The organism is Pseudophaeobacter sp. A-200-2 (assembly GCF_041008815.1).
GTDB lineage: Bacteria > Pseudomonadota > Alphaproteobacteria > Rhodobacterales > Rhodobacteraceae > Phycobacter > Phycobacter gallaeciensis_A.
Genome location: NZ_JAXGFU010000012.1, coordinates 57,672 through 109,885, shown reverse-complemented (window position 1 = coordinate 109,885; position 52,214 = coordinate 57,672). Strand labels below are relative to the sequence as shown.

The following is a 52,214-nucleotide window of genomic DNA, read 5'->3' as shown; positions in this document are numbered from 1 at the left end:
TGTTCTTTGATCATTCCGATGATCTGTGCTTCTGTAAAACGGCTCTTTCGCATCTGTTTGCTCCATCAAGAGGTTGAGCAAACTCTACATTAAAGTGCGGGAGATTTCGGGGGGCAGGTCATCGGCTACGTTTGATGATCACGTTTTGTTGATAGGATTGATCCGCTCACTGAGAGTGGCCGTAACCAAGGGTGCATAACCAAAGCGGACACGTTTTGCCGAAACTGCTTATCTCGTGGCACTATCACCGCAATGGCTACCGCCTTGACCGAAGTCGCCCAAGAGTGCTCGGAGCCGAGGGGGCGTGGCCTTGCAGACTGCGAGTGTCACCACCGCCGACATCAGGACTGGAAAGGCGTCATAAGCGAGATCGAAGAGGTGCTCCCGCCGAAGTTAGCGATAACGAGCTCTAGGGCTGACAGGAGGCATGCTGGCCTTCTGTGCGTCTGAGTAAATGGGAGAGAGAGACCATGACCACCATTGCAGGAATCGCATCAAGCGATACGAACTTCAGCATTCTTGTCTCAGTGATCGAGTTCATCGATGCTGAGAAAGGGACTGCCTATATCGACACCCTCAACAACGCGGCTGCAGACCTCACCGTGTTCGCGCCGACGAATGCGGCCTTTGGTCAACTGGCCACCGATCTTGGCTTCGCAGGGGATACGACCGACGCCGTCGCGGTGACTGAATTCCTTAGCACGCTGGGTGCGGACACGCTCGAAGCTGTGGTGACCTACCATGTTTCGGTTGGGTCACTGTCCTCCGGCGATATTGCTGCGGCCGGATCCGTGACGACGTTGCAGGGCGGCATTATCGATGCCTCTGAATTGCCGACGCTGGGCGACAACGAACCGGACCTGATTGATCCCTCGCTGATTGCGACGGACATCATGGCGGACAATGGCGTGGTGCATGTGATCGACAGGGTACTCTTGCCTATTGATTTGCCCGACAATGATGCCCCGACCGTTACCGGTCTCGTGCTCGAAACGAGTGGTGCGGATGGCTTTGACGGCAACGGCGCAGACTTCGACATTCTGCGCGATTCCGTGATTGCCGCCGATCTTGCAGGGGTTCTGGACGACGACACCCAGGATTTCACAGTGTTCGCGCCGACCGACTCCGCGTTTGTCGGTCTGTCCCAGACCCTTGGGTATGAGGGAAGTGACGAAGCAGGCGCTTTCGGCCATTTGGTCGATGCCCTGCGCCTGCTGAACGAAGGCAATGACCCCATCGAGCTGATATCCACCGTTCTGACCTACCACGTAGCGGGCCAGAGCCTGCAAGCCAGCCAGGTGATTGCCACTGGAGAGGTGGAGACGCTGCAAGGCGGGACACTTACGCTCGATGGCCTCAGTCTTGTCGATGCCGATCCGGATCTTTCGAACCCCAACCTGATCGCGACCGATCTTCAGGCTTCTAACGGTGTCGTTCACGTCCTAGACGGCGTTCTTCTGCCTGTCGACCTGTTGCCAACTGATGGGGCGAACGACGTTGACTTCGTGATTGCTGATGATGGACGCGATTTTTTGCGCACGGGGCGGGACAATGACCTGATCGATGCGAAGGGCGGCAAGGACGTCGTTTTCGCCGGATCAGGTGACGATCTCGTGTTGGCGGGTGCGCAGCGCGATAAGGTTTTCGGTGGCAGCGGCAACGATACGTTGAAGGGCGAAGCTGGCAGCGACTTCATAAAGGGCGGCCGAGGGAATGACCTTATCGACGGAGGAAAGGGCAATGATTATCTCTTTGGCGGCCGGGGAGCCGACACCTTCGTCTTCGCGGAGGACGACGGTCACGACCTGATTGTTGGTTTCCGCTCAGGCAAGGACAAGATCGACCTCAGCGCGTATGGCTTCGATAGCTTCGATGAGATCGAAGGGGCCATCAGCGAGCGGGGTTTCCGTACCGAGATTGACCTCGATGACACGGAGATTACGCTCCTCGGCCTTCGCGGGCATTCGCTGGACGAAGGCGATTTTATACTCTGACAGGGCAAGACACCCATGGTCCCCGGCCGGATGCCTATCCGGGCGGGGGGATGTAGCGGTCCCGGATGTCCGGACTGTTCAGCGGCTTTGTTGATAGCATGGATGCCGCCTCACGGCGGCATCACAATGTGCCAAGGTGATATTGGCGAAAGACATCGCGGAAGGAGAGACCTTCCCTTGCCATGGTACAGAACAGCGCGACCGGGGCTGTCTGAAACCGCCACCTTGGGAGAGAAGCTTGCCCATCAAGCTGCTCCAGCGGGGGAATTCGACGAAATGCTCAAACCGTCCATGGATTTATTGGCAAGCTTTTGGAAGATTTTGGAAAAAGGTTCTTGCGAACTCAAGAGAATGGTATTGTGAATGGCCTTTACAGACCCCACCAGTGTATCACGCGAAATCGGACTTCGAACTGCATAACCAACATGCCGTTCAAGACGTTACGTTTTCTGTCTACCTCCGAAAGTCAAATGGTGCGGGCGGTGGGACTCGAACCCACACGGGCATATGCCCTTCAGATTTTAAGTCTGATATGTCTACCATTCCATCACGCCCGCATCCGACGCCGAGTGTGAAGCGGGCTTTGGGGCCTGAATAGAGCGACCCCCAGACCAACCTCAAACAGCGCGTTTCAACACCATGTTTCGTATGCAGATTTTCACGCATGCACAAGCGTTTTTGGGACCGCATTGCGCACACAGGTGCGCCGGAACGCGGCATCGATCTGTTTTTATGCGCGCATTCCCGGCACCGCAATGGCTGCGCCCGGTGCAGTGGCCGAAGGTCTCATCGCCAGTGTGGACGGGGCGCCCTATAACAGGGCAGACTGCTCTGGGAGTGGCTGTAAAACGCTGCCCGGATAAACCTGCCACAAAGAGCCAGATCGGTTGAGATGACCCAATCCGCAGCCACGTCCGATGAACTTGCCAGCGCGATCCGGTCCATCGGAACGCCGGATTTCCTGCCCGCGTTGTTGGATTTCATGCGCACAGCAACGCCGTTTCGCGGGGCCTTTGTCAGTCGGCTCAGCCCCAGCAGGCTGCCCGAGCATATTTATGACAATGTTCGGCAGGAGCGGCGTTCGGTCGTGGTGGACCGCTGGCTGGACCGGGCCTGGCTGCTGGATCCCTTTGTGGTGAGTTATATCAGCGGCAAGTTTGATCCGGTCATGGTGCTGGATCAGGTGGCGCCGGATCGGTTTTCCCAGACCGATTATTTCAGCATCTATTACCGGTCCGTGCGGCTGAAGGACGAGATGGCGGTGTTTGTCACCCTGCCGGAGAGCACCCTGTTCCTCTCCCTCGGGCGGCTGACGGGGGAGATGCGGTTTTCCAAGCGGGATCTGGCACGGCTGCGCAATATACATCCGGTGATCTCCGCCTTGTGCGAGCAGCATTTTCACCGGCGTCCGCAGAGCAGCGGCGAGGCGGCGGGCGGCAGCGTCAGCCTTGAGAGCATGATCGAGCAGGTCTGCGAAGGATTGACCTGCCGCGAAATTGAGATCGTACAGCATCTGCTGCGCGGGCATTCCAGCCAGTCGATTGCGTTGCTGCTGGATCTGTCACCCGCAACGGTGAAGGTGCACCGCAAGAACATCTACCGAAAACTGGGGATTTCCTCGCAATCGGCTTTATTTTCGATCTTTCTGCAATCGGTGACCTGATGAGCGCCTACCCCTCTGGGGGTAGGGCCGACACCCCCTCCTGGAGGTATTTCCCCATTGCATTTGGGGCTTTAGTCTGACCGGACAGACTGCCAACAGGAACGTGCCGGAACAGATTATGATCAACGTGATAGAAGTGACAAAACGGTTCGGCATCGGCGCCTCTGCTGTGACGGCGCTTGAAACCGTGTCGCTGGATGTGCCGGAGGGCAGCTTTTTCACCCTGCTGGGGCCATCGGGCTGCGGCAAGACCACGCTGCTGCGGCTGATTGCCGGGTTTGAACTGCCCAGCGAAGGCGAGATCGCACTGGACGGGCAGGAGATCGGCCATCTGCCGCCGCACAAGCGTCCGGTGAACACCGTGTTCCAGAATTACGCCTTGTTTCCGCATATGACTGTGGCCCGCAATATCGGGTTCGGGTTGGAAATGCTGAACCGCCCGAAGGCGGAAATCGCCGCCGCCATCGATGATATGCTGAATCTGGTGCAAATGGGCGAGTTCGCCGCGCGCCGGGTGGACCAGCTGTCTGGCGGGCAGCAGCAGCGGGTGGCTTTGGCGCGCGCGCTCGCGCCGCGCCCCAAGGTGCTGCTGCTGGATGAGCCGCTGTCGGCGCTGGATCTGAAGTTGCGCAAGGGCATGCAAAGCGAGCTGAAACGCCTGCAAAGCGAAACCGGCATCACCTTTGTCTTTGTCACCCATGATCAGGGCGAAGCGCTGGCGATGTCCGATCAGATCGCGGTCATGTCCGCAGGACGCGTGCAGCAGGTGGGCACCCCGCAGCAGATCTACACCGCGCCGCAAAGCCGGTTCGTCGCGGATTTCATCGGCGACACCAATATCGTGGCGGCGGACCTCCTCGGCTATGACGGGGCGCAGGCGCGGATCAGTTTTTTCGGCGGGGAGCCTGTACTTGCCAATGCGGCCAGCGATGGCTTGCCTCCTGGGGTAGTCTATGTGGCGCTGCGCCCAGAGACCCTTACCGTTTGCGCGGCGTCCAATGCGGCGGCTGTGCTGCGCGGAACCGTGCTTGACAGCAGTTATTTCGGAGCCGGTTCGCAAATGCGGGTGCGGCTTCAGAACGGCACCGAGATTCAGGTGCAGGTGGCAGAGCCCAGCCCGGCGGGCAGCGAGATCGGGCTGATCCCAGAGACCTCCATGCTGCATGTGCTGGCAGACTGATGGGGCAGGGGATGCAACAAACTTCGCCCACGGCGCAGAATTTGCAGCAGGCCGTTGCGGCTCGTAGCAGGACGGTCCGGCGGGTCCGGTTGTTCCTGCTCTTGCCTGCGCTCGTGATCATCGGCGTGTTTGGTCTGGCGCCCCTGTCGATCGCGCTGGTCTATTCCTTGCTGGAGCCGGGAACCTATGGCGGCGTCGAATGGGTGTTCTCGACCGATGCCTATGTGCAGTTCCTGTTCGAGCGGGACATTTTTGATGACACTCTGAGTTTCAACAGCGCCTATCTGCAGATCTTTGGCCGCTCTTTCGGGCTGGCGCTATGCGCGATGATCGGCACTTTGATCCTCGGCTTTCCTGTGGCTTATTTCATCGCGGCCCGCCCACCCGAACAGCGCAATCTCTGGCTTTTTGCCATTACCCTGCCGTTCTGGACCAACCTGCTGATCCGCACCTATTCCATGCTGCTGATCGTGCGCGACGAAGGGTTCTTGAACATTGCGCTGATGAAACTGGGGCTGATCAGCGCGCCCATCGAGATGCTTTACACCGATGGGGCGGTCTTGGCCGGGCTGGTCTATAGCTATCTGCCCTTCATGATCCTGCCGATCTATGCTTCGCTGGAAAAGTTCGACTTTTCGCTGCTGGAGGCGGGACACGATCTTTATGCCTCCCGCGTGCAGGTGTTCCGCCATATCGTCATTCCGATCAGCCGCCCGGGTATCGTGGCTGGATGCGCGCTGGTGCTGATCCCCGCGCTGGGCGCCTATATCACGCCCGAGCTGTTGGGCGGTGGTAAGAAGCTGATGATCGGCAACCTGATTGCCATGCAGTTCGGATCTGGGCGCAACTGGCCCTTCGGCTCGGCGGCGGCGCTGATCCTGATGTCGGTAGTGCTGATCGCGCTGCTGGTGTCGCTCCGGGCAGGCGCCGAGAAGGAGAAGGCCCATGGATGATCTGCCCCGCAAGAGGCTTGGCATGCTGTGGCGCAACAGCGAGACGCGTGAGTTGCGGCGTCAGCCCCTGTTCACGGCGCTTTCATGGCTGGTTCTGCTGCTGCTTTATGCGCCGATCGCCGTGCTGATCCTGTTCTCTTTCAACGACAACCGCTCGGTTGTCGTCTGGACCGAGGCGAGCCTCAAGTGGTACGCCAAGGCGCTGGAGAATGACGACATCCGCAACGCGGCCTGGATTTCGATCCGGGTGGCACTGACGGCCACCACCATCGCCACGGTCGTTGCAACGATGGCGGCGTTGGCGACGACGCGGGGCGGAAATTATCGCGGGCGCGCGGCAGCGATTGCCCTGATCAATCAGCCGCTGATGATCCCGGAAATCGTCACCGCCATTGCCACCCTGTCGTTCTTTTCGATCCTGCGACAGTTGACAGGGATCACCGGGCTGGGCTGGCTCATCCTGGCGCATACGGTGTTCTGCATCCCCTTTGCCTTTATCCCGGTGCGCGCCCGTCTTGCCGACATGTCCGAAACCTTCGAGACTGCCGCCGCCGATCTTTATGCAACGCCCTGGCAGACCTTCCGCCATGTCACCCTGCCGCTGCTGATGCCGGGCATTCTGGCCGGTGCAATGCTGGCCTTCGTGGTCTCGCTGGATGACGTGATCATCACCCTGCTGATCGCCGGTCCCGGGGAAACCACCCTGCCGATCTACATCCTGGGCCAGATCCGGCGCGGCGTGACGCCCGAAGTCAATGCGGTCTCCACCATTCTGATCCTGCTGACCGTGGCCTTGGTCGCGCTGACCTTCGCCCTGCAACGCAAACGAAAATAACCAGAAGCCCGCACCAGACGGGACCCACCAACCAACAAGAGGAAGATCCATGAAACTGACGATCCTTAAGGCGGGGCTTACCTCCGTCATCGCCCTCAGTGCGGCTGCAGCTAACGCCGAAGGCACGCTGAACATCTACAACTGGGGCAATTACACCAACCCCGAGATGATCGAGAAATTCGAAAAGCAGTATGACATCGAGGTCACGTTGGATGGCTATGACAGTAATGAGACCATGCTGGCCAAGGTCAAGGAAGGCGGCAGCGGATACGACATCGTGGTCCCGGGCGACTATATGGTCGCCATCATGGTGGGCGAGGGGCTACTGGCCGAAATCAACGCCTCCGAGATGGAGAACTTCAAAAACCTCGATCCGAACTGGGTCGATGTCTACTGGGATCCGGGCCGCAAATACTCGGTACCCTATCAGTGGGGCACCACCAGCTTTACCGTCGACAGCGCGGTATACGGCGGCGACATCGACACGCTTGAGGTCGTGTTCAACCCGCCCGAAGAGCTGAAGGGCCGCATCAATATGCTCAACGACATGAACGATGTGATCAACGCCGGACTGCGCTATCTCGATTATCCGCGCTGCAACTCCGACCCCGCCCAGATGAAAGAGCTGCTGGCGCTCTTGCTCAAGGCCAAGGAAGACTGGCGCACCATGGACTACGCGGTGATCGAAAAGCTGACCTCGAAGGATGTCGACCTGTCGCAAAGCTGGAACGGCGCCGCGATGCGCGCCCGCGCCGATCGCCCGACGCTGAAATACGCCTATCCCAAGGAAGGCTTCACCGGCTGGATGGACAACGTCGCGGTGCTGGCGGATGCCCCCAACATGGAGAACGCCAAGCTGTTCGTGAATTTCATGATGGAGCCTGAAAACGCGGCGATGACTTCCAACTTTGCCCGCTATGCCAACGGCGTCATCGGCTCCGAGGAATTCATGGACGCCGAAATGCTGGAGGCGCCGGAGATCGTGATGCCTGAAGGCGCCCCGGTGCCGGACTTCGTCAAACCCTGCGATCAGGATGTTGTGGCGATGTACAACAAGGTCTGGACCCGCCTGAAGCAGTAACTCAGCCAAATAGAAGGGTGGTGGCCCGCGTGGCCATCACCGAAATTTTGACCGCAGCCCAGACGCTGGGCTGCCATGCGGGAGCGTGCCCAATGCACCGGACAGCAGACAGTCTGAAGCCGAAAACGGCGCGGGAAATCGGCATCATGCAGGGATTTCCGCCACCGCCGGAAAAACGGCCGACGCTGGACAACTGGGATTTGGCGCCCTTCAACCGCTGGTCCTTCCAGAACATGCGGCGCCTGTTTCCCACGGCGGATGTGCGCAGCGGACCCGGCGCGGCTGCGCCGCTGCCAACGGTGCTTCAGGATCTGTCAAAGGTCTGTTTTGCCACCAGCGAAGGCACCCGCCAGTCGGTCGGCGATTGGCTGTGGCAAAGCTACACCGACGGGTTTCTGGTGCTGAAAAGCGGCGCCATCGTCACCGAGTTCTACGCCAATGATTTTCACGTGGAGGGGGCGCATCTGGGGCAGTCGGTCTCCAAATCCGTGATTGGCATCCTCGCCGGGATCCTGCAGGGTGAGGGGCAGCTGGATCTGGCCGCCCCGCTGGAGGAGATCGTGCCGGAACTGGCGGGCACCGGCTACGCAGGCTGCACGGTGGATCAGGCGCTGGACATGCTGTCTGGTGCGCGGTTCTCTGAGGACTACGGTCTGCCGGGTAGTGACATGACCCGGGTCGATATCGCTTCGGGCTGGCGCCCGGTGCGGGACGGGGAGATCAAGCCGACGATACGCGACGTGATCCTCTCCCTGCCGCAGGAACGGGCGCATGGGCTCAGCTTTTCCTACCGGTCGATTGAAACCGATGTCATTGCCTGGGCGCTGGAACGGGTCAGCGGTACGGATCTGTCCGTACTCCTGTCCGACCGGATCTGGCGCAGGCTTGGCTGCGAACTGGATGGGTTCTTTACCGTCGATGATGCGGGCACGGCGCTGGCCGATGGGGGGTTCAATGCGAGCCTGCGGGACTATGCCCGGTTCGGACATATGGTGCTGAATGGCGGCCGGGTTGGCGATGACCAGATCGTGCCCGAGGCCTGGATCGATGGTATCTGCATAGGTGCGGATCCGTCGAAATTCGGCGCACCCTATGACGTGCTGTCACCGCAAGGCGCCTATCGGCGGTTCTGGTGGGTGCACGATCCCGGGCGCGGCGTGTTCATGGCCCGGGGTGTGTTCGGTCAGTTGATCTTTATCGATCGCAGCGCCGATGTTGTGATCGTAAAGCTGTCGAGCTGGCCTGACTATCTGATCTCGGCCTTTGGTCTGGATGCCGTGCAGGCCTGCGAGGCCATCGTCAGCGCGCTGGACTAGGGCGGAGGGGTACCGTCGTGCGGGGCGGCGCAGGATGTAGATATCCATGATCCAGCCATGTTCCGCGCGCGCCTTCGCGCGCATATCAATGATCTCATCCGCGGTTTCGCGCAGCGCGCCGGATAGGGAGATTTCTTTCTCCATACCGGCATAGGCAGACCACCAGATCTGAACACCTTCGGGGTCGATGGACTGAAAACTGCAGTCGCCGTCCAGCATGATGACAAGCGTATCGGCACTGTCTGGCCAGCCTGCGTCACGCAGCTGGCGGCCAGTGGTGATGGTGACGGGATCACCGATCTCATTGAGGGGGATGGCATGGCTGGCCGTCAGCGCCTGGATTGAGGTGATGCCGGGAATGACCCGCAGGGAAACCTCGGTCCGGGCCTGAAGCCGCGCGGCGATGCGCATGGTGCTGTCGTAGAGCGACGGATCGCCCCAGACCAGAAAGCCGACCTTGCCGCCCCGGGGCAGGTGCTGATCGATGGTCTCTTGCCAGACCTCGGCAATGGCATCGTGCCAGTCGTCCACTCGCTGTCGGTAGCTTGGTGTCGCGGGATCGCGCTGCGGCAGGTCGAATTCGACGATCGCAGGCCCCGGCGATTTGATCACCCGGTTGCAGATGTCCCGGCGCAGACCGGCCAGATCGTCCTTACCGGCACCTTTGTTGGGAATGAGGATTAGCTCCAGCCCGTTCAGGGCTTCGACCGCCTGCAGGGTCAGATGCTGGGGATTGCCGGTGCCAATGCCAACAAGGGTGAGATCAATCATGTCAGGCGCCTTTGGAAAAGAAACACGGCCCCGAAACGGGGCCGCGCTATGTGAAACTTCAGATGTCGGCGAAAGGCTTACGCAGCCGCATAAAGGCGGGGCGTGACCAGACCGCTGCGCTCCAAACCGCGCAGGCTTTTGGCGGCGGCCAGAACGGCCAGATCGGCCAGCGGTTCGATCAGGATGACGGTCATGTAAGCTGCACCAAAGGTAAAGACCGAGGCCATGGTTTCAGCGCCGATGCCCTGACCGTAGAAGGCCCAGAAAGCGACCCAGCCGACAACGCCTGCCTGATAGGCGGTCGACAGCGCCAGCGCCTGAGAATACTTCAGATCAACATAGGCAGTGTTCGGAGCGATGATCCGCTTGGCCAGTTCCTTCATCGCGAACAGCGGGACCAGCAGCGTGGTCAGGTTGATGAAATACTGCGGCAGATCGATCGGGGCAAAGAACACGCCCTGGATCAGAAGTCCCATCGCCAGACCGAAGGCAGCAGGTGCAGCGCCCAGCAGCAGGAACAGGGTCGAGCCGAGGATGAAGTGAACCTCGGAAACGCCCACAGGGAAATGCGGCAGCACTTCGAAGAAGGTGAAGACGCCGACAGTCGCAATGGCCGAACGCGCCGCAAAGGATGCGATGCCGGAGGCGGCCAGATCTTCCATCGTCTTTTTCGCAGCAAAGCCCATGGCGCCAGCGGCGGTGGCATAGGACAGGGCGATTTTGACGCCGTTTACGATTCCGGGTTCGATATGCATGTTCTGTCTCCTTACCGCCTCACCCGGCGGCATTACATAGGTTATGGTTGGGCCATGCTGGCCACGTCTTCCAACGGCAGGTCTCCTGACTCGCGGGTCGATGCCGGTCCGAGGCCTTCCCAGTCCTGATAGGGACCAGTGGCTATGCCCGGTGGCTCTCCGCTCACAGTTGCGGGGGCAGTCACGGATTTGGCGCCTGATGGCTACACCTCACCGTGTTCCCTTTTCATCCTTGGGTCTTGGACCCGTCGGAACCTTTGGTCTTTCAGAGATGACACAGCGCTTACAAAGCTGTCAACGTGTCTGGCGCGACATCCGTGTTTCAATTGCGGCATATGGGCGATCAGCGGGGCAGGTCCTCATCGGCCAGGGGACCATAGAGGATCAGCACCGGAGCCTTGGTCTCCATCGCGCGCAGAACCTCGGGGAGTTCCCCCACCGTGTGGCAGGACAGCGACTGATCCGGGGTCGAAACACCCAGCGCGATCAGCGCGTGCGTCTCGGGCGGCAGCCCGGCCACCAGCAACCGTTCGGCGAGCGCTGCAAAGGTGCGTTTCCCCATGTAGACAACGGTCGTGGCTTCGGGATCGGCGAGGGCGGCCATATTCAGCCCCTCGGGCAGGCCGCCGGTTACGTCATGGCCGGTGATGAACTGCAGTCGTCGCGCGGTCAGCCGCCGGGTCAGCGGGATATTGGCGGCCGCAGCAGCTGCCGAGGCCGCCGTGACACCGGGCACGATCTCGAACCCGATGCCTGCCTGCCGCAGCGCGGTGATTTCCTCTTCCAGACGGCCAAAGACGCCGGAGTCGCCGGATTTCAGCCGCACTACATGCGCCCCGGTTGCTGCGTATTCGACCAAGAGCTGGCTAACGTGGTCCTGCCGGGGTGAGGGGCGCCCTGCACGTTTGCCCACTCCGACGAGATCGGCGTCCTTGCGCGCATGGGTCAGGATCGGCCCCGATGAAAGGTCATCGAACAGAACCGCATCGGCTGCCCCCAGCCGTTTCACCGCCTTGACGGTCAACAGTTCAGGGTCGCCGGGGCCGGAGGAGACGAAACTGACAAAACCGCTCATGATTGCTCTCCGGTGATCAGGTGGAAGAAGGTGCCGGTCACATGGCCGCGTATCGAGCCGGTTTCCGGCACCGGGTTGCCGTCTGCGTCCATCACCCGTGCCAGCGGAGCGTCCGGTTCATCCAGAATAGTCGAATAGTGGAACTCATGTCCGCGCAAAGCGCCGCCTGCGGGAAATCCCGGCATCGCCGCCTGCAGCACGGCGCGGCGGTAGCCGAGGCGGAATTTCCGTATTTCATATGAGGTGACGAGCCCCAGCAACCCGGCCATCCGGTGACGGTTGCCGTTCTTGTCGATCAGGGCTTCACCAAGGGCCATGTAGCCGCCGCACTCGCCATGAACGGGGCGGGTCTCTGCGTGTTTGCACAAAGCCGCGCGGAAGGTTTCGGCCGCCGCCAGCCTACCGCCGTGCAGTTCGGGGTATCCACCGGGGAGCCAGATCAGATCGGCATCCGGGGCCGGGGCTTCATCGGCGAGAGGGGAGAAAGGAATGATTTCGGCGCCAGCCGCGCGCCAGCCTTCCAGAAGATGCGGGTAGGTAAAGGAAAACGCCGCATCTCGCGCCAGTGCGATGCGCTGCGCAGGCGGTTTCGGCAGCGGGGCCGAGGCGGGCGCAGCTCCGGCGCGGGCAGCGGATTTGATCGCCTCCAGATCCACGTTTTCACGCAGGAAGGCGGCATAGCCCGCGATCGCGGCCTCAAGATCGGGGTGCTCCACCGCCTGAATGAGGCCAAGGTGGCGCTCGGGCAGGGTCAGATCCCCGCGTCGGGGCAGGGAGCCAAGGACGGGAATGCCCGCGCGTTCCATCCCCAGGCGGGTCAGCCTTTCGTGACGCGGGCTGGCAACCCGGTTGAGGATCACACCGGCAAAGGGCAGGTCAGGATCATAGGCGCGAAACCCCAGCGCCGTGGCCGCTGCCGATTGCGCCTGCCCGCCGACGTCAACCACCAGCACCACCGGCCAGCCCATGCGTTTTGCCGTTTCCGCCGAAGAGCCAAAGCCGCTTTGCCCCCGCGTGGCAACGCCGTCATATAGCCCCATGGAGCCTTCGCCGACGCAGATCTCGGCATCACCGGCCTGTCCGGCCACGGCATTGAGCAGGTCGCCATCCATCGCCCATGTATCAAGGTTGAAAGAGGCGCGCCCGGCTGCCGCCAGATGAAAGGCGGGGTCAATGTAATCGGGGCCACTTTTGTAGGGCTGAACCGCAAGGCCATCCTCGGCCAGTGCGCGCAACAGGCCCAGCATCACAGTGGTCTTGCCCGTGCCCGAGGCGGGCGCCGAAATCATCAGACCCGGCGGATAGGATCCGGTCTTGCCCGTTTCAGTCATCTCCTTCGCTCCAATCCGCCCATTGGCTGTCGGCGCTTTGCGGGCGGTAACGCCGGTCATAGTCCTGCGCGTAAAGGCAGCTTTCGTCGAAGTCCTCGGCACCAAGGGCACGGCCCACGAGGATCAGCGCAGTGCGCCCGCGCGCGCCCTCGGTCGCCTCGATCAATGTGCCGAGTGTGGCCTTGATGATCTTCTGATCTGGCCATGTCGCCCGCCAAACCACTGCGACCGGGCAGTCGTCGCCATAGGCCGGAGAGAGACGCGCCACCACATCGTCCAGCACATGCACCGACAAGTGAATGGCCAGCGTCGCGCCGGTGCGGGCGAAATTCTCCAGCGTTTCGCCTTCGGGCATCGAGGAGGCCCGCCCCGAGGTGCGCGTCAGCACCAGCGATTGCGCAACGCCCGGCAGGGTTAGCTCGGCGCCAAGCGCAGCGGCGCCTGCGGCAAAGGCAGGTACGCCGGGGGTTACGTCATATGGAATACCCAGATCGCGCAGACGGCGCAGTTGCTCGCCCATGGCGGACCAGACCGACAGATCGCCGGAGTGCAGCCGCGCCACATCCTGCCCCGCCTCATGTGCGGCCTCGATTTCGGCCACAATCTCATCCAGCGAGAGGGAGGCCGTGTTGATGATCTTGGCGCCCTCCGGGCAGTGCTGCAGCAGCGCCTCGGGCACCAGCGAGCCGGCATAGAGGCAGACGGGGCAGGCTGCGATCAGGTCGCGGCCACGCAGGGTGATCAGGTCGGCGGCGCCGGGGCCGGCGCCAATGAAGTGAACGGTCATGAGGTCAGTCTTTCTGCAATGGCCGCAGTGGCAAGGCCATCTGCGGTGACAACGCGTGGAACGAGAAGGCGGGCGGTTGCTGTGGTGCGGCCGTGGCATGCGCCGCAGAGGGCAGCAGCTTCGGCCAGCGATCCGGTTGCGAACCGGGTTTTGATACGGGGCGACATCGTCGGCGTTTCAAGGCCCGCAATCGCCTCTTCCGACAGGGCGATCATCGGCAGGTTCAACTCGGCGGCAAGGGCCTGAAAGGCGGGGCTTTCCACCTTCGCTGCGAGTGAGGCGAGCGCATCGGGCTGATGCCCGGTCAGCGCTAGGGCGGCGCGCAGGTCGGCAACGGCCGCCGCTTTGCGAAATCCCAGACCCGCGACCTTCATCGCGTGACGCTCCACTGGATGACAGGACGCGCGCGCTCCCAGCCGCGCATCGAACCAAGCGGCCCGGCTTCGGCCAGTTCCACCTTCATCAGATACCCGCCGCGTATGGCATGGGCCTGCATCAGCAGGGTCTCGGTCTCCAACGTCACGCCATTGGCGACGATCCGCGTGCCCTCGGGCAGCACTTGCCACAGATGATCCAGCAACGCCTGTGAGCCACCGCCGCCGATGAAAACGCAATCGGGTCTTTTCTGTCCAGCCAACACATTCGGCGCGCGGCCCAGAACCGGTTTCATGCGGTGTTCAATCCCGAACCGTTCGGCATTGGCTCGGATATTGATGAGGCGGTCTTCCCGCGGCTCAAACGTGATCGCCCGGTTGCACGGCGCGGCAAGGCACCATTCCACCGAGACAGATCCGGAGCCGCCACCGATGTCCCAGAGCAGCTCTCCGGCTCGCGGTGCGAGTGCCGAAAGGGTCATGGCGCGGATCGGGCGTTTGGTGATCTGCCCGTCGCTCTGGAACACATCGTCGGGCAAGCCGCTGGCGCGGGGCAGGCCTGTGCTGCCCGCCACCTGAAGCGCGGCCACCACGGGGGCGGCGATGCCGGTCAGGTGAAAGGTATCTGCGCGACTGCTGTGCACTTGGGCGCGGGGCCCGCCCAGCGCCTCCATCACCTTCAGCGTTGTTGGGCCGAATCCCTGCGTGGTAAGCCAATCGGCCAGTGCTGCCGGGCTTCTGCCATCTCGAAGCGTGCAGATGATCCGGGCTCCGGCGGCCAGCACAGGGGTCAGCCGAGCGAAGGGGGCAGCATGAAGGCCAAGGCAAAGTGTCTCTTCCAGTTTCCAACCCAAGGTATTTGCCGCCAGAGCAAAGCAGGAGGGGGCGGGGTGCGATACCCATTCATCCGGGCTGAGATGCGCCACCAGCGATCCACCCGCGCCGTGCCAGAAGGGATCGCCCGAGGCCAGCACCACGGCGCGTTGACCGCGCGCAGCAAGCACCGGATCGATAGAAAACGGAACCGGCCAGGGCTGGCCGCGATTACCTGCCTGCACCAGATCCAGATGGCGGGGGCCGCCAAAAATCACCTCGGCCTCGTCCAGCGCCTTCCGGCTTGCATTCGCCAGCCCAGCCGGTCCATCGTCGCCGAGGCCGACAATGGTCAGCCATTGTTTTACAAGAGGATCAGACATGACGCGCATCCTGCTTCTGGGAGGCACCACCGAAGCCTCGCGCCTTGCCGAGGCACTGGCCGAGGCCGGGATGGATGCGGTGTTCTCCTATGCGGGCCGCACGGCGCGTCCCGTCACCCAGCCGCTGCCACTGCGCGTCGGGGGCTTTGGCGGGGGCGAGGGCTTGGCGGCTTTCCTTCAGGCCGAAGGGATCACCCATGTGATCGATGCAACGCACCCCTTTGCCGCGCAAATGAGTGCCAATGCGGTCTATGCCTGTGAACGGGCGAATGTGGCGCTTTGTGCATTGGAGCGCCCCGCATGGCAGGCGCAGTTGAGCGACGACTGGCGCCATGTGGAGAACTTGGCCGAGGCGGTTGAGGCGTTGCCGGAAGTGGGGGCGCGAGTCTTCCTGGCGATCGGCAAACAGAACCTCGCTGCCTTTGCTGACAAACCCGGAAACCACTATCTGTTGCGGCTGGTGGACCCGCCCGAAGGCCAGATTCCCCTGCCGGACAAGACCGTTGAAATCGCGCGTGGCCCGTTTGATGTGGCGGGGGATCGGGCACTGATGCAGGCCCATGGTATTACCCATATTGTTTCCAAGAACGCCGGTGGTTCCGGTGCCGAAGCCAAGCTGCAGGCAGCGCGCGATTTGGGGCTGCCGGTGATCATGATCGCCCGCCCGAAGGTGCCGCAGCGCCTGACCTTTGGAACCGTGCCTGCGGTCATGGCGTGGTTGTCTGGCCGCCCGGATCACGGGGCCGAACCTTCTGCGTAGCGGGGCGTGTAGACGTGTCGCCCGATGGCCCGCGTGTCGCGGTTGCCAACGATCACCATGGTGCGCATGTCCGCCATTTCCGGCCTTGCGTCTTTCAGCGCGACGGTGGTGATCTCCTGCGTCGGCTTGGTGACGTCCCGGGCAAAGCTGATCAGCGTGTCTTCTCCGCAGGCCGCGCGCAGGATCTCAAGCGCGTGGGCGAACTGGTGAGGGCGGGACTGGGAGCGTGGATTGTAAAAGGCCATGGCAAAGCCCGCTTCACCCGCCGCGCGCAGGCGGGATTCGATCAGCGACCAGGGTTTCAGATTGTCGGAAAGGTTGATCGCCGCGAAATCGTGCCCGAGCGGCGCACCGATCTGGGCGGCGGCAGCTAGCATGGCGGTAATGCCGGGCAAGACACGGATATCAAGCTCCAGCCAGTCATTCGGCCCAGCCTCAAGCGCCTCGAACACGGCGGAGGCCATGGCAAAGACACCGGGATCGCCAGAGGACACAACGACAACGCGGCGTCCCGCAGCGGCCATCTCAAGCGCATGGGTGGCGCGGTCGACCTCGACCCGGTTATCCGAAGCATGAAGCACCAGCCCGTCGCGCGGCGCGATGCGTTTCACGTAAGGGATATAGCCGACGATATCTGTTGCAGCGTCGATGGCATCGCGCACCTCTTGGGTCACCAGCGCCTCTTCGCCGGGACCTAGGCCCGCGACGACCAGCCATCCGCTTTCTGTCACTTGCGTCATGGCCGACGTCCCTGTCCATGCACCAGCACGATCGAGAAATAAGGCACCTCGCCAACTACTTCGGTCAGCTTTTGCACGCTCTGTGTCGGCATGGTGCCGCGTTCCACCAGCCAAGCATCGTCGAGCTTGCCCGCCGCCTGCAGCGCGCGGCGCAGTTTGGGCAGGTTGCGGCCGATCTTCATCACCACCAGCGCGTCGGTTCCGCGTGCGCGCTCGGTCAGCTCATCCTCGCTGAGCGTGGCCATGGCGACGGTCAGCACATCGTCGCCCCAGGTGATCGGCTGATCGGTGGCAGTCCAGCAGCCGGACATGCCGGTGATGCCGGGAATGATGTCCACGTCGGCGCGGGCCTGAAGGCGGCTGTGCAGATGCATGAAAGAGCCGTAAAGGAAGGGATCGCCTTCGCAGAGGACAACGACGTCGTCGGTCCGGGCGATCTCTTCCAGACGGTTGGCCCATTGATCGTAGAAGTCCGACAGCAGGCGATTGTATTCGGGATCGGAGAAATGGATCTCCGTTGTTACCGGATATTCCATCGCATGTTCCTGCACCGTGTCTGGCAGCAGATGTTCGACAATGGTGCGGGCCTGACCCCTGCGGCCTGCTTTGCGGAAATAGGCAATGTGGCGCGCGCCGGTGATGGCGCGGTGCGACTTAACACTCATCAGGTCCGGATCGCCGGGGCCGAGGCCTGCACAGATAACTTTGCCCATGGTTATTCTTTCCAGCTGGCCAGCGCGTTGACGGCTGCTACGGTGATGGCCGATCCGCCAAGGCGGCCCTTCACGATCATCGACGGCACGGGAAGGTCCTGCATCAGCGCCTCCTTGGATTCCATCGCGCCGACAAAGCCGACTGGGCAGCCGATGATGGCCGCGGGGCGCGGGCAGGCGGGATCTTTCAGCATGTTCAAAAGGTGAAAGAGCGCGGTCGGGGCATTGCCGATTGCGACCACGGCACCGTCGAGTTTCGGGCGCCACAACTCCAGCGCGGCAGCAGAGCGGGTGTTGCCCATCTGCTTGGCCATATCGGGTACCTTGGAGTCGCGCAGCGTGCAGATCACCTCGTTTCCCGCAGGCAGGCGCGGACGGGTGATGCCCTCGCTGACCATATAGGCATCACAAAGGATCGGCGCACCTGCCGTCAGCGCGGCGCGGGCGGTTTCGGCCATGCCGGGGGAAAAGCGGATATGCTCTTCAAGGCCTACCATTCCGGCAGCATGGATCATGCGTACGGCGACGCTTTCCTCATCGCGGCTGAAACGGTCGAGATCGGCCTCGGCGCGGATGGTGGCAAAGCTTTCGGCGTAGATCTTGGCGCCGTCGGTTTCATAGGTGTGGAGCATGTCAGCTGCCCTCTGTCAGACGTTCGGGAGCGGTGCGCAGGGTGCGGGCGCTCAGGCGGTGTTTAATGGGGTGATCGGCGGCAGAACCGTTGCGGATCAGGGTGAAGGTGTCGTTGGCAGTGGCGGTCAGGGTCAGCGGCGCAGGGCCGGGATGGGCGCAGCCCTTGGCGCAGCCGGAGACATGCAGATGGGCGTCTTCCGGCACATGCGGCGCCAGATCGCGGGCCAGATCGCGGGTCGCTGAAAGCGCCTGCAGGCAGCCGGGGGCCCCGGTGCAGGCGTTCACCCGCAGGCGCGGATCCGCTGCGTCCAGGATCAGGCCGGGCAAGGGAGCGATATTGCTGGCACCTTCGATCAACAGCATCCGCCAGGGCGTGAGGCGCAGGGCGCCGTGATCGGCAAGTGATGTGAGCGTGCCCGCTAACATCTGGCCAAATTCCAGCGCAACCAACTGGCCTGCGCCCGTTTGGCCCGGCCTGGCAGCCGTAGCAGCCACGGTGGCGACCAAGCTATAGCCTGATGGAAGTGGTGTGCCTTTGGCTAGGTGCTGCCTCATCCGCCCGCGCCCATCGGGTGCACCACCAGTGTCGAGGAACCATCGGGCGAGGTTCAGTGCCTCGGGGACGGCGGTTTCCCGTGTCGCGGACAGGCCAAGCTCGGCGCCATCGGGGCGCAGGATCAGGCCCGATGCATCGCGCTCGATACGGATGTCAGCAGCAGCGTCCCGCAGAACGGGCGCTGTGCCACAGTCCACGGCAAATCCGAATTTCCCCGGCAATGTCAGATCCGTGGCCGCCGTCAGGGCGGAGGCCAAACGCCGTGCAATCACCGCGTTGTCGTCGCCTTCTGTCCAGAAGGGTGTCAGCATCACATTGCGCCGTGCTTCGGCAGCCTCATCTGTATCGAGAAGCCCAAGATCCCGTAGGCCAGAGAGCAGCGCAGTGTGGCTGTCGTCCTTGATGCCGCGCATCTGCAGGTTGGCCCGGGCTGACAGGTCAAGAAGGCCATTGCCATGTCGCCGGGACAGTTCAGCGACGCCGCGGGCCTGATCGGGGGTGAGTCGCCCCATGGGCGCGCGCAGACGCACCACCAGCCCGTCGCCCGACATCATTGGGCGCAGGGCGCCGGGGCACCAACCGTAGACTTTTGGGGCTGCGCTCATGGTGCGCCCTCCAGTCCAGCGATGATCGAATTGCGCCGGGTGACCCAGAGGTCGGCCTCAGCCAAGGCGCGGAAGCGGTCGCGCAGGGCGGCCAGCGCGTCGGGGTTCTCCCGCTCCAGGAACTCCACCAGATCGTCTCGGCCAAGGGTGGCTTCGAAATAGAGGTCAAACAGGTGTGGCGGCACTGCCTGCGCCAGATGGGCGAAGGCCGCCATGTGATCGAGCGTTGCAGCAATCTCGGCGCCGCCGCGAAATCCATGGCGCATCATCGAGGTTGCCCAATCGGGGTTGGCGGCGCGGGCGCGGGTGACACGGGCGATCTCTTCACCCAGGGAGCGCGCCTGGGGTGCATCGGGGCGGGTCGCATCCATGTGATAAAGCGCGGGTGCCTTTTGCCCGATACGGGCCATGGCGGCGGCAAAGCCTGCCTCATGCGCAGCATAGTCCGAGGCCACGAGGAGGTCCGTTTCCGGCAGGTCCTGAAGATGCACAAAACTGTCGACGCCCTTCAGGCGGTCTTCCAGCGCGCTGCGGGCCTCGGCAATGTCGCCCTTGGCGTCGATCGCGTGGGAGGAGGCATTGAGCCAGGCTTCCCCCGCGGCCGCGCGGGCCTCGTCGGAATAGGTGTCGAGATGCGCGCCCATGGAGAGGCCGTATTGGCCGGGTTTCGGGCCAAAGACGCGCGGCACCTCTGTCAGGTAGGGGTTGTCGGTCTTGGCCTCGTCCCGGTTCGCCAGAGCGGCGGCGGCGGTCTCGAACATCTGGGCAAGGCCGGGAAAGACATCGCGGAACAGGCCCGAGACGCGCAGGGTTACGTCGATGCGGGGACGGTTCAGCATGGAAAGCGGCAGAACCTCGAAGCCCGAAACCCGTTCGGAGCCTTCGTCCCATTTTGGCGCAAGCCCCGCCAGATGCAGCGCCATGGCGAATTCCTCGCCCGCGGTGCGCATGGTGGCCGATCCCCAGAGATCGATCACCAGCCCCCGTGGCCAGTCGCCGTGGTCCTGAAGATGGCGGCGCAGCAGCTCTTCCGCCAGCTTGACCCCCTGCGCATGCGCCGCCCGCGAGGGCACCGCCCGTGGATCGGTGGTAAAGAGGTTGCGCCCGGTGGGGATCACGTCCGTGCGCCCGCGAAAGGGAGAGCCAGAAGGGCCGGGGGCCACCAACCGCCCAGAAAGCGCATCCATCACCCCGGTGATTTCCTGCGGTCCGCACTGGCCGGTGCCAAAGATGTGCAGGCCCTCGCCGTATTGGCTTTCCTTGATGTCGCAGACAAAGGCATCGATGCGGGTGATCGCCTCGGCAGCGGAGCAGTCGGGGGTAAGGCCCAGATCCGCCTCGACACCGGTGCCTTGCGCCTCGGCGCGGATATCTTCGATCAGACGGTCGCGGCGGGCTGGGTCCAGACCATCGGCGGTGGAATACTCATCCAAGAGGCTTTCCAGCCGTGCCATGCCGTCTGGCAGGGTGGTCTGCGCCAGTGGCGGCGGCAGGTGGCCCACGGTCACACCGGCGATGCGCCGTTTGGCTTGTGCGGCCTCGCCGGGATCGTTGACGATGAAGGGATAGATCACTGGCAGGGCACCGATCAGCGCCTCGGGCCAGCAGGTGTCAGACAGGGCGACCGCCTTTCCGGGTAGCCATTCCAGCGTGCCGTGGGCGCCGATGTGAAGGACGGCGTCAACCTGTGTCTGGAGCCAGAGGTAGAAGGCCACATAGGCATGGCGCGGGGTGCGCTCCAGATCGTGATAGTCATCGACGCGGGTCGTAACCTCGCCGCGTTCGGGTTGCAGGGCGATGATCGCCTTGCCTGCGATGAGGGCCTTCAGGTGGAAGGCGCCGTCGCGCAGGTCTGGGTCTTCCTCCGGCGCGCCCCAGGCCGTCTTGAGGTCGGTTTGCAAGGGGTCGGGAAGCGTTTTCAGAGCCGCCTTGTAGTCCGCGAGCGGCAAGGCGATGCGCTCCTCTCCGAGGCGGGCACCAAGATCGCCTGTCCCCGTGACGCTGTAGCCCTGATCGGCAAGCGCGGTCAGAAGCTGTTCGCAGGAAGCCAGCGCATCAAGGCCCACCGCATGGGCGATATTGTAGTCGCGCCCCGGATATGTGGAAAGCACCAGCGCCAGGCGTTTGTCGCTGTTTCGGAGCTGGGCCAGCCGCAGCCAGCCTTCGATCCGGTCCACGGCGGCGCGCACGCGGCCCGGATCGGCGCGGTGGGCAAAGCGCGAATACTGGAGGTCGGGGTCTTTCTTGGAAGGCGCCTTGAAGCTGACCACGCCCGCCATGATACGGCCATCCACCTCGGGCAGGACCACATGCATGGCAAGGTCAGCGGGCGACAGGCCCCGCGCCGCCTCGGCCCAGTCCTTGCGCCGCGCGGTGGAGAGCGCCACCTGGAACACCGGGCAGCCTGTTGTGCTCAGCGGCGACGGGCGCCCGTCTGAGCCTTGCGCCGAAAAGGCGGTGGCGTTGATGATGGCGGCGGAGGCAAGCCGGGGGAGTTCCGCTCCCAGCCAATCGGCGGCTGCGGGGGCCTTGAGGCTGGCGGCAAAGGTGCCATAGGCGGCATAGCCGCGCGCGCGCAGCTCGGCGATCAGCGCATCCACCGGGGCGGTATCTGCCGAAGTCAGGTAAGAGCGGTAGAAACTGACCAGGACCAGCGGCCTGCCCTCTTGGGGGATATCCGCGATCACGCCCCTATCAGGGTCGTAGTAGCCATAGTCGGGCGTTGTCTTCATCCCCGGAACCGGGCCCGCGTACAGGCCTGCTGCCAGGGCAAGCTGTGCCAGGGCCGCCTGTGCTGCGACCGCGCCACCTGCATCGCACAGCGCCTGAAGACGCCGCAGGGTCGAGACCGGCAGGGTCGAGAGTTCATCAAGCCGCGGATCTTCGCGCCCGTCGGCGGGCAGGACCGCGAGGGCGATCCCCTTGCGACGGGCCAGATCCTGAAGGGTGGAGAGGCCGTATGACCAGTAGCTTTCGCCGCCAATGAGGCGCACCAGAACACCCTTGGCGCCTTCCAGCGTCTGTTCGGCGTAGGTGTCCACCGAGAGGGGATGTTTCAGCGCCACCAGATTGGCAAGGCGACAGGAGGGAAGCTTACCGCCCGCCCGGTGCCAGCCCGCGGCAAAGGCGCCCAGATCGCTGTCGGAAAAGGACAGAACGATCAGCTCTGCGGGATCCTGCCCAACGTCAAAGGGCGTATCGGTTTCTTCAAGGCCGTGGCTTTCGCGAAAGACGACATGCATGGGTCAGCTCCACCCGATCTGATCGGATACGCGGAGGACGGCCCACTGCCGCGGGTGGGGGCAAAGCCCCCGCCCATGGGGGCGGTCGGGGGCTGTCCGGTCTTTCGACCGGACGAGACAGCTGTTTTTGCCCCGGTCTTGCACCGAACTCAGGCTCCCAGATCCGCGTGGATGCCCGCGACGTCGATATCGTCGTGTTCGGCAATCACCACCAGCTGGGTCTTGCGCGGCTGGGCGCCCCAGGGTTGGTCGTATTGGGCGCGCAGCCGTTCGCCCACCGCCTGAACCAGCATGCGCATCGGTTTCCCTTCCACCGCGACATAGCCTTTGACGCGCAGAATTTTGCGGTTGCGGGCCATGTTGACGATGCGGTCCTGCAGGTCCTGCGGGTCGGAGACTTCGCCCATTTCAACGACGATGCTTTCAAAGTCATCATGCTCGTGATCGTGGTGGCCATCGTGATGACTGGGGCGGGCCTCCAGATCGTCTTCCGCCGCCGCGCCGATCCCCAGCACCACACGCGGATCGATCACGCCTTCGCTCATCGGCAGGATCGGCAGTTGGCGCGGGGCTTCGGCTTCGATTACGGCACGGGCCTTGGCAAGGCCTTCTTCCCCGGCAAGGTCCGCCTTGGACAGAAGCACGATATCTGCACACGAGATCTGGTCCTCGAAGACTTCGGACAGCGGGGTTTCATGATCCAGACTGTCGTCCGCTTCGCGCTGGGCCTGCACGGCGTCAAGATCCGGGGCGAATTGCCCTGCGGCGACGGCTTCGGCGTCGGCCAGGGCAATGACCCCGTCTACGGTGATGCGCGAGCGGATCGCGGGCCAGTCAAAGGCTTTCAGCAGCGGTTTCGGCAGCGCTAGCCCGGAGGTTTCAATCAGGATATGTTCGGGCGTTTCCGGCAGCGCCATCAGGGCCTCGATCGTGGGAATGAAATCGTCCGCCACGGTGCAGCAGATGCAGCCGTTCGCCAGCTCCACGATATTGTTTTCTGGGCAGTTTTCATCGGCGCAGGATTTCAGGATGTCGCTGTCCACACCCGCGGTGCCGAATTCATTGACCAGTACGGCCAGGCGTTTGCCCTGCGGGTTCTGCATCAGGTGACGGATCAGCGTGGTCTTGCCCGCGCCGAGAAAGCCGGTCACCACGGTGACGGGAATTTTGTTGAGATCGCTCATCGGTTACTCCTCGGATGGGCATTCACCCGGCTGGGGCGCCGGGGGAATGCGGGCGATGGATTGCTTGCGAAAGACCTGCGGGCGCGCACGCCAGGGCACCAGACCGTCGTCGGTCGCGGCATAGGCAGCCGCACCTTGCAGGATGTCATCAACGTGTTGATCGGGATCCAGATCGCCGTAGATGTAGCTCCAGCGCTCGGTGCCGCCGCTCAGCACCATGGAACACCCGCGCTTGCAGGCGGACAGGCATTCGACGCCGCGCACCGAAACCCCGTCGGGCAGGTCGGCGGCGCGCAGCGCCTGCAGCAACAGGGTGCCGGGCCGGGTGGCTTCGGGATCAACGCCTTCGCGCTTGCAGGTGGTGCAGATGGTCAGGGTGACCTCTGGGCTGCCTTTGGGGGGCTGTTCAGCCGTATCCTTCGCCATTGGCGGGCGTCTCCTTGCGTCCTGTCAGACAGACGGGGAGAGGCCAGAGGGGAGCCGTATGGATGAATCGGCTCTCATCCGGTCGCGGCACACCCCGTCCGCCCGTAGATTAAGTCTGTTGGCAGGTCTCCCGGCTTGCGGATCTCAAGGCCGCCGCATTGCTGCGGGGTCTTTGCGGTTCTCCGGCCTTCCCGGTGTTACCCAGTGGCGTGGAGACCTCTCCGGTCACGGTCGCGGGGGCGGCTGTGCTTGGGCCAGATGGCCGTGTCACATTCCCTCTTCGCCTGCTTTCGCAGGAACCAACAAAATCCCCTTGCGCTATTGCGGGCTTCCTTGTCAAGACATGGTGCCAAACTGCAGGAGGGCACTTGGTGACCGAAAAGTCTGATAACGGCATTTCCGAGGAAGAAGCGGCACGGCACGCGTCCAAGATGGCGAAAAAGAAAGCGGCGCGTGACCGCATGATGGCCAATAAGGACGGTGAAAAGGGGCTGATCATCGTCCACACCGGCCCCGGCAAGGGCAAGTCCAGCTCGGGATTCGGCATGATCATGCGCTGCATCGCCCACGGCATGCCATCCGCCGTGGTGCAGTTCATCAAGGGCGCCTGGCAGACCGGCGAACGCACCCTGATCGAGGAGCATTTCGGCGATCTGTGCCAGTTCTACGCGATGGGCGAAGGCTTCACCTGGGAAACGCAGGACAAGGCCCGCGATATCGCGGCGGCCCGCGCAGGTTGGGAAAAGGCCAAGGAAATGATACTGGATGAGCGCAACACAATGGTTTTGCTCGATGAAATCAATATCGCGCTGCGCTATGAATATCTGGATCTGGATGAGGTTCTGGAGTTTCTGGTTGAGCAGAAACCACCGATGACTCATGTGGTTCTGACCGGACGCAACGCCAAGGAAGAGCTGATCGAGATCGCGGATCTGGTGACCGAGATGGGCCAGATCAAACATCCTTTCCGCGCCGGGATCAAGGCGCAGAAAGGGGTGGAGTTCTAAGACGGCCAGACCATCTGCAGAGGTGTCACCGGGCAGGGAATACCGTGCCCGGTGCGTTTCGATTTCCCCGCCGTTACGCGGCAATCTTGTCCTTGATATAGGTATCGACGGCCGCGCGCTCTTCCTCGGTCAGGCGCAGGCCCAATTTGGTGCGGCGCCACAGGAAATCATCGCCGCTGCGCACCCATTCGTTGGCAATCGCCCAGTCCAACTCCCGCTCAGTAATGGTGGCGCCAAAAGTGCGCCCCAGCGCCTCGGCGGATTTTGCTTCACCCAGGATCAACCGCGCTTCGGTGCCATAAGCGCGGATCAGGCGCCGGGCCCAATAAGGCGTCAGGAAGGAATAATCCGCTGCAAGATCCGCCTGCAGCTTGGTCACATCTTTGACCGCGAAATTGCCGCCGGGCAGGGGCACACCTGCTGTCCAGTTGCCGCCGACGCCGGGCAGAGCCTCGGAGATCTTGGCAAGCGCGGCCTCGGCCAGTTTGCGGTAGGTGGTGATCTTGCCGCCAAAGATGTTCAGCAGCGGTGCATTGCCCGTGTCCAGTGACAGCACGTATTCCCGCGTCGCCGCCGTCGCCGAGCTGGCGCCATCGTCATACAGCGGGCGCACACCGGAGTAGGTCCACAGAATGTCGTCGCGGTGCAGCGGCTTTTTGAAATACTGCGAGGCAAAATCGATCAGGTAGTCCTGTTCCTCGGGGGTGCAGGTGGGGGCCGTCTCCGGGTCGGGATGGTCGGCGTCGGTGGTGCCGATCAGAGTGAAATCCTCTTCATAGGGGATGGCAAAGATGATCCGCCCGTCGGTGCCCTGAAAGAAATAGCAGCGCCCGTGGTCGAAGAGTTTCGGAACCACGATATGGCTGCCGCGTACCAGACGCACGCCTTCGCGGCTGTTCTGGCCCAGTTTCTGGTTCAATACCTCCGCAACCCAGGGACCCGCCGCATTGACCAGCATCCGCGACCGGCGCGTGAACACTTGCCCCGTTAGACTGTCCTTCAGGTGGATAAGCCAGTGATCCTCGGCGCGTTCAGCCGCCAGAACTTTGGTGCGGGTCATGATTTCGGCGCCGCGCGCCTGCGCGTCGCGGGCGTTGAGCACGACAAGCCGGGCATCCTCGATCCAGCAGTCCGAATATTCAAAGGCGGTCTGGAACTTGTCCTTCAGCGGCGCCCCCGCTTCGTCGCGGCTGAGGTCCAGCTTGCGGGTGCCGGGCAGGATGCCGCGCTTGCCCAGCGTGTCATAGAGAAACAGCCCAAGGCGGATCAGCCAGGCCGGGCGGCGGCCCTTCATCCAGGGCATGATCCGCGTCAGCAGGCGGGAGGTCGGCGTTTCACTGTCGAACCGCATCTCCTTGTGAAAGGGCAGCACAAAGCGCATCGGCCAGGAAATATGGGGCATCGCCTTCAGCAGGACCTCGCGCTCGATCAGCGCTTCGCGCACCAGACGGAATTCGAAATATTCCAGATAGCGCAGGCCGCCATGAAACAGTTTGGTCGAGGCCGAGGAAGTGGCCGAGGCCAGATCGTTCATTTCTGCAAGGCTGACCGACAAGCCACGGCCTGCCGCATCGCGGGCAATGCCGCAGCCGTTGATGCCGCCGCCGATGATGAACAGGTCGGTGATCTTTTGATCAGTCATTTTCGTTTCTTTCGTTTTGGCTGGCGGTGTCTCCCGCCACGATGATGCGTGTTCCCGCGGCGCGCGCGGCCTCCGCAAAGGCATCGGGCACTGGCGCATCGGTGATCACTACGTCGAGATCCGCCACATCACAGATCCGCACCGGGGCGGAGCGGTCGAATTTGCTGTGATCGCAGACCAGAACGCGGGTACGTGCGTTTTTCAGGATGGCGCGGGCGACGGAGACCTCGCGGCCGTCGTGGTCCATGATGGCGCCATCCGCATCGAGGGCGGAGGCGCCGATAATGGCGAAATCGACCTTGTAGCGGGAAATGAATTCCACCGCGTCTTCGCCGACGATGGCGCCGTCGCTTTGACGGACCGCGCCGCCAACCAGGATCAGCTCACGCGCCTCGCCACCCATCATCATATTGATAATGTTTATGTTGTTGGAAATGACTGTCAGGCCGCGATGGCCGGATAGGGCACGGGCCACTTGCTCGGTCGAAGTGCCGATATTGAGCGTGATCGAGCAGTCTTCGGGGATCAGTTCAGCGGCCTCGGCTGCCATCGCCAGTTTCCCCGCCGCGTTCAGCTTGCGCCGGTCCGCGTAGGCGCGGGTGGCGGCTGAGCTGACGCGTACTGCGCCGCCATGCACCCGCGACAGCGCGCCGCGCTGCGACAGGTCGCGTAGATCGGTGCGCACGGTCTGCAGCGACACGCCGAACCGCTGCGCCAGATCCTCGACCTCGACGCGATCCTGAGTGTTCAGCAGCTCTATGATTTCGTTCTGACGAGTCGTGGCATCCATGGCTTTCCCTTTCAAAGCCCATCTAGCGATTCATTTTCGGTTTGTCATCGTTTGTTTTCGAAAAGGTTCGTTTTGCGCGGAGAACAAAAATCCATTTGTCGCGCAGGCTTCATCTCGCCCGCCCCGGCGATAGGCGGGACGGGGGGAGTTGTTTCAGATGTCAGGGGAGTGTCAGATGACAGGGATCAGGTGGTTGTCCCAGCGCAGCTCGGCCTGGTTCAGGACCGACAGGCGACCCTTGGCGATCTCGACGATCTCACCGCTGCCGGAACTTGCGATAAACCCATCTGTCGATTGGGACAGGCCGCAGACATCGGGCAGATGATGTTCCGTGGTGAGAGCTCCGCTTGCGGTGTCCATGACCTGCACCACGCCGCCGCGGGGCGAGGTGACAGCTACTTGCTGACCATCAGTGGAAAAGGCAATGGAGCCGCCGTATCCATTGAGGTTGCGCAGGCGCGGGTCATCGGCGGCCATCAGCCGTGGCGCACTGCCGGGCTTGTGCAGCCCGACGATCGGCACATCGGCGCCCAGATCGCCCTGCCACTGCATAGCAAAGGCAACGGTGCCATCCGCCTGCATCGCCAGATGGCGGATCGAATTCTTGTGCAGCTGGGGGTCCAGCTCGACCTGCTCGGTCACCTGGCCGTCAAAATCGAGATAGCTGAGGTTGGGCCGCATGGTGGGGATGTTCAGCTTGGCCCGGCCACTGTCGGGATGGGTGTCGATGCCGCCATTTGCGACGACCAGCCCCGTACCATCTGCGCGCAGCATCATGTCATGCGGGCCGACCCCGCCCGAGGCAAAGCTGCCGATGCGGCGGTAGGGTGCGGTGCCATCCCAGACACCAATGATGCCGCGCCCGGCCTCGAAGTGGTTTTCGGTGGTCAGCAGCAGGCTGCCATCGGGTGTGAAGACGCCGTGTCCGTAAAAGTGATGACCTGCCGGAGGCTCCAGCCGGGCCAGTTGCGCGCCGGTGCGGCAGTCGATCACATCGGCAAAGCGGCCGGGGCGGCGGGCAAAGGCCACCGCGATGGGCCGCGTGGGGTGGGCGGTGGCAGCATGGCCGCGGCCGGGCAGGGGGTGGCTGAACAGGAGGGTGCCAAGGTCCGAAAGACCCGCCAGGAAAAAGCTGCCGTCGGCGGCCTTGCCTGCGGACAGATAGGCGGGCGAGCCCAGATCGGCCCAGCTGGCCGCCGGGGCCATCCCCACCGCCAGAAGCCCGGCCAGAAATCCACGTCTTGAGGGCATGTCTTTGGGTCCTTTCTGTTAATCGCCATCCAGGGCGTTGAAACCGGCCTCGACGCCAAGCGCGGGACCAAGATCCTCACCGATGGTTTCGCGCAGTTTCCGGATGTCCTGCTGCACTGCCTCGATCCGCAGCCGCGTGCCCGGCTCTGCAACGCCTGCAAAGGTCGGATCGTCGAGGCGGCTGGCGTGCTCGACCGCAATGTCAAAGGCTGCATCCAGTTCCGCAGCAAGGTCGGCATCTCCGTCGCTGAGGATACGGGCCAGCGGTGCCAGCGCTTCCAGCGCCAGGATCACGTGGTGCTGGGAGCGCCCCGAACGATAGGCTTCGGCGCGTTTCGGGCGCGGCCTGTCGTAGGTGCCCAGCGGCCGTCCCAGCCGCATATCGATCAGGATCTGCAGGCCGGTATCCAGCGCCTTGAACAGTTCCTGTTTGACCTCGGCCTCGGTGCGGTAACGATCACCCGGGTGGCGCATCTTGTCGGCATAGCTGTCGCGCCAGTCCATCCAGATCACATCGGCTGTGGTGGCGATATCTTCTGCAATGGCGCGGGTCAGCTGGCAGCGGTAGTCGGCGCTGCCCAGCTGCTGCATGTCCTCGTCGTAAAGGAGGAATTCCAGCGCATAGAAGCCGCGCGCTGCAATCGATACGCTGGTATAGGCCGCCGCATCCTTGGCAATCGGATCCTCGGCAGTGATCAGCGCCCGCAGCGCCTTTGGCGTTTTGCCCCGGCTGTCCGGCCAGAAGGCGAGCGCAAAGGCGCGGTTATCCCTTTCGGTCGGCCCGAACCGCAGGTGGCTGACCGCGACCCAGGCATCAAAGGCTTCGCCGTAGGCCTGCTGCAACTGGACCGATCCGGGGTCGCAGACCTCAGCGGCTGTCGCGCTCAGTTGCTGGGCCTCCTGCGCCAGTGTTTCGAAGCCCGGCAGAATGTGCTGCTCCAGGGCCTCATCAATCACCTCCGCGCGTGCAGAAAATGGCGTTAGGGTAAGGGTGACGGCAAGGACAGGGGCCAGCAGGCGGGGCAGGATGGGGCGTGTCATAGGCTCTCCAGAAAACGGATAAGATCGGTGCGGTCCTCGGGGGAGAGGGAGACCACGGTGTTGCGGGCATCTTGCGCCTCGCCGCCATGCCACAGGATCGCCTCCAGCAGGCTGCGGGCGCGGCCATCGTGCAGGTAGGTGGCGCGCGGCGACACCTGCTGCGTCAGGCCAACCCCCCAGAGCGGCGCGGTGCGCCATTCCCGCCCGGTGGCGCGGGCTTCGGGGCGGTGATCGGCAAGACCTTCGCCCATGTCATGCAGCAGCAGGTCGCTGTAAGGCCATATCAGCTGGAAACTGTGCTCGGGGCGACTTTTCAGACGATGGGTCACGAATTTGGGCCGGTGGCAGGCGGCGCAGCCGCCGTTGTAGAACAGTTCCTTGCCGCGCAGCACCTGCGCATCGTCCAGGTCGCGGCGGGCGGGTACGGCCAGATTGCGGGCGTAGAAGGTGACCAGATCCATGTTCGGTTGATCGATCTCGGTGCCGCGGGCGTCATCATTTCCGTGCGGTGCTGCGCGGCAATCCGTTTGCCCGGTGGTGCATTCCCCCCAGGGGGCGGGAAACAGCGGCGTCGAAATGCCGATATCCCCGGAAAAGGCGGCAGCGGATTGTTCGTGCACCGTCGGCATGCCCGCCTTGAGGCCAAAGCGGCCCAGCATGATCTGCTGAAACTCTTCGGACCAGACCAGATTGGCCCGACCGGAAATGCCATCTCCGTCGGCGTCGTCCGGATCGGCAGCAGCAAGGATATCGGCGGTGGAGATCGCCTCAAGCAGGCCAAGGCCAATCATCGGCGGCGCCACGCGGGGGGACAGCATGGCGTTGGTGTGCAGCGGGCCGTAGCCCAGATCCTCGGCGCTGTAGATCGGTCTGCGCAGCGAGGCGGTTTCGCCACCGTTCAGATCGACGGTCTCTTCTTCATATCGGATGCCAAGCCGGTATTCCGGGGAAATGCCTGGGGCCGAGAAATCCTGAAGCTGCTGCCCATAGGTGGGGTCGGGGGCCGTGCCGATATAATCCTTGATCGCCTGAACCTGCTCGGGTACCGGGCCGGGAATGGAGACGCGCAGAAACATCGCGGTAGAACGGTAATCCGGCCCCGCAGGCACATGGCCGCGCCCATCCTTCAGATGGCAGCGCTGGCAGGAGCGGGCGTTGTAAAGAGGGCCAAGCCCGTCAGAGGCGCGGGTGGAGGAGGGCGAGAACACCCAGATCTTCTTGAACAGCCCATTGCCCAGCTTGAATTCCAACTCCTGCTCGAAGGACAGGTTGGCGGAGTGCTGGGAAAACGCCTCATCGTCGCTGCGGGCGCGTGTTGTCGTCGCGCCAGCAGGATGGGTTTCATAGGCTTCGGGAGCCGAAAAATCCGTGGCAGGGGCCGTAACGGCGCGGATGCGCTGGCTGTCCTCGGTGGTGCGGGGGATCACATCCAGATGCGGATCGCCAAGGGGCAGGCTGGTTAGGTCCAGCGCCTGTCCCGTGCTGGCTGCGACAAGCGCCGCAGCCAATAGAAGGTTACTCTTCAGCCTCTTCCATCTTGGTGGCGTTGAGTTGTGCATAGTTTTCGGCACCGATCCGCTCGTGCAGGTCCAGCTGTGTCTCAAGAAAGTCGATATGACCCTCTTCATCGGCCATCAAGGCTTCGAACAGCTTCATGGTTACGTAGTCGCCTGCGGTGTCGCAGGCTTCGCGGGCTTCCTTGTAGAGCGCGCGGGCGCTGATTTCGGCCGCAAGATCGCATTCCAGCGTTTCCTTGGGGTTCTGGCCAATGCGCAGCGGGTCCAGTTTTTGCAGGTTGGGATGGCCGCCAAGGAACAGGATCCGTTCGATCAACTTGTCCGCGTGCTGCATCTCTTCGATGCTTTCCTCGCGGCTTTTCTTGGCCATGCTGCCCAGCCCCCAGTCTTCCTGCATGCGGAAGTGAAGCCAGTACTGGCTGACAGCGGTCAGTTCATGGCGCAAGGCCTTGTTGAGGTAGTCGATGACGATTGGGTCGCCCTTCATGGCTGTTCTCCTGTCCGAGTGGCTTGCGTAGGTTCTGCAACTGCGCAGGTACACTTACCTTAGCATTGCCGCGCATCGTGTCGAGGAAGAGCGGCATGCATCCGCCACAATCAGCGGCTTTGCCGAGCGCATGGTAGATTTTGCCGGGGGTGATGATCGTCCGGGGATCTGCGGCGCGCATCCAGTCGATGGCGGCGTGAATGTCGTGATCGGTGATCTGTGTGCAGTGGCAGACGATCATGGCCTGGCTCCCTTAGAGGTGGCAAAGGGGATCTCGATTCCTGACATCAGGTATCTGACAAAAATAGTCAGGCGGCAAGGGGTAATGCTGACTATTTTTATCGGAGATAGTCCTTGGCACAGTGTCGCTGGTCCAATGGGGGCAGCAGGGCGCATGAAAAAGGGCCGCAGAAACTGCGGCCCAGTCGGGTTCTGTTGCGAAAAGCAGTCAAAACCGAGGGATCGTTCAGCCGCCAAGCGGAATGATCAGGCTCACACCCAGCGTCGTGTCGGCAACGCCGGTGTCTTCGACCTGGGCCAGCGCTCCGGACAGGGTCATGCCGTTCTGGAATTCGTAATCCGCGCCAACCGAGATCAGATCGGTGTCGCCTGCGCTGTCCAGATCACGGCGGGCTAGGGTGCCGGACAGGGTCCATTGGCCAATACCATAGGCCGCGTTCAGCGTGGCATAGGTGGCGTCATCCGCGCCGCCGCCAAAGTTGGAGAAGGAGGCAACCTCTGCGAAGACATCAAACCCGTCTGCAAAGGAATGGCCGATGCCGGCGACGAAGCCTTGTTCGTCATCCACATCGCCAGCGCTTGCGCTCAGATGGCGGGCGCCAATACGGAACCGGGTTGCGCCGACGCTATGCGCCCATTGGATGGCAAAGTTGTCCAGCTCGCCGGTGTTGCCTGCGCCGCCCGCAGCGGCGGTATTACGGCCCCGGTCGAACCATGCCGAACGGCTGAGACCGGTGTCATCCGCATAGAAGACGCCAAAGGACAGGGTGCCCGCGCCATTGAGTTCTACATCAGCCAGGACACCGATCTGTTCGGCGAGTTCATAATCTTCGGCCAGGGTGCCGCCAAAGAAACCCGCTGCATCGTCCCATGCGGTGCCGAACACGGGGTGGAGTTTACCAATGGAGACGGTGGTTGCTTCGCCGATGCCAAAGCTGAGGCCGATCTCTTCGATGTAGAGGCCGATGTCGTCAAAGCTGCGGTCGGCAGTGGCGTCAGTCACACTTTCGGCGGTGAGGGTCGAGAACAGCGAAACGCCATTGCCGAAGGTATAGGTGCCGGTGGCGGTGATGGTCGCGTAGGTGTCGCGGATTTCGTTCGCGGCCACGTCCGAAGAGATGATCTGCTCGTTGCCGATTTCGATTTCACCTTCCCAGGTGAATTCGGCCTGTGCCGCCGTTGCGGAAAACACGAAAGGGGCGCCGAAAGCCAGCGCCGCAGCCAGAGTCTTGTTCATAGTACTGTCCTGATATTTGGATACCGGGCGGCGTATCTGGCTGCGGTTGTCGGCTGGGCCGCCCGGTGATTTTGTGAGTTATTGGAAGACGGCGCCCGGGTTGTCGAGCGAGTCGGAGCCTTCGAATTCGACCTCGGTCAGTTGCAACGTCGCAACCGCGCGTTCGATCGAACGGGTCTGGTCGATCAGACCGTTCACACCGCCCATCACCAGCGCTTCGCCTGCGGCATTGCCCTGTTCCAGCATCTGGTCATAGGAGAAACCGGCCTCGGCTGCGGTCTTGATCCGGCCAAGCGCCTGCATGGTGTCGGCCAGCTTGCCGCGCAGTTCCGCGTCCAGATCGGCATCGGCTGAGGCAACAAGATCAGACAGTGAGGCGCCGGAGACGAGCTCACCGTTCACCCGCACGTATTCGCCCAGATAGACGTTCTGAATGCCAAGCCCATCGTAATAGTGGCTGTTGTGGGTGTTGTCGGAAAAGCAGTCGTGCTCTTCCTCGGGGTCGTTCAGCATAAGGCCAAGGCGCATCCGCTCACCGGCCTGTTCACCGTAGGAGAGCGATCCCATACCGGTCAGCATGGCGACGATGCCTGCGCTTTCATCGGCCATCAACTCGGCGCGGGCGGCGCCACCTTCGGCCCATTGCGCGGCCATCCAGTCCAGATCGGAGACCAGCAGTTCGGTTGCGGCCTGTAGATAGGCGCCGCGGCGGTCGCAGTTGCCACCGGTGCAGGTCTCGCCCTTGGCGTAATCGGTCCATGGGCGGTCGCCCGCGCCGTGGTCGGTGCCATTCAGATCCTGGCCCCAAAGCAGGAATTCGATGGCGTGATAGCCGGTTGCCACGTTGGCCTCGACGCCGTCTGCCTCGTGCAGGGTGTCTTCCAGCAGTGCCGGGGTGATGTCGCTGGTGTCGACGGTCTGGCCTGACAGCTCAAATGCGGGATTCGCGATCACGTTCAGCGCGGCCAGTGCGTTCTCATCTGAAGGGCCGCCATAGGAGGCCTCCACGTAGTCGATCAGCCCTTCATCTAGCGGCCAGGCGTTCACCTTGCCTTCCCAGTCGTCGACGATGGCATTGCCGAACCGGAAGGCTTCGGATTGCTGGTAAGGCACGCGTGCGGCCAGCCAGGCGGTGCGGGCGGCTTGTAGAGCTTCGGCCGAGGGCTCTGCCACCAGCGCATCAACAGCCGCCTTCAGCCGCTGGGCGGTGGTCAGGCTGTCCTGATAGGTCGCCTGGGCGATATTGGCATAGGTGGTCAGAACGGCGCCTTTTTCGGGGGCCACTGGTGCGGCCATTGCGGCAGAGCCGCCCATGGCGAGGGCTGTGAGAGCGGTTCCGGTGAGAAACAGCGATTTCATCGGGGTTATCCTTGCTTGGTTGGATCGGAAGATTGAGGGGCGCAGGTCGTGCGTAGGCTGTGGCGAGCCTCTGAGGTTATTTCGTGAGGATCAGCTTCCCGGCGCGGGTGATGCGCAGGCTGTAGATCTGGCCGTTCAGCAGAATGCGTGCCTGAATGCCGCCGCGCGTCAGGTCTTCGGCGTGATACGTGGGGAATGCTTCCGTCGTGGCGGTGGTGGCCACGGGTTCAGATGTAATCTGGTTCATGATGAGTGCCCATTTCTGAAATCCGCCCTGTCAAATTCGGCCCGGTCCAGCAGCCATTCCAGGCAGAACCCCGAAAGGCTGCCGGAGCGCGCAAATACTTCGAGCCAGATCTGGGACAGGCTGTCCTGATCGTCAGGTTCGGATGCGGTGGGCGCGGGGCCAGGAGCGATGTTCGACATGATGACGCAATGTGGTTGTCTCGGTTCGTTCGGGCTGGCCTGACAGATCAGGTTGGCTGGATTGCGTTATACCTGATTTATTTACTCACCTTTGTCAATCCGACTTTTTTACTCGGAAATTTGCGCTGGGCGGCTCGCCTTGGTGTGGATTGTTTCCAAAACTTAGGGAAAGGCGCAGTTTTCGTGCGATCTGTTGCCGTCAGGTGTCTGCCGCCCGGCTGCAACATGGCGCCGCGCGGTCTGATGTTTGCCGCACATAGGCCGAGTCGCTCAGGTGGCAGCAGACACAATAAAAAGGCCGCCAATTTGGCGGCCTTTGGAGTTTGATAGATTGGGCGTTGCTTAGTCGCGGGTGCCCGAGAACCGTTCCTGCCAGTCTTCGCGCTGCTCGTCTGCAATCTTCGCGAACAGAACCTCCGGCACGGTGAAGCCATGCCCGGCGGGCAGGGCGGAAAGGGCCGCAGCAACATCGGTAGGCCAGCCCATGTCCGAGCTATTCAGGGCCGCCATCAGCGTGGCGCTGGCCTGCGGGATGAAGGGTGCGCTGAGCACGGCATAGAAGCGGATCAGGTTCAGACCCAGACGCACCTGCGCGGCAGCGCGCTCGGGGTCTTCCTTGAAGACCGACCAGGGGGCAGCGGATTGCAGGTATTCATTGCCCGCAACCCAGATCGCGCGCAGCTCCTGCGCCGATTTGCGCACCTCCATCGCCTCCATGTGCTGCTCATAGGCACGCAGGCGGGTGGTCAGCTCCTCGATCAGCGCAAGCTCCTGCTCGCCGTATTCGCCACCCGTGGGCACCTCTTCGCCGAACTTGGAGCGGCAGAACTTGGTGATACGGGAGACGAAGTTGCCCAGAACGTCGGCCAGATCCTTGTTCACCGACTGCTGGAAGTTTTCCCAGGTGAATTCGGAATCGCTGCTTTCGGGGGCATGGCTCAGCAGCCACCAGCGCCAATAGTCGGCGGGCAGGATTTCCAGCGCCTGATCCATGAAGACGCCGCGTCCCTGGCTGGTGGAGAACTGGCCGCCATCATAGTTCAGGTAGTTGAAGGATTTGAGGTGATCGACCAGCTTCCACGGCTCACCCGACCCCAGAATGGTCGCCGGGAAAGACAGGGTATGGAAGGGCACGTTGTCCTTGCCCATGAACTGGACGTATTTCACATCCTCGGCGCCCTTGTCGGTGCGCCACCAGCGTTCCCAGTCCGCATCAGCCTTGCCATGGGCATCGGCCCATTCCTTGGCGCAGGCGATGTATTCTATGGGGGCATCGAACCAGACATAGAAGACTTTGCCTTCCATGCCGGGCCAGTCTTCTTCGCCCTTCTTGACCGGAATACCCCAGTCAAGATCGCGGGTAATGCCGCGGTCCTGCAAGCCGTCGCCATCGTGCAGCCATTTCTTGGCGATGGAGGTCGTCAGGACGGGCCAGTCGGCCTTGCTGTCGATCCAGGCGTCCAGCTGGTCCTTCATGGCGGACTGGCACAGGTACAAGTGCTTGGTCTCGCGCACTTCCAGATCGGTGGAGCCGGAGATGGCCGAGCGCGGATTGATCAGATCGGTGGGATCAAGCTGCTTGGTGCATTCCTCGCACTGATCGCCGCGCGCCTTCTCGAACCCGCAGTTGGGGCAGGTGCCCTCGATATAGCGGTCGGGCAGGAAACGGCCATCGGCGTTGGAATATACCTGTTTCTCCACCACTTCACGGATCAGCCCGGCCTCGGCCAGCTTGCCCGCGAAATGCTGGGTCAGCGCGTGGTTCTGCGGGCTGGAAGAGCGCCCGAAGTGATCGAAGCTGAGGCAGAACCCCTTGGCGATTTCGGCCTGAACCTCGTGCATCTCGGCGCAGTATTCCGCGACCGGCTTGCCTGCCTTGGCGGCGGCCAGCTCAGCCGGGGTGCCGTGTTCGTCGGTGGCGCAGAGGAACATCACCTCGTTGCCGCGGCCACGCTGATAGCGCGCGTAAAGGTCGGCAGGCAGCTGGCTGCCCACGAGGTTGCCCAGATGTTTGATCCCATTGATGTAAGGGATCGCCGAGGTAATCAGAATGCGTTCCATACCATCCATCCACATGTCGCTTTGCCTGACCCTCTATCGCATGGCGGGGGCGGCGGAAACCCCGCCTGTGCCATTCGCGCGAAATCCAACAGAAGTCGAAACATGTTCAAGGTTTTTCTTGAGTATCAAACGGTCCCCGGCCATCGTACCCTCAGGTTGTACAGGGTGCGGGATTGAAACGGTCAATAACCCTTCCCATATTCATTGTATACTACTGCATACTTTATGATCCTGAGTTGTGAGGTCGGTTTCTACATGCTGCAATTTCTGCTCGACGGAGCTTTTGCCCCGTTCACATTGGCGCTTGCGCTGCTGACCGGCTTGATGGTGCTGGAATTGGTGGCCTTGCTCTTGGGCGGGAGCCTGATCGGCGCTGACAACGATGCAGATCTGGATATCGATGCGGGCGATGTCGGCGACTTCGATCTTGATCTGGATGGTTCGGAACTGGGCGGGGTTGAGGGCATTGATGCTGCGGATCTGGACCTGCCAGATGCAGAACTGGATCTGGAACTGGCACCTGATGCACCTGCAGATGCAGGTGTTTCGACCCCGACAGGCCTGGCATCCTGGCTGGGGCTGGGCCGCATGCCGACGGTGATCTGGCTTGGGGCTATTTTGCTCGGCTTTGGCCTTTCGGGCATGGGCTTGCAGGTGGCGCTGTCCTCGCTCTTTGGGCTGCTTGCCCCGGCTTGGGGCGCAGCCATTCCAGCAGGCGCCTTTGCCTTTTGGTTCGCGCGGGTTTTTGGGGCTGCATTTGCCCGCGTCTTGCCGCAGACCGAAACCGAGGCACTGTCCGAGCGCAATCTGGGCCGCCGCCGCGGTATTGTCACCCAAGGCACTGCCGCCAGGGGGCGCCCGGCTGAGGTGCGAGTCATGGATGGCTATGGCAATGCCCACTACTTGCGCGCCGAACCTCTGAAAGATGGCGATACCATCGCTCAGGGCACCGAGGTTCTGGTGATCCGGGATCGGCGCAGGGGGAGTTACGTGCTTGTTGCCGTCTCCGAATAAGCTTGACGATAAAATTCTAACTTTTGTCCCACAGGGAGGTTTCTCAATGGAGTTTGAGTTTCTGTTGATTGTTGTTGTTACCGTAATTATTTTTCTTGCCCTGTTCGGGCTTGTTATTGGTCGCCTCTACCGGCGCTCTACCCGCGAGATCAGTCTTGTGAAAACAGGGGCTGGCGGCAAAAAGGTGATCATGGATGGTGGCACGATCGTTGTGCCCCTGTTGCATGAGGTCAGCCCGGTCAACATGAAGACCCTGCGCCTTGAGGTGAAGCGCGACGGCGAGGCGGCATTGATCACCCAGGACCGGATGCGCGTCGATGTGGGGGTGGAATTCTACGTCTCGGTCATGGCCACAACAGAAGGGATCGCCCGTGCGGCTCAGACCCTTGGCAGCCGGACCTTCGATGTGGAGCAGCTGCGAGAAATGATCGAGGGTAAGCTGATCGATGGTTTGCGCGCCGTGGCGGCGCAGATGACCATGGATGGCCTGCATGAGAACCGCGCTGACTTCGTTCAGGAAGTGCAGAATGCGGTTTCCGAGGATCTGCTCAAGAACGGTCTGTCGCTGGAATCCGTTTCCTTGACCGCGCTCGACCAAACCCCGTTCGAGGCGCTGGATGAAAACAACGCCTTTAACGCGGTGGGGATGCGCAGGCTGGCCGAGGTGATCGCGGTCTCGAAAAAGGAACGCGCCCAGATTGATGCAGAGGCGGATGTCGCCGTGCGCCGCGCCGCGATGGAGGCTGAGCGTCAGAAGCTGTTGATCGAACAGGACGAGGAACAGGCCCGGATCGAGCAGAAGCAGAAGGTGGAAACCCTGCGTGTGGCGCAAGAGGCCGAGATTGCCGCCCGGACTGAGGACAGCGTGCGTGAAACCGAACGCGCCCGGATCGCACGGGAAGAGGCCATTCGCGCCGCCGACATTGAGCGCGAGCGTAAGATCCGTGAGGCCGAAATCTCCAAGGAGCGGGAGTTGGAGGTCGCTGAACAGGAGCGCCAAATCATCATCGCGCAGAAATCCGAAGAGGAAAGCCGCGCCCGTGCCTCGGCTGATCTGGCCCGCGCCGAGGCGACCAAGGCGACCGAAGCGGTGGCAACCGCCCGCCAGGTGGCAGAGGCCGAGCGTCAGAAGCAGATCGTTCTGATCGAAGCCACGCGCGAGGCGGAACGTCAGGCCACCGGCATTCGTCTGGCTGCCCAGGCGGAGAAGGAAGCCGCCGCCGACCGCGCCGAAGCGCGCCGTGAAGAGGCGCAGGCCGAAGCCGATGCACTCAACATCCGCGCCGAGGCCAAGAAGAACGACATGCTGGCCGAGGCGGAAGGTAAGCGCGCCATCGTTGAGGCAGACAATGTCCTGTCTGAGGCTCAGATCCGCTTCAAGGTCGATCTCGCCCGGATCGAAGCGATGCCTGCCATCGTGGCGGAAATGGTCAAACCTGCCGAAAAGATCGACTCGATCAAGATCCATCAGGTCGGAGGCATGGGCGTTGGCGCAGGCGGTGCAGGCTCCGTGGCCGCACAGGCGGGTGGCGGCGACAAGCCCGTCGTCAATCAGGCACTCGATTCCATTATGGGCATGGCGGTTCAGATGCCTGCCCTGAAGAAGCTGGGCGAAGAACTGGGCCTGTCCATGGAGGATGGGGTGGCCGGTATCACCAGCGGCGCTTTGGGGGTGTCATCTGAACCTGCCAAAGAGACGGTGGAGGCCGAGGCATCGGCGGCAGAAGAAGCGGCTGATGAGGTGGAGACGCCGCTGGCCTAGATCGCCTGGTTGCACACATTGTATGAAAGGGCCGGATTTTTCCGACCCTTTTTCGCGGGATCTAGCGTTTTTCGCGCGAGCCTTTCATCAACCGTCCGATGGTAAAGGAGGTGCGCGGGGCGTAGACGTAGTTGGTGCGTTCGTCCGGGGTCGGGCGCGAGCGCATGCGCGACAGGCCGAACAGGATCAGCCCGAAATGGCCAACCGCGATAAAGGCAAACAGCGCCTTGGGGCCATAGCCGCTGATCAGTGCGGAGGATACATAAGGCGCAGCGATGGCGCCGAGCGCGTAAAAGAACATCAGCGCGGCAGAGAGTTCGACCCGCTCGTCTGATGTGGCAAAGTCGTTGGCATGGGCCGATGAGACCGAGAACACCGGGAAGGCGGTGAAGCCAAACAACCCTGCCATCATCATGGTGGCCTCGGTGCTTTGACCCGATATGAGGATCGTCAGGCCGCAAGACATAATGGCGGCTGCTGACAGCCAGATCAGCACCCAGCGGCGGTCATATTTGTCCGCAAGCCAGCCCACCGGGTATTGTGCGAGTGCGCCGCCCAGCACGAAGGCCGCAAGGAAAAAGGCAACCTGGTTCAGCTCCAACCCAACTTCGGTGCCGTAGATCGGCCCCACCATCCGGAACGAGGCGGCGCCGATCGCGGCGACGATGACGCCGACAACGGCCAGTGGCGAACAGCGCCAGGCCAGCCCGGGCCGCAGGCGCGGCGCGGCTGGGGTTGCGGGCTGGCTGTTGCGGGTCAGGGTCAGCGGCAAGAGCGCGGCGCAGCAAAGCAGGGCCAGAAGGTTGTAGGAGACGTAAGAGGCCGGTGGCAGTACCGCGATCATCATCTGTGCCGCAAGGGAGGCGATCAGGTCGGCCAGCCGGTAGGTGCCCATGGCCCGGCCACGGCTTTCGTTGGTGACCTTGGCGTTCATCCAGGCTTCTATCACCGTGTAACAACCAGCCACCGACAGCCCGGATGCGATGCGCATCGCGGCCCAGGCCAGCGGCGCTTCGGTGAGGGTGTGTCCGATCAGGCCCATCGCCCCGAGGGCGGTGCATACGGCAAATGCGCGGGAATGGCCCACCGTGCCCATCAGCCGTGGGGCCCACCAGCAGCCGATGAAAAAGCCCAGAAAATGCGCAGACCCCAGTAGACCGATTTCTTGCTTGTCAAAGCCGAGCGTCAGGCCCGAGATCGCATCCAGCGGTCCGACGCCGCCAGCAGAGAGCTGCAACAGAATGACAGAAAGGAACAGGGCGGCAAAGGAAAGGATCAGGCGCATGGTGTTGCCGACTGTGCCAATGCGCGTGGGGATTGCTAGCCCTTTTCGTCAGATCATGTCGTATTCAGCTAACTTTTTTGATTTGCTTCCCGGCTTCTTCCATTGGGGGCGTGGCTCGGCTCTGGCCTTGCTCCTGTCCGGGGGAGGGAGTGGACGTGTCAGGGGCGACAGTTTCAGTCAAAGGGCCGCCCGGAGCCCGTTGTGTCAGCTGCCAGCTGCGCGGGGGCAGGGCGCGGGCGCGCAGCCGGTCCAACTGCCAGATACGATTGCGGTACTGATGCGCGGGGCGCATGGTCCAGCGGCTTTCGATGCCCTGGGCGCCACCCGCGCCGGGCGTCAGCAGCAGCGCCAGCGGCGCGTTTCCGTCCATCGCCAGAGGCCCGCCCGCCGCAGCTGCCATATGCAGGCGCCGTACCGGGGTGATGGCCGGGGGGGCGGGCAGGTCCGCGATGACAAGCGGGGTGGCGCCGCTACGCAGGGCTTCCTCCATGGTCCAGAGAACATCTTCGGATCGGGGGGCTGTCACCCAGAGAAACCGGGACGGATCCGCAAAATCCACCATGCCGTCGGGGTTCAGTTCTGCGGCGTCCCGGGGCGGAGAGATCCACAGCACTGGCCCGGCCATCGCCCCGGCCAGCCAAAGCGCGAAACTGTACCGGGCGCTGCCACAGGCTTCATGCGCTCGACCGCGCTGCAGGGCGATATCCCCGAGCAGGGTGACGCTGGCCTTTCGCTGTCTTTGGCCTGGGGTGGAACCAGAGGCTAGTCCGGTAGGCAGCTGTGGAGGGATGGGGTGAATCGACATGGTTGTCAGATTACAGTGTTCGCCTTTTGTTCTCAATATTGTTTGGCGGGAGTGCAGCAGAAAGGGCAGGGCATGAAGGAGGGGGAATGGGGCAAAAGGAAAGCGACGCGGGAGGGCCGTGTCGCTTTCCTTTTGCCGCTCAGGGCGGGTGATATCCGGCGGTGGGTCAGCTCTCGCGGGGGACGACGGCGCCGCCCTCTTCGGCCCATTTGGTAAATCCGCCTTCCAGATGCATGACCGGGGACAGGCCCATCTCCATCGCCGCGCGTGCGCTCAGCGCCGAACGCCAGGCACTGGCGCAGTAAAACACATAGGTTTTGTCCTGGTTGAAGATGGGCTTGTGATAGGGGCTGTCCGGGTCGATCCAGAATTCAAGCATGCCGCGCGGGCAGGAAAACGCACCGGGGATCATGCCCGAGCGCTGCAGCTCACGAATATCGCGCAGATCGACAAAGACGTAAGACTCGTCCTGGGCTTTCTCTTTGGCGTCCTCCACGGACATGGTGTCAACCATGGCGTTGGCTTCGGCAAGCAAGGCCTTGATGCCTTTGGTGATGTTCTGTGGCATGGAGACTCTCCCTGATTAGATCCGCCGCAGGCTGTTCTATTTTCACACCCTCGGCAAGACCCTCGGATGCGGCAGGCAGCAGGAAAGCGCAGGGAGACATGACGACGCCCCGGCATTCGGAGGTGCCGGGGCGTCCAGAGAAGGGCGCAGGCCCTCTCTTCACTCAGTGCGGGTAGGCCAGCGTTACCATTTAACCGGACACAAGGCGCCGCCGCTTTCCATCCAAGCGTCCAGGCCGCCCTCCAGATGCCGGACCTCGGGAAGGCCCATTTCCAACGCAGCCTTGGCAGCCAAAGCCGATCGCCAGCCATTGTCGCAGTAAAAGACAAACAGCTTTTCTTCGTCAAAGACCTCCTTGTGGTAGGGGCTTTCCTTGTCGATCCAGAATTCCAGCATGCCACGCGGGCAGGAAAACGCGCCGGGGATCACGCCGGTGCGGTAAAGTTCGCGAATGTCGCGCAGATCCACGAATTGGGAGCGTGCCTGGCTTAGGAGCGCCTGGGCTTCATCGAGCGTCACGTGTTTCACCACGCTGTCCGCTTCGGCGATGAGTTCCTTGTAACTTTTCTTCAGTGGAAATGTCATGGGGTGCTCCTTCAATTCGGGTTATGTTTCAGGGTCTTGTTCCGGGTCCTTACGTGATTTTCGTTCGGGTCGGGCGGTACCTGTTCGCGTTAAGGGTGTGCCTTTTTTGGAGGCAGCAGGTAAAGCGACCAACGGCATAGGGTTGCACTCCTTTGGGTCAGGAGTAGTGTCTTTTGAAACGTTTGAGACAGGGATCGCGCGATATGAAAATGAACCCTCTGGGCCGCACCGGAATGACGGTATCCGAGCTGTGCCTTGGCACCATGACCTTTGGCACCCAGACCAGCGAGGCTGACGCACATACTCAGATCGACATGGCGCTGGCGGCGGGCGTGAACTTTGTCGACACCGCCGAAATGTACCCGGTGAACCCGGTCAGCAAGGAAACCGTCGGCCACAGTGAAGCGATCATCGGCAACTGGAATGAAAAGACCGGACGCCGCAGTGATTACATCCTGGCCACCAAACACTCGGGCGAGGGGCTTGCCGTGGTGCGCGACGGAGAGGCGATCTCGTCAAAGACCATCGCGCCGACCATCGAAGGCTCGCTGAAGCGGCTGAAGACCGATTACATTGATCTCTACCAATTCCACTGGCCCAACCGGGGCAGCTACATGTTCCGCAAGAACTGGAGTTATGATCCCTCGGGCCAGAACCGGGAGGAAACCCTCGCCAATATGCTGGATTGCCTGGAGGCGCTGCAGGCGCAGGTGGACAAGGGCAATATTCGCGCCTTTGGTCTTTCCAACGAAAGCGCCTGGGGCACAGCCCAATGGCTGCGCTTGTCCGAGGAAAAGGGCTATCCGCGCGTGGCTTCGATCCAGAACGAATATTCGCTCCTGTGCAGGATGTATGATACGGATCTGGCCGAACTCAGCGTCAACGAAGACGTGGGGCTGATGGCGTTTTCGCCGCTGGGAACCGGACTTCTGACCGGGAAATACCAGGGCGGTGCGGTGCCAGAAGGATCACGCAAGACGCTGAACCCAGAGCTGGGCGGGCGCCACTCGCCGCGGGTCTACGCCGCCGTTGATGCCTATCTGGAGATCGCAAAGCGCCACGGGCTGGATCCGGTACATATGGCGCTGGCCTGGTGCCGCACGCGGCCCTTCATGGCCTCGGCCATCTTCGGGGCGACCACCGTTGCGCAGTTGGAGCATGCCCTGCAATCAGTCGATGTAACGCTGGATGCGCAGGTGCTGGAGGAGATCGACGCGGCCCACCGCGCCCACCCGATGCCTTACTGATCGTTCACCACACGAAACAGAGTGCTCCCGCGCCCGCAGGTGCATCGGCTGATGCCGATACCCCTTGGCGGCCTTGGGCCAGGCTCGGCGCTTCTGCGCCGAGCCTGGCCCAAGGAGAACGGTACATGTTTCATGTGCCGGTGGCGCGCGGGAGCGCCCCGCGATCCTTCAGCCCGGTCGTGTGACCTGGTCGGCCCGTTTGCCGCACCCTCAGTGGGTGGTGGGGCGGTGATCCTGCGCGGCGTGGTCCGCGGTGGAATAGGCCGTGGATTGCGTTTCGTTCCGCTCCTGGCGCAGATCCCGGGCCGAGCTGCCATGCGCCAGCCGGAAGGCGCGGGCAAAGCTCGATTGCGAGGTGAATCCGGTGGCCATGGCCACATCCATTAGCGGCAGATCGGTATCGGTCACCAGCCGCCGCGCCTCGGCCAAGCGCAGTTGCAGGTAATGGTCCTGCGGCGTGGTATTAAGGCGCAAGCGGAATTGCTGCTGCAGGCTGCGCGGGCTGGTGCCGAGGCTTTCTGCAATGCGCGCAAGTGGCATCGGATCATCCAACGCTGCTTCCATCAATGCATTGGCCTTGGCCGTCAGCGCGTTGTGCTTGTGTCCGCCAAGGCGGCTTTGCGGGCGGGCCATGCTGGCAGCCCCGTCATAAAGGAACAGACCAGCGACGCGGGCGGCAAATCCGGCGCCATGACGGGCGCTGATGATATGCAGCATCATCTCGATCGCAGGGGTGGCGCCGCCCGAGGTCATCCGTCCGTCGGACACGGTAAAACGGTCGCTGCGGCAATCCACATCCGGGAAACGGGCCGAGAAATTCTCCAGATCCTCCCAATGGGTGGTCGCGGGGTGATCGTTCAGCAGGCCCGCTTCGGCCATCAGCCACGGACCGCCGTCGATGCCTGCAATGGTGGCACCTGTGCCCGCAATGCGGCGCAGCCCGGCCAGCAGGCTGGGGGTGGCGTGGCGCGCCAGCTGGAAACCGGCCACCACAATCATCAGCTCGCATCCTTCGAGCCGGGACAGAGGCGTGGTCGGCACCGTCAGCCCACTGGTCAGCATCGGCGGCTCATCCGTTGCGCTGATATAGTCCCAGTCAAAGGCACAGCGACCGGCCAGCCGGTTGGCCGCGCGCATCGGGTCGACCGCTGCCGCAAAGGACAGCGTGTTGCATTCGTCCAGCACCAGAACCGCGCATTTCAGCGGGCGATGCTCGGGTTGCAGGATGTTTTTCGCGGATTTCATCAAGTCGGATTCGCTTTGCGTAAACTGTTCCCCGGAAGGCTGAGGCACAGTAGAGGTCAACGCAAACAGGAATCTGGGGAGGAGCCTGGGGATAACCCACGGCAAAACCCTGTACATTGAGGGGAAAACGAAAACATGCCTCTGACCATGAACCGCGACGTCTTTATCACCTGTGCCGTGACCGGCTCTGGCGGTAGCCAGGACCGCAGCCCGCACGTGCCGCGCTCGCCCAAACAGATCGCCGACAGCGCCATCGCAGCAGCCAAGGCCGGCGCGGCCGTGGTCCACTGCCACGTGCGCGATCCCGAAACCGGCACCCCGAGCCGGGATCTAGGTCTTTACCGCGAAGTCACCGACCGCATTCGCGACAGCGACACCGATGTGGTGCTGAACCTGACCGCCGGCATGGGCGGCGACATCACCTTTGGCGACGTGGAAAACCCGCTGCCGGTCAAGGATGCGGGCACCGATATGATCGGCGCCACCGAACGCATGGCGCATGTGGCCGAATGCCTGCCGGAGATCTGCACTCTCGATTGCGGCACAATGAACTTTGCGGAAGCCGACTACGTGATGACCAACACCCCCGGCATGCTGCGCGCCATGGGGCAGATGATGACCGATCTGGGCGTGAAGCCCGAGATCGAAGCCTTTGACACCGGCCATCTGTGGTTCGCCAAGGAACTGGTGAAAGAGGGCATTTTGGACAGCCCGGCGCTGGTGCAGCTGTGCATGGGGGTGCCCTGGGGCGCGCCGAACGACCTCAATACCTTCATGGCGATGGTGAACAACGTTCCGGACGACTGGGACTGGTCCGCGTTTTCGCTGGGGCGTGATCAGATGGCCTATGTCGCGGCCTCGGTTCTGGCGGGCGGCAATGTGCGCGTGGGGCTTGAGGATAATCTCTGGCTGGAGAAGGGCGTGTTGGCCGAGAACTGGCAGCTGGTGGAACGCGCCGGCACCATCATCGAGAACATGGGCGCCCGGGTGATCGGCCCCGAAGAGGTCCGCAAGCAGCTCGGCCTGACCAAACGGGCGCCGGTGGCGAAGTGATCCGCCGGGCTCTGACATCCATGGTCTTTTGCGGCGTGGCGCTGTCTTCCGCCGCAGAGGAGGCACCGCTTTGGGAGGGCTACTGGTCCCCCAATGCGGCCTGGTGCGCCCGGGCCGGGGATGTCGGAGAGCAAACGCCTGACTGGTACGGACGCGAAGGGTTATTCGGCCTGGAATGGAGCTGTGACATCGCGGCGGTCCGCGAGACTGGCGTGGGCGATAGCTGGGCTCTGAAACTGCAATGCCTTGATGCGGGATACGCGTACAGCGATGCGCAGATATTCCTGGTGACGCCGGATGATCGGCTGCAGATCATTGATGAAAACGGGTTCGCGGCCGATCTGGTGCGCTGCGCAGCTCCACAAGACTAAACTGATGGGATGGCGTGCACGGCGCGCCCTGTGAAAGCGTAGGCGTGGCCCGCGCAGAGGCACAGCCAAATGCAAATGGAAATGAGAACATGAAAACAGCAGCAATCATTGGCGGCGGCGTGATCGGCGGCGGCTGGGCCGCGCGGTTCCTTCTGAACGGCTGGAACGTACGGGTCTTTGATCCCGACCCCGAGGCGGAGCGCAAGATCACGGATGTGCTGGATAACGCCCGTCGGTCCTTGCCGGGGCTTGGCAACGTGGCCCTGCCTGCCGAAGGCGCGCTGTCTTTCCATCCCACCATTGCCGAGGCGGTTGCTGGCGCCAGCTGGGTGCAGGAAAGCGTGCCTGAGCGGCTGGACCTGAAGCAGAAGGTCTATGGCGAACTTCAGCAGCATGTGGCGCGGGGCGCGGTGATCGGCTCCTCCACCTCTGGCTACAAGCCGTCGCAATTGCAGGAGGGGTTTGACAATGCGGCGCAGATCGTGGTCGCGCATCCCTTTAACCCGGTCTACTTGATGCCGCTGGTCGAAGTGGTCACCACCGAGGCCAATACGCCCGAGGTCATCGACAAAGCCAAGGCGATCATTACCGAAATCGGTATGTACCCGCTGCACCTGAAAAAGGAAATCGATGCCCATGTGGCGGACCGCTTCCTGGAGGCGGTCTGGCGCGAGGCGCTGTGGCTGGTCAAGGACGGCATCGCCACCACCGAAGAGATCGATAATGCGATCCGCTACGGCTTTGGGATCCGCTGGGCACAGATGGGTCTCTTTGAGACCTATCGCGTTGCGGGCGGCGAAGCGGGCATGAAGCACTTCCTGGCCCAATTCGGCCCTTGCCTTACCTGGCCCTGGACCAAGCTGATGGATGTGCCGGAATACAACGACGAGCTGGTCGACCTGATCGCCGGTCAGTCCGATAAGCAATCGGGCAAATACTCGATCCGTGAGCTGGAGCGGATCCGCGACGACAACCTTGTCGGCATGATGCGGGCGCTGGGCAATACCAACTGGGGCGCGGGTGCGCTTCAGAACGCCCATGATAAGGCGCGCGAAGGCGCCATGGGGCTGGCCAGCACCATGGAGGACGTCGCGGACCTGTCGCAGCCGGTTCTGACCCTGAACCGCACCGTTCCGTTGGATTGGACAGACTACAATGGTCACATGACCGAAAGCCGCTATCTGGACGCCTTTGCCCAGTCCACCGACCGAATGATGGCAATCATCGGCTGCGATGCCGACTATATCGCCTCGGGCGGCAGTTTCTTTACCGCCGAGACCCACATCCGCCACATCGACGAGGTGCATGCAGGCCATCCCATTCAGGTCAGGACGCGGGTGATCATGGCCGAAGGCAAAAAGATGCACCTGTGGCATGAAATGTACGAAGGTGAACGTCTGCTGGCGACCGGGGAACACATGCTGCTGCATGTGGATCTGAAAACCCGCCGCTCGGCGCCGCCCGCGCCGCATCTGGCAGCGAACCTGACAAAATTCGCCGAGGCGCATGCGGCACTGCCGGCCCCCGAGGGGCTGGGCCGCGCCATCGGCGCGCCGCGCTAGGGCGGCGGCGATGCGGGTTCTGATCACCGCCGGGGCATCGGGCATTGGCCGCGCCATGGGCGAGGCTTTTGATGCCGCCGGGGCCGAGGTATGGGTCACCGATCTCGACCCCGCAGCGCTGGAGGCGCTGCCGGATCACTGGCACTGCCACGCGGCGAATGCCGCGTCCGAGCCGGAGATGCGGGCGGTCTTCGACAAGATCGCCGACGCTGGTGGGCTCGATGTGCTCTGCGCCAATGCAGGCATCGCCGGGCCGACCGCGCTGGTCGAGGATATCGACCTTGAGGACTGGCGCTCTTGTGTCAGCGTCAATCTCGAAGGCGCTTTTCTTGCCGCCAAACATGCCACGCCGCTGATGAAATCGGCGGGACGGGGGGCGATCGTGCTGACCTCCTCGACGGCGGGGATCTATGGCTATCCGAACCGGGCGCCCTATTCGGCGGCGAAATGGGCGGTGATTGGCCTGATGAAGACCCTCGCGATGGAACTGGGGCCTTTTGGCATCCGCGCCAATGCGATCTGCCCCGGCGCGGTGGAAGGACCGCGCATGGAGGGCGTGCTGGAACGCGAAGCGGCGCTGAAGGGCATGAGCCGGGACGCTGTGTATGAGGGATATGCTTCGGGCACCTCGATGCGGTCCTGGGTGACAGCCGCGGATGTGGCCAATATGGCGGTCTTCCTTGGCTCTGACGCGGCGCGGCTGGTGTCGGGTCAGGTGATCGCAGTGGATGGTCATACCGAGAACCCGGACCCGAAGGTCTGAAGGTGGCTCGGCCTGCTGCCGCAGGCCGAGCCTGACGCTGCGCCTGGGCGCAGCTGTGCCTAATCGCGGATACCGGTTTTCCAGGCCCGCAGCCGTTCGGGCAGCTGCCGGGCGGTCAGATCCGCCTCGCGGATCAGTTGGTCGAAATGGTTGGTGAAGGTCTCGATCCGTTCGCGGTCGCGGAATGCCATGTAGTGGCTTCCGGCATAAAACACGCAGAGCAGCGGCCCGAAGATGGTCACAGGCGATGCGAACAGGCGTTTTGCATCAAAGAGATAGATCCGTAGTCGTGGGTAGAGTTGAGTGCAAAGCCGCTCGAAATGATCCAGCTGCTCCAGCCGAATGTCCAGCGGCAGACCTTCGTAATAGCCGCAGGCATTGGCAAAGCTTTCCAACTCGTACAGCGGCATCGCGATTTCATAGTCGGATTGGGCTTGCCGCATCAGGGACAGGCGGTCTTCGGAGGCGCCGATGGCCTGATCGGCAGTGCGGCCCAGGTGCGGCGCATATTCCCATTCCAGCAGGGCGCGGGTTTTCAGCAGATCGGGCAGGGCGGCCGGCACATGGCGGATCTTGTAACCCGCTGCCTCCCGATGCCATTCGAAAATCCTTTCATCCACCAGGGCGCGTGGGGCCTCGGTGACGGACATGCTGGAGGCCAGCAGCTCTGCCGCGCTTTCGGGGCGGTCCGACAGGCTCAGCAGCCAATCCGCCGATACGCCAAGCGCCGAGGCGCAGGACCCCACCACATGCGCATTCGGCAGCCGGGCGCCGTCATCGGTGAGCAGCTGCGAAATGGTGGACCGGTCCACGCCGGTCTGGCGGGCCAGGGCGCTTTGGCTCATCCCGCGTTCACCAAGTGCCCGGTTCAGGCGTTCGCGGAATTGCTGGGCACGTACCCGTTTGTCAATTTTGGTATCCATTGGTGACAAATATCACATGTGATGAAGTTTGTTAATTACATTCAGAATGTCGAACATCCGATACCGGGCCTAGTCTGAGCGTAGAAGCAGAGCAGGACGCGACCGACGGCAGCGCCTGCCAGCTCCAGTCAGCACAGTGTAGGAGGTACTATGGAAACGCGCAGACGTTCTGTCGTGAAAGCGGTGATCTGGAATGTGATTGGCCTGACCGTGATGACGGTTGTGGGCATGCTTGCAACCGGATCGGCGACGGTCGGCGGGGCGATGGCCTTGGTGAACACGGGGCTGGGGTTCGTCACCTACCTAATCTATGAGCGGATCTGGGCCGGGATCGCCTGGGGGCGGGCGCATGTCTGAGGTGCGCGCACAAATGCCCGAGGCAATCAGCCAGGGTCCGGAGGCGCCAATACTGCCCTCTGACCTGATGCCGCGCGGGGTGGAGTGGGGCACGCTGGTGCTGATCCTGATCTGCTATACCGCCTGGTTTGCGGTGATTTTTTGGCTCTCGGCCTTCAGCACGGCACTCGCCGTGGTACTGGCGGGCGTGTTGATCGCCTTTCACTCTTCGCTGTGTCACGAGGCCTTGCACGGGCATCCGTTCCGCAACCGGATCCTGAACGAGGCGCTGATGGCGCTGCCGCTCAACCTGGTGATCCCCTACGGCCGCTTTCGCGACACCCATCTGGCGCATCATCAGGATGAGCGGCTGACCGACCCGTTCGACGATCCCGAAAGCAACTTCATGTGCCCCGAGGTCTGGCGCGGGCTGGCGCCGTGGAAACGCGCCGTTCTACGTATGAACAACACCCTGCTGGGGCGGATGCTGCTGGGGCCGCTGATCGGGCAGATCTGTTTCATGGCGGGGGACTGGCAGCTCGTCCGGCAGGGCGACAGGCGGGTGATTGCGGATTGGCTCCTGCACATTGCCGGCAGCGCGCTGGTGGTCTGGCTGGTGCTGCGTGCGCCGATGCCGGTCTGGGCCTATGCCATTGCCGCCTATCTGGGATTGGCACTGCTGAAGATCCGAACCTTTCTGGAACACCGCGCCCATGAAGAGGTCCGTGGCCGCACCGTGGTGATCGAGGATCGCGGGCCGCTGGCGCTGCTGTTCCTAAACAACAACCTGCATATCGTGCACCACATGCACCCGGGCGTGCCCTGGCACGCGCTGCCGCGGCTCTATCATCGGCACCGCGCGCTCTATCAGGCAGCCAACCGTGCCTATGTGTTCCCCTCCTACCAGCAGATTTTTCGCGACTATTTCATCCGGGCCAAGGATCCGGTGCCGCATCCGCTCTGGCAAAAGGGAAAATAAGCGCTCATAAGCTGATCATGCTGACCTGGATTCCCGTTTCAATCGCCGCCGCGAGCTTTCAGACCGTACGCTTCATGCTGCAAAAGGTTCTGAGCAGTGTCACCCTGTCCCCGGGCGGGGCGACCTTTGCCCGCTTTGCCTATTCGGCGCCGATCATTCTGGCGGCACTGGCGGCTTATCTGATGGCAACAGGGCAGAGCCTGCCGCATCTAGGTCTCATGTTCTGGGTCTTTGCCACCATCGGGGGAACTGCGCAGATCCTTGCCACGGTCTGTGTGGTGGCCCTGTTCAAGCAGCGCAATTTTGCCGTTGGCATCACCTTCAAGAAGACAGAGGTTATTCAGACCGCCCTTGTCGGCCTTGTGGTGCTGGGGGACGGGATCAGCCCCTGGGGCTGGGCAGCGATCCTGATCGGGCTCTCGGCCGTGCTCGTCTTGTCGAAAACTCCGGAAGTGAAGGGCGCCTGGTGGCAGCATCTGACCAACAAG

Annotated in this window: 49 protein-coding genes, 1 tRNA gene, 1 pseudogene and 2 riboswitches (1 of these 53 only partly in view); of the genes and pseudogenes, 19 read left to right on the top strand and 32 right to left on the bottom strand. The window is 62.6% G+C overall.

What is annotated here, in order from left to right; genetic code table 11:
* The first annotated feature begins 470 nt into the window (after positions 1–470).
* Positions 471–1,994: a fasciclin domain-containing protein gene (locus SM766_RS18020; RefSeq protein WP_368948662.1), complete on the top strand. Its 1,524-nt coding sequence runs from the start codon at positions 471–473 to the stop codon at positions 1,992–1,994.
* A 471-nt stretch (positions 1,995–2,465) separates the two neighbouring features.
* Here SM766_RS18020 and SM766_RS18015 read toward each other — a convergent pair.
* Positions 2,466–2,551 (bottom strand) — tRNA-Leu (locus SM766_RS18015).
* Positions 2,552–2,886: 335 nt separating this feature from the next.
* Between SM766_RS18015 and SM766_RS18010 the strand changes: the two genes are divergently transcribed.
* The 6 genes from SM766_RS18010 (at position 2,887) to SM766_RS17985 (ending at position 9,022) form a co-directional block, all read left to right on the top strand.
* Positions 2,887–3,657 (top strand): helix-turn-helix transcriptional regulator, encoded by a 771-nt coding sequence (locus SM766_RS18010; RefSeq protein ID WP_368948661.1) that lies wholly within the window; start codon positions 2,887–2,889, stop codon positions 3,655–3,657.
* 118 nt (positions 3,658–3,775) lie between these two features.
* Positions 3,776–4,837 carry an ABC transporter ATP-binding protein gene (locus SM766_RS18005; protein ID WP_368948660.1) on the top strand — a complete coding sequence of 354 codons (1,062 nt, stop codon included), beginning with the start codon at positions 3,776–3,778 and terminating at the stop codon, positions 4,835–4,837.
* Between the two features lie 11 nt (positions 4,838–4,848).
* Positions 4,849–5,790, top strand: a complete 942-nt coding sequence (locus SM766_RS18000) for an ABC transporter permease (protein ID WP_368948659.1) — start codon at positions 4,849–4,851, stop codon at positions 5,788–5,790.
* A gap of 22 nt (positions 5,791–5,812) precedes the next feature.
* Entirely contained in the window at positions 5,813–6,625 is an 813-nt protein-coding gene (locus SM766_RS17995; protein ID WP_368948666.1) for an ABC transporter permease, read from the top strand.
* Between the two features lie 49 nt (positions 6,626–6,674).
* Entirely contained in the window at positions 6,675–7,706 is a 1,032-nt protein-coding gene (locus SM766_RS17990; RefSeq protein WP_274837411.1) for an extracellular solute-binding protein, read from the top strand.
* 92 nt (positions 7,707–7,798) lie between these two features.
* A complete protein-coding gene (locus SM766_RS17985; protein ID WP_368948658.1) occupies positions 7,799–9,022 on the top strand; it encodes a serine hydrolase domain-containing protein in 1,224 nt (407 codons plus the stop codon).
* Positions 9,023–9,046: 24 nt separating this feature from the next.
* Here SM766_RS17985 and cobF read toward each other — a convergent pair.
* From cobF to cbiE, 7 genes and pseudogenes are all read right to left on the bottom strand, one after another.
* A pseudogene (gene cobF / locus SM766_RS17980) lies at positions 9,047–9,793 on the bottom strand (precorrin-6A synthase (deacetylating)); the annotation flags it as partial.
* Positions 9,794–9,870: 77 nt separating this feature from the next.
* The gene (locus tag SM766_RS17975) at positions 9,871–10,548 is read right to left on the bottom strand and encodes an energy-coupling factor ABC transporter permease (RefSeq protein ID WP_065271157.1); all 678 of its coding nucleotides are present in this window, start codon (positions 10,546–10,548) and stop codon (positions 9,871–9,873) included.
* A 58-nt stretch (positions 10,549–10,606) separates the two neighbouring features.
* Positions 10,607–10,822: riboswitch (cobalamin riboswitch) on the bottom strand.
* A gap of 69 nt (positions 10,823–10,891) precedes the next feature.
* The gene (gene cobA / locus SM766_RS17970) at positions 10,892–11,623 is read right to left on the bottom strand and encodes a uroporphyrinogen-III C-methyltransferase (RefSeq protein WP_368948656.1); all 732 of its coding nucleotides are present in this window, start codon (positions 11,621–11,623) and stop codon (positions 10,892–10,894) included.
* Complete coding sequence (locus SM766_RS17965) at positions 11,620–12,954, bottom strand: cobyrinic acid a,c-diamide synthase CobB (RefSeq protein ID WP_368948654.1); 1,335 nt, start codon at positions 12,952–12,954, stop codon at positions 11,620–11,622. The genes cobA and SM766_RS17965 overlap by 4 nt, the downstream gene beginning before the upstream one ends.
* Complete coding sequence (gene cobM, locus SM766_RS17960) at positions 12,947–13,741, bottom strand: precorrin-4 C(11)-methyltransferase (protein ID WP_368948653.1); 795 nt, start codon at positions 13,739–13,741, stop codon at positions 12,947–12,949. Before cobM ends, SM766_RS17965 begins: the two co-directional genes overlap by 8 nt.
* Positions 13,738–14,115: a cobalamin biosynthesis protein gene (locus SM766_RS17955; RefSeq protein WP_368948652.1), complete on the bottom strand. Its 378-nt coding sequence runs from the start codon at positions 14,113–14,115 to the stop codon at positions 13,738–13,740. Before SM766_RS17955 ends, cobM begins: the two co-directional genes overlap by 4 nt.
* On the bottom strand, positions 14,112–15,311 hold the full coding sequence (cbiE, locus tag SM766_RS17950) for a precorrin-6y C5,15-methyltransferase (decarboxylating) subunit CbiE (RefSeq protein ID WP_368948651.1): 1,200 nt from the start codon (positions 15,309–15,311) through the stop codon (positions 14,112–14,114). Before cbiE ends, SM766_RS17955 begins: the two co-directional genes overlap by 4 nt.
* Between cbiE and SM766_RS17945 the strand changes: the two genes are divergently transcribed.
* Positions 15,310–16,071 (top strand): cobalt-precorrin-6A reductase, encoded by a 762-nt coding sequence (locus SM766_RS17945; protein ID WP_368948649.1) that lies wholly within the window; start codon positions 15,310–15,312, stop codon positions 16,069–16,071. The two genes, cbiE and SM766_RS17945, sit on opposite strands and share 2 nt — an antisense overlap.
* Here the strand turns inward: SM766_RS17945 and cobJ are convergent.
* The 7 genes from cobJ to SM766_RS17910 all read right to left on the bottom strand — a co-directional run bounded on the left by cobJ (position 16,047) and on the right by SM766_RS17910 (position 24,170).
* Positions 16,047–16,811 carry a precorrin-3B C(17)-methyltransferase gene (gene cobJ, locus SM766_RS17940; RefSeq protein WP_368948648.1) on the bottom strand — a complete coding sequence of 255 codons (765 nt, stop codon included), beginning with the start codon at positions 16,809–16,811 and terminating at the stop codon, positions 16,047–16,049. The genes SM766_RS17945 and cobJ overlap by 25 nt on opposite strands.
* Positions 16,808–17,524, bottom strand: a complete 717-nt coding sequence (gene cobI, locus SM766_RS17935; protein ID WP_368948647.1) for a precorrin-2 C(20)-methyltransferase — start codon at positions 17,522–17,524, stop codon at positions 16,808–16,810. The genes cobJ and cobI overlap by 4 nt, the downstream gene beginning before the upstream one ends.
* 2 nt (positions 17,525–17,526) lie before the next feature.
* A complete protein-coding gene (locus SM766_RS17930) occupies positions 17,527–18,156 on the bottom strand; it encodes a precorrin-8X methylmutase (RefSeq protein WP_368948646.1) in 630 nt (209 codons plus the stop codon).
* A gap of 1 nt (position 18,157) precedes the next feature.
* Positions 18,158–19,318 (bottom strand): precorrin-3B synthase, encoded by a 1,161-nt coding sequence (gene cobG, locus SM766_RS17925; protein WP_368948645.1) that lies wholly within the window; start codon positions 19,316–19,318, stop codon positions 18,158–18,160.
* On the bottom strand, positions 19,315–22,560 hold the full coding sequence (cobN, locus tag SM766_RS17920) for a cobaltochelatase subunit CobN (protein ID WP_368948644.1): 3,246 nt from the start codon (positions 22,558–22,560) through the stop codon (positions 19,315–19,317). The genes cobG and cobN overlap by 4 nt, the downstream gene beginning before the upstream one ends.
* A 149-nt stretch (positions 22,561–22,709) precedes the next feature.
* Positions 22,710–23,744, bottom strand: coding sequence for a cobalamin biosynthesis protein CobW (gene cobW / locus SM766_RS17915; RefSeq protein ID WP_368948643.1), 1,035 nt, complete (start codon positions 23,742–23,744; stop codon positions 22,710–22,712).
* 3 nt (positions 23,745–23,747) lie between these two features.
* Positions 23,748–24,170, bottom strand: coding sequence for a DUF1636 family protein (locus tag SM766_RS17910; RefSeq protein ID WP_368948641.1), 423 nt, complete (start codon positions 24,168–24,170; stop codon positions 23,748–23,750).
* 103 nt (positions 24,171–24,273) lie between these two features.
* Positions 24,274–24,489: riboswitch (cobalamin riboswitch) on the bottom strand.
* Positions 24,490–24,541: 52 nt separating this feature from the next.
* On the opposite strand from SM766_RS17910, the gene cobO reads away from it, so the two are divergent.
* Positions 24,542–25,177: a cob(I)yrinic acid a,c-diamide adenosyltransferase gene (gene cobO / locus SM766_RS17905; protein WP_274829575.1), complete on the top strand. Its 636-nt coding sequence runs from the start codon at positions 24,542–24,544 to the stop codon at positions 25,175–25,177.
* 73 nt (positions 25,178–25,250) lie between these two features.
* On the opposite strand, the gene glpD is transcribed toward cobO, so the two are convergent.
* The 11 genes from glpD to metG form a co-directional block, all read right to left on the bottom strand.
* On the bottom strand, positions 25,251–26,819 hold the full coding sequence (gene glpD, locus SM766_RS17900; protein WP_368948640.1) for a glycerol-3-phosphate dehydrogenase: 1,569 nt from the start codon (positions 26,817–26,819) through the stop codon (positions 25,251–25,253).
* On the bottom strand, positions 26,812–27,609 hold the full coding sequence (locus SM766_RS17895; RefSeq protein WP_274829573.1) for a DeoR/GlpR family DNA-binding transcription regulator: 798 nt from the start codon (positions 27,607–27,609) through the stop codon (positions 26,812–26,814). The genes glpD and SM766_RS17895 overlap by 8 nt, the downstream gene beginning before the upstream one ends.
* Positions 27,610–27,780: 171 nt before the next feature.
* Positions 27,781–28,860: a DUF1513 domain-containing protein gene (locus tag SM766_RS17890; protein ID WP_368948639.1), complete on the bottom strand. Its 1,080-nt coding sequence runs from the start codon at positions 28,858–28,860 to the stop codon at positions 27,781–27,783.
* A gap of 18 nt (positions 28,861–28,878) precedes the next feature.
* On the bottom strand, positions 28,879–29,901 hold the full coding sequence (locus SM766_RS17885; protein ID WP_368948638.1) for an imelysin family protein: 1,023 nt from the start codon (positions 29,899–29,901) through the stop codon (positions 28,879–28,881).
* A complete protein-coding gene (locus SM766_RS17880) occupies positions 29,898–31,460 on the bottom strand; it encodes a di-heme oxidoreductase family protein (protein ID WP_368948637.1) in 1,563 nt (520 codons plus the stop codon). The genes SM766_RS17885 and SM766_RS17880 overlap by 4 nt, the downstream gene beginning before the upstream one ends.
* Positions 31,417–31,905 carry a bacterioferritin gene (bfr, locus tag SM766_RS17875; RefSeq protein WP_065271139.1) on the bottom strand — a complete coding sequence of 163 codons (489 nt, stop codon included), beginning with the start codon at positions 31,903–31,905 and terminating at the stop codon, positions 31,417–31,419. The genes SM766_RS17880 and bfr overlap by 44 nt, the downstream gene beginning before the upstream one ends.
* Positions 31,853–32,146 (bottom strand): (2Fe-2S)-binding protein, encoded by a 294-nt coding sequence (locus SM766_RS17870; protein ID WP_082996010.1) that lies wholly within the window; start codon positions 32,144–32,146, stop codon positions 31,853–31,855. Before SM766_RS17870 ends, bfr begins: the two co-directional genes overlap by 53 nt.
* A 225-nt stretch (positions 32,147–32,371) precedes the next feature.
* Positions 32,372–33,382, bottom strand: a complete 1,011-nt coding sequence (locus tag SM766_RS17865; protein ID WP_368948636.1) for a porin — start codon at positions 33,380–33,382, stop codon at positions 32,372–32,374.
* A 78-nt stretch (positions 33,383–33,460) separates the two neighbouring features.
* Entirely contained in the window at positions 33,461–34,741 is a 1,281-nt protein-coding gene (locus tag SM766_RS17860) for an imelysin family protein (protein WP_368948635.1), read from the bottom strand.
* A gap of 76 nt (positions 34,742–34,817) precedes the next feature.
* Positions 34,818–34,988, bottom strand: coding sequence for a hemin uptake protein HemP (gene hemP, locus SM766_RS17855; RefSeq protein WP_065271136.1), 171 nt, complete (start codon positions 34,986–34,988; stop codon positions 34,818–34,820).
* A gap of 521 nt (positions 34,989–35,509) precedes the next feature.
* Positions 35,510–37,228 (bottom strand): methionine--tRNA ligase, encoded by a 1,719-nt coding sequence (metG, locus tag SM766_RS17850; protein ID WP_368948634.1) that lies wholly within the window; start codon positions 37,226–37,228, stop codon positions 35,510–35,512.
* Between the two features lie 255 nt (positions 37,229–37,483).
* Between metG and SM766_RS17845 the strand changes: the two genes are divergently transcribed.
* Both SM766_RS17845 and SM766_RS17840 read left to right on the top strand, forming a co-directional pair.
* The gene (locus SM766_RS17845) at positions 37,484–38,242 is read left to right on the top strand and encodes an OB-fold-containig protein (RefSeq protein WP_368948632.1); all 759 of its coding nucleotides are present in this window, start codon (positions 37,484–37,486) and stop codon (positions 38,240–38,242) included.
* Between the two features lie 46 nt (positions 38,243–38,288).
* Positions 38,289–40,004, top strand: coding sequence for a flotillin family protein (locus tag SM766_RS17840; protein WP_368948631.1), 1,716 nt, complete (start codon positions 38,289–38,291; stop codon positions 40,002–40,004).
* A gap of 61 nt (positions 40,005–40,065) precedes the next feature.
* On the opposite strand, the gene SM766_RS17835 is transcribed toward SM766_RS17840, so the two are convergent.
* From SM766_RS17835 to SM766_RS17820, 4 genes are all read right to left on the bottom strand, one after another.
* Complete coding sequence (locus SM766_RS17835; RefSeq protein WP_065273556.1) at positions 40,066–41,289, bottom strand: MFS transporter; 1,224 nt, start codon at positions 41,287–41,289, stop codon at positions 40,066–40,068.
* A 64-nt stretch (positions 41,290–41,353) separates the two neighbouring features.
* Positions 41,354–42,094 (bottom strand): ImuA family protein, encoded by a 741-nt coding sequence (locus SM766_RS17830; protein WP_368948630.1) that lies wholly within the window; start codon positions 42,092–42,094, stop codon positions 41,354–41,356.
* Positions 42,095–42,260: 166 nt separating this feature from the next.
* Positions 42,261–42,662 carry a rhodanese-like domain-containing protein gene (locus SM766_RS17825; protein ID WP_065271131.1) on the bottom strand — a complete coding sequence of 134 codons (402 nt, stop codon included), beginning with the start codon at positions 42,660–42,662 and terminating at the stop codon, positions 42,261–42,263.
* 183 nt (positions 42,663–42,845) lie between these two features.
* Positions 42,846–43,247 carry a rhodanese-like domain-containing protein gene (locus tag SM766_RS17820; RefSeq protein ID WP_065271130.1) on the bottom strand — a complete coding sequence of 134 codons (402 nt, stop codon included), beginning with the start codon at positions 43,245–43,247 and terminating at the stop codon, positions 42,846–42,848.
* Positions 43,248–43,450: 203 nt separating this feature from the next.
* Between SM766_RS17820 and SM766_RS17815 the strand changes: the two genes are divergently transcribed.
* Positions 43,451–44,494: an aldo/keto reductase gene (locus SM766_RS17815; protein ID WP_368948629.1), complete on the top strand. Its 1,044-nt coding sequence runs from the start codon at positions 43,451–43,453 to the stop codon at positions 44,492–44,494.
* A 210-nt stretch (positions 44,495–44,704) separates the two neighbouring features.
* Here SM766_RS17815 and SM766_RS17810 read toward each other — a convergent pair whose 3' ends face one another.
* Positions 44,705–45,739: a GlxA family transcriptional regulator gene (locus SM766_RS17810; RefSeq protein ID WP_065271128.1), complete on the bottom strand. Its 1,035-nt coding sequence runs from the start codon at positions 45,737–45,739 to the stop codon at positions 44,705–44,707.
* A gap of 135 nt (positions 45,740–45,874) precedes the next feature.
* Here SM766_RS17810 and bcoG point away from each other — a divergent pair, with 135 nt between their 5' ends.
* The 4 genes from bcoG (at position 45,875) to SM766_RS17790 (ending at position 49,488) form a co-directional block, all read left to right on the top strand.
* The gene (gene bcoG / locus SM766_RS17805) at positions 45,875–46,792 is read left to right on the top strand and encodes a 3-dehydrocarnitine:acetyl-CoA trimethylamine transferase BcoG (protein WP_065271127.1); all 918 of its coding nucleotides are present in this window, start codon (positions 45,875–45,877) and stop codon (positions 46,790–46,792) included.
* Positions 46,789–47,163, top strand: coding sequence for a hypothetical protein (locus tag SM766_RS17800; RefSeq protein WP_368948628.1), 375 nt, complete (start codon positions 46,789–46,791; stop codon positions 47,161–47,163). The genes bcoG and SM766_RS17800 overlap by 4 nt, the downstream gene beginning before the upstream one ends.
* A gap of 89 nt (positions 47,164–47,252) precedes the next feature.
* Positions 47,253–48,725: a carnitine 3-dehydrogenase gene (locus SM766_RS17795; RefSeq protein WP_368948627.1), complete on the top strand. Its 1,473-nt coding sequence runs from the start codon at positions 47,253–47,255 to the stop codon at positions 48,723–48,725.
* A gap of 10 nt (positions 48,726–48,735) precedes the next feature.
* Positions 48,736–49,488, top strand: a complete 753-nt coding sequence (locus tag SM766_RS17790; RefSeq protein ID WP_274834751.1) for an SDR family oxidoreductase — start codon at positions 48,736–48,738, stop codon at positions 49,486–49,488.
* Between the two features lie 59 nt (positions 49,489–49,547).
* Here the strand turns inward: SM766_RS17790 and SM766_RS17785 are convergent, their stop codons facing one another.
* Positions 49,548–50,411: a helix-turn-helix domain-containing protein gene (locus SM766_RS17785; RefSeq protein WP_065271123.1), complete on the bottom strand. Its 864-nt coding sequence runs from the start codon at positions 50,409–50,411 to the stop codon at positions 49,548–49,550.
* A gap of 150 nt (positions 50,412–50,561) precedes the next feature.
* Here SM766_RS17785 and SM766_RS17780 point away from each other — a divergent pair, with 150 nt between their 5' ends.
* The 3 genes in view from SM766_RS17780 to SM766_RS17770 are tightly spaced (at most 17 nt apart) and all read left to right on the top strand, a layout consistent with a single transcriptional unit that may run on beyond the window.
* Positions 50,562–50,768, top strand: a complete 207-nt coding sequence (locus SM766_RS17780) for a DUF2061 domain-containing protein (RefSeq protein WP_065271122.1) — start codon at positions 50,562–50,564, stop codon at positions 50,766–50,768.
* 13 nt (positions 50,769–50,781) lie between these two features.
* The gene (locus SM766_RS17775; protein ID WP_490363370.1) at positions 50,782–51,726 is read left to right on the top strand and encodes a fatty acid desaturase; all 945 of its coding nucleotides are present in this window, start codon (positions 50,782–50,784) and stop codon (positions 51,724–51,726) included.
* Positions 51,727–51,743: 17 nt separating this feature from the next.
* Positions 51,744–52,214: the 5' portion of an EamA family transporter gene (locus SM766_RS17770; RefSeq protein WP_368948626.1), read on the top strand. It continues 432 nt past the right edge of the window; the window shows 471 of its 903 coding nt (coding positions 1–471); it begins with the start codon at positions 51,744–51,746; its stop codon lies beyond the right edge, outside the window.

Coding starts and splice junctions, on each gene's coding strand:
- SM766_RS18020 (WP_368948662.1), top strand. CDS start 471: ATGACCACCATTGCAGGAATCGCATCAAGCGATACGAACTTCAGCATT.
- SM766_RS18010 (WP_368948661.1), top strand. CDS start 2,887: ATGACCCAATCCGCAGCCACGTCCGATGAACTTGCCAGCGCGATCCGG.
- SM766_RS18005 (WP_368948660.1), top strand. CDS start 3,776: ATGATCAACGTGATAGAAGTGACAAAACGGTTCGGCATCGGCGCCTCT.
- SM766_RS18000 (WP_368948659.1), top strand. CDS start 4,849: ATGCAACAAACTTCGCCCACGGCGCAGAATTTGCAGCAGGCCGTTGCG.
- SM766_RS17995 (WP_368948666.1), top strand. CDS start 5,813: ATGCTGTGGCGCAACAGCGAGACGCGTGAGTTGCGGCGTCAGCCCCTG.
- SM766_RS17990 (WP_274837411.1), top strand. CDS start 6,675: ATGAAACTGACGATCCTTAAGGCGGGGCTTACCTCCGTCATCGCCCTC.
- SM766_RS17985 (WP_368948658.1), top strand. CDS start 7,799: ATGCACCGGACAGCAGACAGTCTGAAGCCGAAAACGGCGCGGGAAATC.
- SM766_RS17975 (WP_065271157.1), bottom strand. CDS start 10,548: ATGCATATCGAACCCGGAATCGTAAACGGCGTCAAAATCGCCCTGTCC.
- cobA (WP_368948656.1), bottom strand. CDS start 11,623: ATGAGCGGTTTTGTCAGTTTCGTCTCCTCCGGCCCCGGCGACCCTGAA.
- SM766_RS17965 (WP_368948654.1), bottom strand. CDS start 12,954: ATGACTGAAACGGGCAAGACCGGATCCTATCCGCCGGGTCTGATGATT.
- cobM (WP_368948653.1), bottom strand. CDS start 13,741: ATGACCGTTCACTTCATTGGCGCCGGCCCCGGCGCCGCCGACCTGATC.
- SM766_RS17955 (WP_368948652.1), bottom strand. CDS start 14,115: ATGAAGGTCGCGGGTCTGGGATTTCGCAAAGCGGCGGCCGTTGCCGAC.
- SM766_RS17945 (WP_368948649.1), top strand. CDS start 15,310: ATGACGCGCATCCTGCTTCTGGGAGGCACCACCGAAGCCTCGCGCCTT.
- cbiE (WP_368948651.1), bottom strand. CDS start 15,311: ATGTCTGATCCTCTTGTAAAACAATGGCTGACCATTGTCGGCCTCGGC.
- cobJ (WP_368948648.1), bottom strand. CDS start 16,811: ATGACGCAAGTGACAGAAAGCGGATGGCTGGTCGTCGCGGGCCTAGGT.
- cobI (WP_368948647.1), bottom strand. CDS start 17,524: ATGGGCAAAGTTATCTGTGCAGGCCTCGGCCCCGGCGATCCGGACCTG.
- SM766_RS17930 (WP_368948646.1), bottom strand. CDS start 18,156: ATGCTCCACACCTATGAAACCGACGGCGCCAAGATCTACGCCGAAAGC.
- cobG (WP_368948645.1), bottom strand. CDS start 19,318: ATGAGCGCAGCCCCAAAAGTCTACGGTTGGTGCCCCGGCGCCCTGCGC.
- cobN (WP_368948644.1), bottom strand. CDS start 22,560: ATGCATGTCGTCTTTCGCGAAAGCCACGGCCTTGAAGAAACCGATACG.
- cobW (WP_368948643.1), bottom strand. CDS start 23,744: ATGAGCGATCTCAACAAAATTCCCGTCACCGTGGTGACCGGCTTTCTC.
- SM766_RS17910 (WP_368948641.1), bottom strand. CDS start 24,170: ATGGCGAAGGATACGGCTGAACAGCCCCCCAAAGGCAGCCCAGAGGTC.
- glpD (WP_368948640.1), bottom strand. CDS start 26,819: ATGACTGATCAAAAGATCACCGACCTGTTCATCATCGGCGGCGGCATC.
- SM766_RS17895 (WP_274829573.1), bottom strand. CDS start 27,609: ATGGATGCCACGACTCGTCAGAACGAAATCATAGAGCTGCTGAACACT.
- SM766_RS17890 (WP_368948639.1), bottom strand. CDS start 28,860: ATGCCCTCAAGACGTGGATTTCTGGCCGGGCTTCTGGCGGTGGGGATG.
- SM766_RS17885 (WP_368948638.1), bottom strand. CDS start 29,901: ATGACACGCCCCATCCTGCCCCGCCTGCTGGCCCCTGTCCTTGCCGTC.
- SM766_RS17880 (WP_368948637.1), bottom strand. CDS start 31,460: ATGCACAACTCAACGCCACCAAGATGGAAGAGGCTGAAGAGTAACCTT.
- bfr (WP_065271139.1), bottom strand. CDS start 31,905: ATGAAGGGCGACCCAATCGTCATCGACTACCTCAACAAGGCCTTGCGC.
- SM766_RS17870 (WP_082996010.1), bottom strand. CDS start 32,146: ATGATCGTCTGCCACTGCACACAGATCACCGATCACGACATTCACGCC.
- SM766_RS17865 (WP_368948636.1), bottom strand. CDS start 33,382: ATGAACAAGACTCTGGCTGCGGCGCTGGCTTTCGGCGCCCCTTTCGTG.
- SM766_RS17860 (WP_368948635.1), bottom strand. CDS start 34,741: ATGAAATCGCTGTTTCTCACCGGAACCGCTCTCACAGCCCTCGCCATG.
- hemP (WP_065271136.1), bottom strand. CDS start 34,988: ATGAACCAGATTACATCTGAACCCGTGGCCACCACCGCCACGACGGAA.
- metG (WP_368948634.1), bottom strand. CDS start 37,228: ATGGAACGCATTCTGATTACCTCGGCGATCCCTTACATCAATGGGATC.
- SM766_RS17845 (WP_368948632.1), top strand. CDS start 37,484: ATGCTGCAATTTCTGCTCGACGGAGCTTTTGCCCCGTTCACATTGGCG.
- SM766_RS17840 (WP_368948631.1), top strand. CDS start 38,289: ATGGAGTTTGAGTTTCTGTTGATTGTTGTTGTTACCGTAATTATTTTT.
- SM766_RS17835 (WP_065273556.1), bottom strand. CDS start 41,289: ATGCGCCTGATCCTTTCCTTTGCCGCCCTGTTCCTTTCTGTCATTCTG.
- SM766_RS17830 (WP_368948630.1), bottom strand. CDS start 42,094: ATGTCGATTCACCCCATCCCTCCACAGCTGCCTACCGGACTAGCCTCT.
- SM766_RS17825 (WP_065271131.1), bottom strand. CDS start 42,662: ATGCCACAGAACATCACCAAAGGCATCAAGGCCTTGCTTGCCGAAGCC.
- SM766_RS17820 (WP_065271130.1), bottom strand. CDS start 43,247: ATGACATTTCCACTGAAGAAAAGTTACAAGGAACTCATCGCCGAAGCG.
- SM766_RS17815 (WP_368948629.1), top strand. CDS start 43,451: ATGAAAATGAACCCTCTGGGCCGCACCGGAATGACGGTATCCGAGCTG.
- SM766_RS17810 (WP_065271128.1), bottom strand. CDS start 45,739: ATGAAATCCGCGAAAAACATCCTGCAACCCGAGCATCGCCCGCTGAAA.
- bcoG (WP_065271127.1), top strand. CDS start 45,875: ATGCCTCTGACCATGAACCGCGACGTCTTTATCACCTGTGCCGTGACC.
- SM766_RS17795 (WP_368948627.1), top strand. CDS start 47,253: ATGAAAACAGCAGCAATCATTGGCGGCGGCGTGATCGGCGGCGGCTGG.
- SM766_RS17790 (WP_274834751.1), top strand. CDS start 48,736: ATGCGGGTTCTGATCACCGCCGGGGCATCGGGCATTGGCCGCGCCATG.
- SM766_RS17785 (WP_065271123.1), bottom strand. CDS start 50,411: ATGGATACCAAAATTGACAAACGGGTACGTGCCCAGCAATTCCGCGAA.
- SM766_RS17780 (WP_065271122.1), top strand. CDS start 50,562: ATGGAAACGCGCAGACGTTCTGTCGTGAAAGCGGTGATCTGGAATGTG.
- SM766_RS17775 (WP_490363370.1), top strand. CDS start 50,782: ATGCCCGAGGCAATCAGCCAGGGTCCGGAGGCGCCAATACTGCCCTCT.